Here is a 56,591-nt window from a genome sequence, read left to right as displayed (position 1 = left end):
AGCGGCGAAGCTGCCGGTTTCGGTCGGCTGAAGCTGGCCGGCTTGTGCCGGCCAGACGCGATCTTTGCTGATGTCAAAATGCGCTTGGTACAATCCACGGATTGATGCTGATGCCGAGCCGCGGGCCCTTGCCTTCAGCGGTATTTTGCGTGGCACCCTTCTTCTCGACCGAACCGGTCGAAGCGCAATCGAGCTTCACGTTGGTCCTGGTGTCAACGCAGGCCGCCACCGGCGCATGCTTGACGGGATGGGTGGTGTTGGCGGCGAAGGCCGAGCCCGAAAGTGCCAGCACGGCGGCGAGGGTGAGGAGTGTCTTTTTCATTGTCAGTCTCCGGTTTCCGGGTCGAATTCAATTCGTACCGACGGGTGAATTTCTCTCGTACATGTACGATGCGCTGTACATATACGCCCGTCGATCGCGAAGTTCAAGGAAAACCGTACGCGTACAATAAATTTTTTGTTAACCAAGAACCCCTAGGTCTGGAGGGGAATACACAAACCAAGGAAACGGCGTTCAGCAGTTGACCGGTGTCTCGGTCAGAGGCGGGACGTTTTGCGTGCTGAGCGTGGCGAGCGTGAAATCGCACATCCGCTTCACGAAGGCCTGCGGATCGCCGAAGGGGTAGAACGGAAAGGTGATGAGCAGCGAGATCGTGCCGTGGCCGACCGCCCACAGCATGGTGGCGATGGCGCGCGGATCGCCCTGCAATTTGCCGGCGGCGACGCAGGCCTCGACCCTGCTGATCAGCACCTTCATAGCAGGGTTGCTCTCCTCCATTTCATTGTAGCCTTCCGGCAGCTTGGTCTTTTCGGTCATGAACACGGTGCGGTATTCGTTGGGATTGCCGAGTCCGAAAGCGGCATATTCGGTCATCACCGCCTGCAAGGCCTCGATTGGATCATCGGATGGATGCTCCTCGATGCGGCGGGCCAGCGTCTCGAACGCATCCTCGGCCAGAGCGAACAGGATGTCCTGCTTGTCGGCGAAGTAGGAATAGACAGACATCGGGGCGTAGCCGACCCGCTTGGCCAATTTGCGGATGGTCAGGCCTTCATAGCCTTCTTCCTGGACGAGCTTGTGCGCGGCCTCGACAAGTTCGGAGCGCAGTTCGGCCTTTTGCTTCTCGCGGCGTGTCTGGACGCTCTGCGGCAAGATCTGGTGCCTTTGGTTGGTTGGTGGCTGGCTAAATTATATACGCTGTACGGAAACGGACAAGGGCACGGGAAGTTCCCAAGCGGTATGCTTCGGATCGTGCCGACGCTTGTCGAGGTTGGCGGCACCCGTGATCAGCACCTTTGCTCCGTCAAAGCGGCCCATCACGCCTCCTTGTCGATCAGCTTCGCGGCAAGGCGCGAAAGCAGCTTTACCGCCTCGCCATAGGTCCGGGCCTTTTCCGGATTGGAGGCGTTGCCGTCCAGCGCCCGCTTGTAGACGCCCTGGCAAATCGCGGCCAGCCGGAAGAAGGAAAAGGCGAGGTAGAACGTCCAGTTGCCGATACCGGTGAGCCCGCGCCGCCGGCAGTAGGCGGCGACGTAGTCCTCCTCGGAGGGCAGGCCGAGTGCGGAACGGTCGACACCGCCCAGGCCGCGAAAGCCGGAAGCGTGCGGCAGCCGCCATTGCATGCATTGATAGGCGATATCGGCGAAGGGGTGGCCTGATGTCGACAATTCCCAGTCGAGCACCGCCAGCACCTTCGGCCGGTCCGGCGCGAAGATCAGATTGTCCAGCCGGTAGTCGCCATGCACCAACGAGATCCGGCCGTCATCGGCGGGCATATGCGTTTCCAACCAGGCAATCAGCCCGTCCATCTCGGCGACTGCGTCAGTCTCCGAGGCGCGGTACTGGCTGGTCCAGCGCGCCAGCTGGCGCTCGAAATAATTTCCCGGCCGCCCGAAATCGCCGAGCCCCACTGTCCCGACATCGATCTCGTGCAGCGCCGCGAGGGTTTCGTTCATGGCATCGTATATGGCGGCGCGTTCTTCGTTGTCGCCTGCCTCCGGCAGCGCCGGATCCCAGAAAATGCGGCCGTCCAGGAAATCCATCACGTAAAACATGCGGCCGATGGGCGAGTCTTCCGCCGACAGATGCAGCATGGCAGGCACGGGCACGGCGGTGCCGGCAAGCGCGCTCATCACCCTGAATTCGCGGTCGACCTGATGCGCCGATTTCAGCAATTGCCCCGGCGGCTTGGCGCGCAGCACGTAACGGCCGCTTGCCGCCGTCAAAAGGTAAGTCGGGTTCGATTGGCCGGATTTGAACTTCTCGACTGCTGCAAGCTCGGAAAAGCCCGGTATGTTCGCCTCGAGGTAAGGCGCAAGCGCTGCTTGGTCGAGTACGGGATCACTCATGCCGTCTCGGGCTGGCGTTCGATCAAGGTCAGCGTCAGCCAGCGCGCGGTCAGTGCCGGCTTCTTCGAACCTTCGATTTCGATCGTCACGTCATGCGCGGTCTGCACCCAGCCCGACGGCCTGACCTTGACGTCGGCCAGCACGAAACGCGTGCGGATGCGCGCGCCCGTTTTCACCGGCGCCAGGAAGCGCAGCGAATCGAAGCCGTGGTTGACGCCCATCTTGCCGTTTTCCAGCGGCGGCATGGTCTCGAAGGTCATCGCCGACAACAGCGACAGCGATAGGAAGCCGTGCGCGATGGTGCCGCCGAACGGCGTTTCGCGCATGGCCCGCTCCGGATCGCAGTGGATGAACTGGTGGTCGTCGGTGGCGTCGGCGAACTGGTCGATCATGCGTTGCGTGACCGCCCGCCATGGCGACACGCCAACCTCCTTGCCGACACTGGCCAGAAGCACATCGAGACTGATCGGTTCCACGCTCATGCCCTCCAGTTCACCCCCGGCTTCTGTGGCCGGAAAATGTCATTCCTTGAACAGGGTCAGCCCATGCTGCACCGACTGTCCGCCGTCGATCGGCAGGATGGCGCCGGTGACATAGCTGCCTGCACGGCTGCACAAATAGAGCGTTGCGCCGGCAATGTCATCCGGTGCGCCGATACGGCCGATCGGAACATGGCTGCCGACGTGCCTGGCCTGCTCATCCGTACTGGTGGCGAATGCCGTCATCCGGCTCTGGAAGGGGCCGGGAGCGAAGGCATTGACGGTGATGCGGCGGCCGGCGAACTCGAGCGCAAGGGTGCGGGTCAGATGATGCACGGCTGCCTTGGACGCCGTGTAGGAATAGGCGTCGTCGGCCAGCGGCTGCGTGCCCATCACCGAACCGAGATTGATCACCCTGGCCGGATCGGCGTCGCTGGCGGCGGCATCAAGCAGCGGCAGCAATTCGCGGGTCAGATGGAAGACCGCGGTGACGTTGACGCCAAACACCTTGGCCCATGCCGAATAGGGGAAGCTTTCCAGCGGCGCGCCCCAGGAGACGCCGGCGTTGTTGACCAGAATATGCAGTTTCCCGGTCCGCGCTTTGACCTCGGCGACGAGTGCGGCAATGCCGGTTTCGCTGGAGACATCGCCGGCGAAGCCTTCGGCCCGGCCGGATGCGCCAAGCTCGTTCAGTTCTTCGGCGACTTTGATGCAGTCATCGCCCTTGCGCGACGCGATCATCACGTTGGCGCCGGCCTGCACCAGCGCGGTCGCCGCCATGCGCCCGATGCCGGTCGCGGCACCCGTCACCAGCGCAGTCTTGCCGGCCACCGAAAACAGCTCGTCCAGATAGCTCATCACAATCCTCCGCGCTCGGCATGCGGGCAAACAGTTCGCGTTGACAAGGCTATCCGAAGTACGGTCATCCTTGCCACTGACAAAATGCCTGGCATGCATGAAGGGTTAGCGACCGATGACGGAGATGAATCTCGGCATGACCGAGCGGCTGAAGCCGATCCACGCGCGCGTCGCGGCCATGGTGCGCGACGAGATCATGCCGCTCGACCATGAATTCCTCAGCGAAGTGGGCAAGACAGGCAACCGCTGGGTCTACAGTGCGCGCCAGAGCGAGATCCTCGAAGGGCTGAAAAAGACCGCACGAGAGCGCGGCCTGTGGAATTTCTGGCTGACCGGTTCGGAACGCGGCTACGGCCTTTCCACCGTCGAATACGCCTATCTGGCCGAGGAAATGGGAAAGGCGCATCTTGGTGCGGAGACCTTCAACTGCTCGGCGCCCGACACCGGCAACATGGAGGTGCTGGAGCGGTACGGCTCGGCCGACCTCAAGAAAGCATGGCTCGAGCCACTGCTCGACGGCAAGATCCGCTCGGCCTATCTGATGACCGAGCCGGATGTCGCTTCGTCCGATGCCACCAACATTGCCATGCGCTGCGAACGTCAGGGCGACGACTATGTGCTCAACGGCGAGAAATGGTGGGCTTCGGGCGCAGGCGATCCGCGCTGCGCCATCTACATCGTCATGGTCAGGACCGGCGGCGATGACGAGCCGCAGCACCGCCGTCATTCGATGATCCTGGTGCCATCGGACACAAAAGGCGTGACCAAGGTCCGGGCCATGCAGGTTTATGGCGATGACGACGCGCCGCACGGCCATATGCACCTCCGCTTCGACAATGTGCGGGTACCGGCATCGAACCTGATCCTCGGCGAGGGCAGGGGGTTCGAGATCGCGCAAGGGCGGCTCGGCCCCGGCCGGATCCATCACTGCATGCGCGCCATCGGACAGGCCGAGATGGCGCTCGAGATGCTGTGCCAGCGTTCCTTGCGCCGCGAAGCCTTCGGCCAGAAGCTGGCAAAGCTCGGCGCCAATTTCGACATCATCGCCGAATGCCGCATGGAGATCGAAATGGCCCGGCTGCTCTGCCTCAAGGCGGCGTGGATGATCGATCAGGGCGACGCCCGCGCCGCGGCCCCCTGGATCAGCCAGATCAAGGTGGTGGCACCCCGCGTCGCGCTCAAGGTCACCGACGAGGCGGTGCAGATGTTCGGCGCGCAAGGCATCAGCCAGGACACGCCGCTGGCGCGGTCGTGGACGCATCTGCGGACCTTGCGCCTCGCCGACGGTCCGGACGCCGTGCATCGCCGTCAGGTGGCGCGCACCGAGCTGAAGAAATACACGCAAGAAAAGGTCTGAGCGCCGGCATCGTCATCCGGCGATGCCGACAGCCCAAGCACGGAGTGTTCCAATGGCCGTCCCCTCCGAAATGAAGGCGCTGCTGCTGGTCGGCGACGGCTACACCAGGACGCCGAGCGGCAGTGTGCTGGAGGCGATGGAGCCGTATCTCGAGCCGGGCAACATCGCGGTGCCGACACCCGGACCGACGCAGGTGTTGATCAAGGTCAACCTCGCCTCGATCAACCCCTCCGACATCGCCTTCGTCAAGGGCCAGTACGGCCAGCCGCGCGCCAAGGGACAGCCGGCGGGCTTCGAGGGCGTCGGCATTGTCGTCGCCAGCGGGGACGAACCCTATCCCAAAGGCCTGATCGGCAAGCGTGTCGCTTTTGCCACGGGCGTCACCAATTGGGGCTCTTGGGCCGACTATGCCGTAGCCGAGGCCGATGTTTGCATCCCGCTGCTCGACACCGTTCGCGACGAGGATGGCGCGGCGATGATCGTCAACCCGCTCACCGCGCTCGCCATGTTCGACGTCGTCAAGGAGGAAGGCGGAAAGGCCTTTATGATGACCGCCGGCGCCAGCCAGCTCTGCAAGCTGATCATTGGCCTGGCCAACGGAGAGGGCTTCCGGCCGATCGTCACCGTGCGCCGCGACGACCAGATCGCGGCGCTGAAAGCGCTCGGCGCGGCGCACGTCCTCAACGAAAAGGCGCCGGATTTCAAGGCGGCGCTACGCGAGGTGGTGAAGGCCGAGCAGCCGCGCATCTTTCTCGACGCGGTGACCGGGCCGCTGGCTTCCGCCATCTTCGACATCATGCCGAAGCGGTCGCGCTGGATCATCTATGGGCGGCTCGATCCCGAAGCCACTGTTATCCGCGAGCCCGGCCAACTGATCTTCCAGCACAAGCGTATCGAAGGTTTTTGGCTGAGCGAGTGGATGCGCCAGTTCCGCGATCGCCGCGGCCCGGCGATCCTGGAAGCGCAGAAGCGTTTTTCCGACGGGCGCTGGTCGACCGACGTGACAGCGGTGGTGCCGCTTGCCGAGGCCATGACGCGGGTGCCGGCGGAACTGGCCAAGCCGAACGGCAAGGTGTTCATCCGGCCTTAGGCCAATTCGAAAGGTTCGAGAAGCTTGGACGCGAGGGGGCCTCGGAGCGCTTTGCGTCAGAGATTGCCGGTTATCCGCCGCCTCGGGACCGTCAGGCCGATACCCGCGTCCATCAAGCCCCCTATGCCATGCCGCTGCGTCCGTGATATGCCGCCGCCATCGAATGCCGGGACAGGCTGGACTGAGCTTGTTCCGGGATTGTGTGGGGTGCCTTGATGACGATTTCCAAGCCGGTTTTCGACCGTTTGGGGTTTGGCCTGTGGATCGGAGCGTTCCTGGTCGTTCTTGCCATGGTCCTGCGGTCGCCGTACACGCGGACGGTATGGAAGGCCTATATAGACGGCAGCGAGGCGCTTCTGGCCGGTCTGCCGCTCTACGACACCCAATCCGAGATGGGGTATCTCTACGCGCCGGCCTTCGCCGCGCTCTACACTCCGATAGTCAAGCTCGGTCCGCATCTGGGCGGCGTGGTGTGGCACTCCCTCGGGTTTGCGGTGCTGACCTATGCCGCGATGCGGCAGGTGCGCAAGCTCGGTGGTGGCGAGTTGATGTGGCTGCTTTCTTTCGGCCTCTTCCTCGCTTTGCCGATGGCGCTCGGCGCGATCCGCAACGGCCAGGCTACGATCCTTTTGACCGGCGCTTGCTGGCTTCTCACATTGTCGGCGCTGGAAGGGCGACGGGCGGAGACGTTCTTCTGGGCTTCGCTTGCCATCATCGCCAAGCCGACCGCGATCATAATGCTGTTGTTGGTAGGAGCCCTTCGGCTTCGGTTGATACCGGTGCTGGTGCTGGCGGTGCTGTTCGTGCTCGCACTGCCTTACGCTTTTGCTCCCGCCGGCTATCTCAACGATCAGTATCGTGTCTTCGCCCAGATGTTGACCTCCATGGCCGTCGACAATACCAGCCATTTCGTGTCCACCGATTTCACGGCACCGTTCACCACGGTAGGGCTGCCGATACCGGAATTCGGCGCAACGATCGTGCGCATGGTCATGGCCCTCCTTACGCTTTCAGCCGTCATCTGGTTCGACCGCAGGCTCGAAGGGGGAAAGGCAGCGCTGGCGATCTTCCTGACGGCCACCTTCTACATGTGCGTCTTCAACCCGCGCGTCGAGCCCAACACCTTTGCCATGATCGCGGTACCAGCCGGTCTTGCCATCGCCCTGTTGTGGCGCGAAGAACGAGGCGGCGTCCTCGCCTCGGTGCTGTCGATGACGCTGTTCGTGACCGGCCTGAGCGGCGTCGAGCGCCATGTGCACGATTTCCTCTTCCCCTGGTTCCGGCCGGTCGCCGTCACTTTCATCGCCGGTTTGCTGATCTGGTGGTTCTGGGCCAAGGCACGGGAAAAGGTGGTGAATGCGGGAGTCGCGAATGGCTGAGTTGCGACAGAGCCTCGATATCGTTGCGCCATTCTTCAACGAGGCGGCTTCGGCATCGGCCTTCGCGCGCCTGCTCGGCGAGCTCGAAGCGGCCGTGGCACAGCGCTTCGGCATGACCGTGCACAAGATCCTGGTCGATGACGGCAGCCGTGACGATGGCGCCGGACGATTTTCGCAGGCGCTGACGGGATCGTGGGAGATCGTCCGCCTCAGCCGCAATTTCGGCAAGGAAGTCGCTGTGCTCGCCGGCCTCGACCAGTCGCGCGGCGACATGGTGCTGATCATGGACGCCGACCTCCAGCATTCCCTGGACATCAGCCTGAAGCTGATCGCCGAGCTGGTGAACCATCCCGACATCGACGTCGTCTATGCCCAGAACGACCGCCGCGAGGCGAGTTGGCGGCGCAGCCAGCTTGCACGGCTTTTCTACAGCCTGATCAACAGCAGCCAGCGTTTCGACATTCCTGAAAATGCCGGCGACTTTCGCGTCATGCGCGGCGCCGTGGCGCGCGCACTGACCAGCCTGCGTGACAAGCGTCGCTTCAACAAGGGCCTGTTTGCCTGGGCGGGCTTTCGCCAGAAAGCATTGCCCTATTCGCCGGAAGGCCGCGCCAGTGGCACATCGAAATGGAGCCGGCTCAACCTGATCGCCTTCTCGCTCGAAGGGTTCACCTCGTTCTCCGTCATTCCGCTGCGCCTGATCAGTCTTAGCGGGCTGCTCGCGGCGTTGGCCGGCGCGCTCTATGGTGCAAAGGTGTTCTTCGAGGTGATCTTCTACGGCATTGCCGTTCCGGGCTACCCCAGCCTGCTGGTTGCCGTCGTTCTGCTCGGCGGCCTCAACCTGACCCTGCTTGGCCTGATCGGCGAATATGTCTGGGTGACGCTCAGCGAGAGCAAGGATCGGCCGGTCTATCTCGTGCGCGATGTCGTGCGCAGCGATGCCCCCGCCGACCGGCCGGAGCCGGGCTCTTCGAACAGATGACGCGGCGCATTCGCCTGATCGCCGACGATTACGGCCTGGCGCCTGGCGTTTCCGCCGGGATTCTCGATCTTCTCGATCGGGGGCGCCTGACCGGCACCAGCTGCATGACCGGCTTTCCCGAGTGGGCAAAGGAGGCAGAGCGCATAAAACCGCTGTGCGGCCGGGCTGCGGTTGGGCTGCACCTCACCTTGACCGACCAGTTGGCCGTCACCGGCCGGTCGGCCCTGGCGCCGGAAGGCCGGCTGCCACCGCTCCGCGCACTGGCCTTGCCTGTTCTGCGCGGCCGCATCGGCGCCCGCCATGTCCATGCCGAGCTTGACGCCCAGTACAGCCGCTTCGTCGAGGCGCTTGGCCGCCGCCCCGATTTCGTCGACGGGCATCAGCATGTGCATTTCCTTCCCGTCGTGCGCACATGGCTGTGCGCACGGTTTCCAGAAGGCGCCGACAGGCCGGCCCTGCGCGGCGCCCCGACGCTGGCCGCGGGAGCGAAAGTCGCTGCGATTGCCGCGCTCGCCGCCGGGTTCAACCGCTCGATGCAGCGCGCGGGCTTCACCGTTTTCCAGCCGCTCGCCGGCATCTATGACTGGCGGCAACCCGAAAAGTTCGCTGCGGTTCTGCAGGCCGCCGTCGAAGGGTTGCCAGAGCGAGGGCTGTTCATGTGTCATCCCGGCCATGTCGACGAGACGCTGCGCGCGCGCGACATGATGCAAGGTGTGCGCGAGGTGGAATTTGCGGCCCTCGCATCGGACGCGTTCGGAGCCAGCCTGGCCCGCGCCGGCGTCGAGATCTTGGACGGCAAGAGATGAGCGACGCCGATCGGCCCCAGCGTTCGGCCGGCAGCAAGATTGTCCGCTTCGCCATTGTCGGACTGGCGAACACGGCCATCGACCTTGCCAGCTTTTTCCTGCTGCTCAAGCTCGGGGTTCCGCCGGTGCCGGCCAACATCGCTGCCTGGTTCGTCGCCGTCACCTTTTCCTTCGCGGCGAACGGCTTGTGGTCGTTTGAGCGCAATCGAGCCATCCGGCTGCATGACGCGTTCCTTCGTTTCGCCACGCTTGGAGCGCTGATTTCGCTCGGTGTCTCCAGCCTCTCGATCGCGCTGTTCGCCGGCATCATCGGGGTGTGGCCGGCGAAAATCGGCGGCGTCGTGGTGGCGGCGGTGCTGAATTTTCTCGCCGCGCGCTGGTCGATCGAAGGCCGGTTCTTGAGATAGGCGGAATTATTTTTCTTACGAAATTCGGACGAAAAACCGCTGCACACTTTTCCTGGGATTTCTATTCAGCCGGCTCCACATTGGTGTAGGCGGCTTCCTCCAACTCGCGCTTCAGTCGGGCTTCCTCGTGGGTCTTCGGCGTGACGAAGCGGCCAAGCAGGAGATATGCGACCGGCGTCAGGAACAGCGTCGAGACGGTGGCCAGCCCCAGGCCGCCGACGATGACCCAGCCGAGCGCGACGCGCGCCTCGGCACCGGCGCCGCTCGCCAGCACCAGCGGCAGGCCGCCGAGCACGGTGCAGATCATCGTCATCATCACCGGCCGCACGCGGATGATCGAGGCCTGTTCGATCGCCTCGCGCACGCCAAGCCCGCGGTCGCGCAACTGGTTGGCGAATTCGACGATCAGGATGCCGTTCTTGGCCATGACGCCGACCAAAAGCACCAGGCCGATCTGGCTGTAGGCGTTGAGACTGGTGCCCGAGAGGAGAAGCGCGAAAATCGCACAGGCCAGCCCGAGCGGCACCGTCGCCATGATGATGACGGCGCTGACAAAACTTTCGAACTGGGCGGCCAGCACCAAAAGGATGATGACCAGCGCGAAGCCGAAAATGGTGACCATGGCGCTGTTGGTCTCGCCCAGCGTCGCCGCCTCGGCCAGCGGCAGGATGCGGCTGCCTGGCGGCAGCAGCGGCGTGGCGATTTGCTCGGCGCGGGTGAGCGCATCGCCGAGCGCTAAGTCGCCGCTGAGGTTGGACGTGATTGCGACCGAGGGCTGCTGCTGTTCGCGCGACAGCGACGGCGGCACGGCGCGTTCGGTCAGCGTGGCGATGGTCGACATCGGCACGAAACGTCCGTCGGCTGTTTTCAGGAAGATGTTCTCCAGATCCGTCGGATCGTTGATCGGATTGGTGGTCGAGACCAGCTTCACGCCGTAGCTGCGGTCGGCGATGTAGACGTCGACGACGTCGTTGCCGTCGAGCATGGCCTGCAAGGTGTTGGCCAGTCCCGATATGTCAATGCCGAGGTCGGAGGCGCGCTCGCGGTCGATGGCCACGGCGAGTTGCGGCTGCGTCGGGTCGATGGACAGGCGCGGTGTCTGGAAGCGCGGGTCCTTCTGCATCTCGGCGATGATCTTCACGGCGGCATCGCCGAGCGCCTTGCGGTCGTTGCCGACCAGCGCGAACTGCAGGCCGTTGCCGGCGCCACGGATACCCAGGCTGTTGGGCTGCACCGGGAAGATGCGCACGCTCGGCACCTGCCTGGTCAGCTGGCTGATCTCGGCCATGATCTCCTGCTGGCTGCGGCTGCGCTCGTTCCACGGCGCCAGTGTCATCACCATGAAGCCGGAGTTGTAGGAGCCGTTCTGGCCGGCATTTTCGAAAGTGCTGCGGATCTCGCCGGAATCGCGCATCGGCTGGATCAATCTCTCGATCTTCTGCATCTGCTGCGTGGTGTAGTCGAGGCTGACGCCTTGCGGGGCGCTGATGCGCAGAAGTACGGCGGCGCGGTCCTCGGTCGGCGTCAGCTCCTGGCGGATGGTGCCGAAAAGCGTGAAGGCGGTGCCGGCGAACAGCACCGCGACCAGAAGCACGATCCATGGCGCGTCGAGGCAGGCGTGCAGGCTGCGCTTGTAGGCCGTATTGAGCGCGCCGCCGATGCGGGCGCCGATGCCATGGCCACCTTCGTGGTGGAGCGATGCGCCGGTCAGCATGCGCGAGGCGAGCATCGGGCACAGCGTCAACGCGACCACGCAGGACAAGAGCACCGACATGGCAAGCACGAAGCCGAATTCGCGGAACAAGCCGCCGGTCTGGCCGGGCAGGAACGAAATCGGCACGAAGACGGCGACCAGCGTCAAGGTGGTGGCAATAACGGCAAAGAACACTTCCTGCGCGCCAAGCACAGCGGCCGCACGCGGTCCCATGCCTTCGTTGCGTCGTCGCACGATGTTTTCGAGCACGACGATGGCGTCGTCGACGACCAGGCCGGTCGCCAGCACCAGCGCGAGCAGGGTCAGGATGTTGACCGAGAAGCCGGCCAGATAGATGGCGGCGATGGTGCCGATCATGGCGACCGGCATCGCCAGGCCGGGGATCAGCGTCGCGCGCCAGTCGAGGAGAAACACATAGATGACGATCAGCACCATGGTGACGGACAGGCCGAGCGCGATCTCGACCTCGTGCACCGCGCCCTTGACGAAGACCGCGTCGTCGCTGGTGATCTTGATCGACATGCCCTTGGGCAGGTTTTCCTGCAGCTTGGCGACGGCGGACTGGACGCCGGTCGAGATGTCCAACGTGTTCGATTCCGCCTGGCGGATGATGCCGACGCCGATGCCGGTCTTGCCATCCGAACGCAATGTGGTCTGGCCGACGTCGGGGCCGAGCGTGACGGTGGCGACATCGCGGATGCGCGTCGTGCCGCCGATGATGATGTTTTCGAACTCTCCCGGCGTGGTCACGTCGGCAGTCGTGCGGACGATCAGGTCCTGGTTGGTCGTGGTGATCGAACCTGCGGGGGAATCGAAGGCGACCGAGGCAAGGGCGGCCCTGAGATCGGCAACCGTGAAGCCGAGGCTGGCCAGCTTGTTCTGATCGACATCGATGCGGAAGATCTTGTCGCGGTCGCCATAGACCTGGACGTCGGCAACGCCGGGCACGGCGGCCAACTCGTCCTCGATCTGGTCCTGGACCACCACGGTCATGTCCTGGATCGACATGTTGTCCGAGGTCACCGCCAGCCGCATCACCGGGTCGGAATTGGCGTCGGCCTTGACGATGCGCGGCGGATCGGCGGTGTCCGGCATCTGGTTGGCGACGCGGCCGACAGCATCACGCACGTCCGAGGCGGCGACATTCAGATCGACGCCATCGTTGAACTCGATGGTGACGCGGCTTGAGCCGAATGAGGAAGACGACGAGATCGACTTGACGCCGGAGACGCGGGCGACGGCGCCCTCGATGGTGTCGGTCAGTTCGCGATCGACGGTCTCGGCGGCCGCGCCCTCGAAGGTGGTGGAAACGGTGACGACCGCGCGATCGACATCAGGCAGTTCGCGGATCTCGACGCCGTAGAAGGCGGCCAGGCCGGCGACCGCAATCAGTGTGTTCAGCACGAAGGCCATCACCGGCCTGCGGATGAACAGGGCGGTGAAGCCGGTCTCGCTGGCAGTGTTGGCGGGGCTGGTCATGTGCCTGCGGCGGCGTCCGCGGCGCGCTGCTCTTCGCCGGCAAGGCGGACCGCGCCGCCCTCGCTTACGCTCTGGGTGCCCTCTGTGACCACCATGTCACCATTGTCGATCTCGGCGTCGATCAGCACGGTCTCGGTGTTGCGCTGTATGATGCGCACCGGGACCCGCCTGGCCTTGCCATCCTCGATCTGCCAGACATAGGCGCCGTCCGACCCCCACAGGATCGCCAGCGGGCTGACGGCCGGATAGATTTGCCCCGGAAATTTCATGGTGATGCCGAACGACATGCCGGCGCGCAGCGAATCGGCAGGGTTGGCGATCTTGGCCTTGACCAGCAGGGTGCGGCTCTTTTCATCGATGTGGTTGTCGATGGCCGAAACGGTGCCGCTATAAGCATTGCTGGGATTGGCGATCGGCGTCGCCGTCAACTGTGCGCCGACCTTGACGGCGGCAGCGAAGCGCTCGGGCACCAGGAAATCGACCAGGATCGAGGACCGGTCGTCGAGCGTGGCAATGGCCGACTGGTTGGTGACATAATTGCCGGCCGAGATCGGCAGGATGCCGACAGTGCCAGCGATCGGTGCCAGTATCGACCGGCGCTGCAGCGCCAGTTCCGCATCCTGAAGCGCCAGCTTGGCGCCGGCCAAGACCACTTCGGCATCGGCCACTGCGACTGGTGTCGCGGCATTGGAGGCACGGAGCGACCTGACGCGGTCGAGTTTGGCCTGCGCATCCTGCAAGGCGAGCTTGGCGCGGTCCTGAGAGATCACTTCGGTCTCGGAATCCAGGGTGGCGAGGATCTGTCCCTTATCGACATGGCTGCCGGATTCGACCAGCAGTTCGGCGAGGCGGCCGGAGCTGTAGGGATTGACGGTCACCGAGGCGTTGGCACGGCCGGTGCCGATTGCCTGCAGGCGGTCGTTGATAACAGCCGAAGTGGCCGCAAGAGCGACCACGTTCACCCGCTGGTTGCCGCCACTACGGCCGTTTGCCTGCTTCGCGTTGGCGGCGCCGGTCTCAGCCGGGGGCGTTGCCGCGGAGGCCCAGTCGATGCCCCAGCGTGCCAGCACGTCCGGGGCACCGGGATAAAAGCGCAGCCAGGCGGCTGCCGCCACCACCAGCACCAAGAGTCCAAAAAGTATCTGTTTCCAGGCGGCCATCGGCACTCCGGTTGGTAAAACAATCCTTCCGTCTACCGGTTTCCCGAAATGAAGCAGACGCAGCGAGGCTATTGTAAGGCAAAGAAGCCGCCTCGATATCGCGTCTTTATGACAATTCTCCGAGGGCTGCGCACATTAAATATATGTAACGTTTGAGAAAATATGCGTAACGCTTTGGATCATCGCACAGGCACTAACGCAGACTTTCCATCTCGCGAATGCGTTTGGCGCCTTCTGCTTCCAGTTGCCTGGTGACGGCGCCAATCAGCGTTTCGGCGACAACGAAAAGGGCAGCCGAAGAGTCCCATGCCGACGGCACCGCGGTTCGTCCGGCGATAACATGGCGAGCAAAGCGGGCGATCGGCGACAGCCACTGGTCGGTGAACAGCACGATCTGAACGCCACGCTGATGCGCCTTCTCGGCGAAGCGGACGAGGCTGTCCTGGTAGCGCCTGATGTCGAAGATCACCAGCACGTCGCGCTTGCCCATGTCGATCAATCGGTCGCGCCACATGCTCTCCTGCCCGGCGAGGTGAAAGACATCCGGCTGGATGACGGCGAGGTGGGCGGCCATGTAGCGCGCCAGCGGATCGGTGAAGCGGCCGCCGATCAGGAAGGTCTTGCCGCGCCGGTCCGCTAGCCGGGCGGCGATGTCGGCAAGCTGCTTGTCGGACAGGTGTCTGAACGTCTCGCGCATGTTGTCGAGCGTCGCTTCCAGCATCGGCGACACCGTGCCGCCGCCAGGCGAGGGCGGGTTGAGTGTCCTTGTCGCCGGCGATTGCAGTTGCGCCGCCAGTTCGTCCTGCAGGCTCGACTGGAATTCCGGATAGTTCTGAAAGCCCAGCCGGGCGACGAAACGCAGGATCGTCGGCGAGGAGACGCCCGCCGCGGCCGAGAATTCAGCGACCGTTTTCAGGCCGATCATCGGATAGTTGGCGATCAGTGTCTGGGCCGCGCGCCGTTCGCCGGCCGGCATCGTGCCGAGGCGATCGGCGATCAGTTCGGCAATGCTGGAAATCATGTTTTCCCCACCTCTGGCTCGGCCGAAGGCCTTTTCCGAGATCGCATTTGACAAAGCCGGACAAACTGTATGAAATCATCCACAGGGACGCAATGAGGCAAAATACGTAACATACGATACAGCGCTCCCCGGGGACGGCAGAGTATGGAGAAAGCACGGCCCGCCAGCCTTGCATCGTCTGATACCGTGAGGGTGACGAACCCCGCCGGATCGAGCCCATTCGTGCTGACCTGCGATCACGCCTCGAACTACCTGCCGGCCGAATTCGGCACGCTCGGCCTTGCCGCCGAGGACCTGTCGCGCCACATCGCCTGGGATCCCGGCGCGCTGCCTGTTGCCCGCCGCATGGCGCAGGCGCTTGACGCGACTCTGGTCGAGACCCGCATTTCGCGCCTTGTCATCGACTGCAACCGGCCGCTCGACGCGCCCGACCTGGTGCCGCCGGTCAGTGAGACAACGGTCATACCGGGCAATGCCGGCCTGTCGGAAAACGAGCGGGCGGCACGTGTTGCCCTGTCATGGCAGCCTTTCCACGACACGATTGCCGGTATCATCGACAACAGGCTGTCACATGGTCAGGAAACGCGGCTGGTTTCGGTCCACTCCTTCACGCCGGTCTACAAATCCAAAAACCGGCCCTGGCATATCGGCATCATCCACGACGAGGATCGCCGGCTGGCGGCGCCGCTGATATCGGCGCTGAAGCGGCTTGCCGGCGTCACCGTCGGCGTCAACGAGCCGTATTCGCCTGCCGACCGCGTCTATTTCACGCTGGAACGGCATGCGCGATCACGCGGCCTGCCTTGCGCGATGATCGAAATCCGCAACGACGAAATCGCCGGCGAGACCGGGCAGCGGAAATGGGCGGATCTGCTCACGGGCATTTTTTCGGATCTGGAGCCAGAGGAGGCCGGATATTCCAGATCGCCTTCAGTCGGAAAGTCAGTTCAATCGGCCAATTAGAACCACAGGGGAATGAAAAATGGCAGGACCGGATTATACGGACGTTGACAAGAAGGAGGACCTGAAGGTTCTCCACGGCATGGGCTATGCCCAGGAACTGTCGCGAAGCATGAGCCGCTTCTCGAATTTCGCGATATCGTTCTCGATCATCTGCATCCTTTCGGGCGGCATCAACTCCTTCGCGCAAGCCACATCGTCGATCGGCGGCGCAGGTGCGGGCATCGGCTGGATCGTCGGTTGCTGCGTGTCGGGCTTCTTCGCCCTTGCCATGGCGCAGATCGCCTCGGCATTTCCGACCGCCGGCGGCCTCTATCACTGGTCGTCGATCCTCGGCAACCGCTTCACCGGCTGGCTGACGGCCTGGCTAAACCTGTTCGGTCTGATCACTGTGCTCGGCGCCATCAACATCGGCACCGCTTTCTTCTTCGTTGGAACATTCGGAAGCTGGTTCGGCATCACCGGCACGCCGGGCGAAATCGTCGGGTTTGTCGCCTTCATCACCGTGCTGCAGGCGCTGTTCAACCATTTCGGCATCAAACTGACGGCAATGCTCACCGATGCTTCGGGCTTTCTTATCCTGGGCGCAACAGCAGTGCTGATCGTGGCCTGCCTGGTGTTCGCACCGGCAATCGACATCAGCCGGCTGTGGACGTTCACAAACTATTCAGGCGATGCGGGCGGCGGTGTTTTTCCGCAAACCGACTCCATGAGCTACCTGTTCCTGCTCTGCCTGCTTCTGCCCGTCTATACCATCACCGGCTATGACGCCTCGGCCCACACCTCCGAGGAGACCGTCAAGGCAGCACACTCCGTTCCGCGGGCGATCGTTTCGTCGGTGCTGTGGTCGTCTCTGATCGGCTGGGTGATGCTGTGCGCAATCGTTCTCGCGATCCCGGACCTGGCTGCCGGCGCCAAGCAGGGCTGGAGCGTCTTCTTCTCGACGATGGACGCGATCCTGCCCGTGTGGCTCAAGGAGCTGCTCTATCTCGCCATCCTGATTTCGCAGTTCCTCTGCGGCCTGGCCACCGTGACCTCGGCTTCGCGCATGCTGTTTGCCTTCTCCCGCGACGGCGGCATGCCCGTTGGCTCCGCGGCTCTCGCCAAGGTCAACCCGACCTGGCGCACGCCGGTCAATGCGATCTGGACGGCCGCGATCCTCGAAATCCTGTATGTGTTCCTTGCCCAGTTTATTTCGATCGGCGGCACCAACATCTACACCATCGTCGTCAATTCGACGCTGGTGTTCCTGTTCCTGTCGTTCACCATCCCGATCGCACTCGGCATGGTCGCATTCGGCACGGCCAAGTGGCCTAATCCTGGCCCGTGGAACCTGGGCGCCGGACTGTTCAAGCTTTTCTGTGCGCTGTCGATTGTCGGCATGGTGATCATCTTCTACATCGCCATCCAGCCGCCGAACGACAAGGTGCTTTACATCACCATAGGCTTCATCTTGCTGACCGCCGTGCTTTGGTTCGGTTTCGAGAACCGCCGCTTCCAGGGTCCGCCGATCGGTGACCAGATCGCCAAACGCCAGGCCGCGATCAGGGCAGCCGAGGTGGCTATCGGCGAAGCTGGCGCCTGACATCGCCCAATATGGCCATGGCCGGCCTCGCGCCGGCCATGGCTACGTTTATCCCTTTCAATCGACAAGCGCTGGAGTGCCAAAGGAATGGCCGGAAATTTCTCGTTCGATCAGTTGAAGAAAGCGGTCTCCAGCGGCGAGATCGACACGGTGCTCGCCTGCATCGTCGACATGCAGGGACGGCTGGCGGGAAAACGCTTCCTGGCGCAGTACTTCGTCGATTCCGCGCATGACGAAACGCATGGCTGTAATTATCTGCTGGCCGCAGACATCGATATGGAGCCGGTGCCCGGCTACAAGGCGGCGAGCTGGTCGAAGGGCTATGGCGACTTCGTCATGAAGCCGGATCTCGCCACGCTGCGGCGCATTCCCTGGCTGGAAAAGACCGCACTCGTGATCTGCGACGTGCTCGACCACCACACCCATGATGACCTGCCACATTCGCCGCGCGCCATCTTGAAGAAGCAGGTCAAGCGGCTGACGGAGCGCGGCTATATAGGCTATTTTGCTTCCGAGCTTGAATTCTATCTGTTCAACGAGACATACGATTCCGCCCGCAAGAAGCACTGGCAAGGTCTCGATACCGCATCGCCCTATATCGGCGACTACCAGATCGGTATCACCACCAAGGAAGAAGGCGTCATGCGCCGGCTTCGCAACGAGATGGAAGCGGCCGGCATTCCGATCGAGAATTCCAAGGGCGAGTGGGGTCCGGGTCAGGAAGAGATCAATGTGCGCTACGCCGAGGCGCTCGACATGGCCGACCGTCACGTCATCCTCAAGAACGGCGCCAAGGAAATCGCGGAGTCCGAGGGCAAGGCGATTTCGTTCATGTCCAAATACAATTACGGGCTCGCCGGCAATTCCAGCCACATCCACAATTCGCTGTGGAGCGCCGACGGCAAGACTCCGCTGTTCTTCGACAAAACCGCCGACTGGACGCTGTCAACGCTTGGCCAGCAATGGGCCGCCGGCCAGCTCAAATACGCCAAGGAATTCACCTGGTTCCTGGCGCCCTACATCAACTCCTACAAGCGCTTCCAGGCCGGCACCTTCGCGCCGACCAAGATCATGTGGAGCGAGGACAACCGTACCGCCGGCTTCCGCCTGTGCGGCGAGGGCACCAAGGGCATCCGCATGGAATGCCGCATCGGCGGCGCCGATCTGAACCCGTATCTTGCGTTCGCAGCGCTGATCGCCGCCGGCCTTGCGGGCATCGACGAGAAGCTGGAATTGCAGAAGCCGTTCGTCGGCGATGCCTATCAGGCATCGCGCCTGCCGGAGATCCCGAAGACGCTGCGCGATGCCACCGAGACGCTGGCGAAGTCGAAGATGCTCAAGCAGGCGCTCGGCGAGGATGTGCTCGAACACTATGTCCACACCGCTAAGTGGGAGCAATTCGAATACGACCGCCGCATCACGGATTGGGAACTGCACAGAGGGTTCGAGCGGTACTAGGTATCGACGGTTCGTCGGCGCCCCTTCACTCTTACCCTCTCCCCGTGGGGGAGAGGGTGCCGGCAGGCAGATGAGGGGCAGCGCCGGGCCATACGATTTTGTTGTAGAATACGAGGACTTACAAAATGACCGAGACGGTCAAACTCATATCCCCCATCGACGGCTCGATCTATGCCGAGCGGCCCGTGGCAACGGACCAGGCAATCAATGCAGCGGTGGAACGCGCCAAGGCGGCGCAAGAGGTATGGGCTGAGACGCCAATCGTCGAGCGCGGCAAGTACATGCTCGCCATGCTGGAAGCGCTGGTCGCGATGTCAGACGAGATCGTGCCGGAGATTGCCTGGCAGATGGGGCGGCCCGTACGCTACGGCGGCGAGTTCGGCGGCGTCAGGGAACGCACCACCTATATGGTCGAGATCGCCGAGCAGGCGCTCAAGTCGGTGCCTGCCTCCAACCCGAAGGACGGCTTCCGCCGTTATGTGAAGAAGGACCCGCTCGGCGTCGTCATGGTGATCGCGCCGTGGAATTACCCCTATCTCACCGCCGTCAATACCATTGTGCCGGCGCTGATGGCAGGCAACACCGTGATCCTCAAACATGCGGCGCAGACACTGCTGGTCGGCGAACGCTTCCAGCAGGCTTTCGACAAGGTCGGCCTGCCCAAGGGTGTGTTCCAGAATGTCGTGCTCAATCACGCCCAGACCGAAAAACTGCTCGGCTCGGGCAAGATCGACCATGTCAATTTCACCGGCTCGGTCGGCGGCGGCCGCGCCATCGAAAAGGCGGCGGCCGGCACCTTCATGACGCTCGGCCTCGAGCTTGGCGGCAAGGATCCGGCCTATGTGCTGCCTGACGCCAAGATGGATCATGCCGTAGCCAACCTAGTCGACGGCGCTTTCTACAATTCCGGCCAGTGCTGCTGCGGCATCGAACGTGTCTATGTGCACGAGAAGGTCTATGATGAATTCGTCGAAGGCTTCATCGCCGAGACCAAGAACTATGTCGTCGGCAATCCGCTGGAACAGGCGACGACGATGGGGCCGATGGCCCAGGCGCGCTTCGCCGACCTGATCCGCGAACAGAAGGCCGAGGCACTGCGCAAGGGTGCCAAGGCGCACATCAACATGAAGGTGGCTAACGACAGGGCCGGCTCGCCCTATCTGGCGCCGGAAGTGCTGACCAATGTGGATCACCAGATGAGCGTCATGCGCGAGGAAAGCTTTGGCCCGATCGTCGGCATCATGAAGGTGCGCAACGACGAAGAGGCGATCGCGCTGATGAACGACAGCCCCTACGGACTGACCGCTTCGATCTGGACGCGCGATACCGAGCATGCCGTTGCGATCGGCAACCGCGTCGAGACCGGCACGGTGTTCATGAACCGCTGCGACTACCTCGATCCGGCCTTGGTGTGGACCGGCGTCAAGGACACCGGCAAGGGCGCGGGCTTGTCGGCCATCGGCTATGACAATCTCACCAGGCCGAAATCATTCCATCTGCGCGAAGCCATCTGATTTATTGAAAGACAAAAATGTCCAAGCTGATCTCCAAATGGAACTATCCCACCACCGTCCGCTTCGGCGCCGGCCGCATCAAGGAATTGCCGGAGGTGCTGGCGGCCACCGGCATCAAGCGGCCGTTGTTCGTCACCGATCCGGGCCTGGCGAAACTGCCGGTCGTCGCCTCGACGCTGAAGATACTCGACGAAGCCAAAGTTCCCTACGGCGTCTTCTCCGAGGTCAGGCCGAACCCGGTCGAATCCAACCTGACCGCCGGCATCGCCGTGTTCAAGAAGGGCAAGCATGACGGCGTCATCGCCTTCGGCGGCGGTTCGGCGCTCGATCTCGGCAAGCTGATCGCCTTCCAGGCCGGGCAGGTCAGGCCGGTGTGGGATTTCGAGGATGTCGACGACTGGTGGACGCGCGCCAATTCCGATGCGATAGCGCCGATCATCGCCGTGCCGACCACAGCCGGCACCGGATCGGAGGTCGGCCGCGCCGGCGTCATCACCAATGAGGCGACGCACACCAAGAAGGTCATCTTCCATCCGAAACTTCTACCGGCAATCGTCATCGCCGATCCGGAACTGTCGGTCGGCATGCCCGGCTTCATCACCGCCGGCACCGGCATGGATGCGCTCGCGCACTGTCTCGAAGCCTATTGCGCGCCGGGCTATCATCCGATGGCCGACGGCATTGCCGTCGAAGGTGTGCGCCTAGTCTTCGAGAACCTGCCGAAGGCCTATGCCAACGGCGGGGATCTCGTCGCCCGCGCCCATATGATGAGCGCCGCTGCCATGGGCGCCACCGCGTTCCAGAAGGGGCTCGGCGCCATCCATTCGCTGTCGCACCCGGTCGGCGCGCTCTACGACACCCATCACGGCATGACCAATGCGGTGTTCATGCCCTATGTGCTGGCCTTCAACCGTGATCCGATCGAGGAGCGTATCAGCCGGCTCGCCGCCTATTGCGGCATCAAGGGCGGCTTCGACGGCTTCGCCAAGGCCATCATCAAGCTTCGCAAGGAACTGAAGGTGCCGCATGCACTGCCCGGCCTGATCAAGGGGCTCGACATGGACAAGAAACGCAAGGCGCTGATCGCCGACATGGCGGTGGTCGATCCGACCGCCGGCGGCAACCCGGTCAAGCTGACCAAGAAGGCGGCGCTGACCTTGCTCGAAAACGCCATCGCCGGCACGGTCTGAGGCGTTTTCCGCGCCGCAAAGTGATCTGAAAAGGGGCTATGAAAACAAGGGGGAGGATGACGGGCAAGGCAAAAACTAGTTAGCCGGAAAAAGAATCGCGGAGCGATTGCTACATCAGGTTAAAAAGAGTTTACTTTTTCGCACTGCGAGCAGCCGCTTTCACAAAGCTTTCATCTGGCTGTCACATGAAAACGATACCGCATCGCAGGCGTCCAACGGCGTCAGTTCAACGGAGAGAACACATGTTCAAATTCACGGGGAAAGTGCTTTCCCTTTCGGCCGCGGCGCTTTTCGCGTCGACGGTGATTTCGTCCGCGGATTCGCTGGACGATCTCGTCAAGGCCGCCAAGGCGGAAGGCCAGCTCACCACCATCGCGCTGCCGCATGACTGGTGCGGCTACGGCGACGTCATTGCAGGCTTCAAGGCGAAGTATCCGGAAATCACCGTCAACGAACTCAATCCCGATGCTGGTTCCGGCGACGAGATCGAGGCGATCAAGGCCAACAAGGACAACAAGGGCCCGCAGGCGCCCGACGTCATCGACGTCGGCCTGTCCTTCGGCCCGACCGCCAAAGCTGATGGCCTGATCCAGCCCTACAAGGTGTCGACCTGGGACTCGATCCCCGACAGCGCCAAGGATGCCGAGGGCTTCTGGTACGGCGACTATTACGGCGTGCTGTCGTTCATGGTGAACAAGGATCTGGTCAAGGAATCACCGAGCGACTGGGCTGACCTCTTGAAGCCGGAATTCGCCAACGCGGTTGCTCTTGCCGGCGATCCGCGCGCCTCGAACCAAGCCATCCAGGCGGTCTACGCTGCAGGCCTTTCCGGTGGCGCTGCAGCCGGTGAAGCCGCCGGCACCGCTGGCCTCGACTTCTTCAAGAAGCTCAACGCCGCCGGCAATTTCGTTCCGGTCGTTGGCAAGCCGGCAACCCTCGCCCAGGGCCAGACCCCGATCCTGATCAACTGGGACTACAATGCGCTCGCCGGCCGCGACACGCTGAAGGGCAATCCGCCCGTCGACGTCGTCGTGCCGAAGACCGGTGTCGTCGCCGGCGTCTACGTGCAGGCGATCAGCGCCTACGCGCCGCATCCGAACGCAGCCAAGCTGTGGATGGAGTACCTCTACTCCGACGAAGGCCAGATCGGCTGGCTGAAGGGTTATTGCCACCCGATCCGCTTCAACGATCTCGCCAAGAATGGCAAGATCCCGGCGGACGTGCTGGCAAAGCTGCCTCCGGCGGAATCCTATGCCGCAGCAGTGTTTCCGACGCTCGACGAGCAGGGCAAGGCCAAGGAAGCGATCAGCAAGAACTGGGACGCCACTGTCGGCGCCAACGTCAAGTAAGGTTTGAAATCGTGCCGGGCGGCCGCATGGCCGCCCGGTATCCCTCCAGGACGGTAGCCGGCGCATGACCGATCTCTCGCTTTCCGATCAGGCAATTGCCGGGAAGACTGCGCCCCCAAGCGAGGCGCGCGCGATGCGATTGCCGACGCAGTGGCTCGGCGTTGCGCCGTTCTTCATCTTCGCCATCATGTTCCTGATCCTGCCTACGCTCTATCTGATGCTGGGCGCATTTCAGAACAATGATGGCGAGTTCACCCTCGAAAACATTGCCGCGCTGGCGCAGCCGTCTATCGTTGCCGCCTATTGGATCTCGATCAAGGTCAGCCTTGCCTCCGCGCTGATTGGCGCGTTTGCTGGTCTGGCAATTGCGATTGCCATCGTGCGCGGCGGCCTGCCGGACTGGATACGTTCCGCGACGCTGACCTTTTCCGGCGTGGCCTCCAATTTCGCCGGCGTGCCGCTGGCCTTTGCCTTCCTTGCCACGCTCGGCCGGCTTGGGCTTGCCACCGTGCTGCTTAACACGGTGTTCGGGTTGAACATCTATGCGCACGGCTTCAACATCCTGTCCTTCTGGGGCCTGACGCTGACCTATATCTATTTCCAGATTCCGCTGATGGTGGTCATCATCACGCCGGCGATCGATGGGCTGAAGAAGGAATGGGGCGAAGCGGCGGCGACGCTCGGCGCCACCCAGGCGCAGTACTGGCGCATGGTGGTCATTCCGGTGATCTGGCCGAGCTTCCTCGGCACGGTAATCCTTTTGTTCGCCAATGCCTTCGGCGCCATCGCCACCGCCTATGCGCTGACCGGCTCGTCGCTCAACATCGTGCCGATCCTGCTCTATGCGCAGATACGCGGCGATGTGCTGCACAACCCGCATCTGGGCTATGCGATTGCCTTCGGCATGATCGTCATCACCGGGCTTGCCAATGTCTTCTACATTTGGTTCCGGACCCGTTCCGAGAGGTGGCTCAAGTGAAGTCTGGACGTTTCTGGGCCTGGGTCGTCTTCATCCTCGGCGCGGCCTACTTCTTCATTCCGCTGATCGCGACGGTGGAATTTTCCATGCGCATGCGGCGCGGCGTCTATTCCTTCGACGCCTATCAGATCGTGCTGGGCGATCCGCGCTTTCAGGCGACCTTTGGCTATTCGGTGCTTGCAGCCCTCTTCACCATCATTCTCGGCGTGCTGATCGTGGTGCCCGCCGCTTATTGGATTCGGCTTCGGCTGCCGCAATTGCGGCCGATCGTCGAATTCATTACCCTGCTGCCGCTGGTCATTCCGGCCATCGTCATCGTCTTCGGCTACATCAGAATGTACGGGTCGAATTCGCCGCTGCCGTTCCTGGCGACCGATACAGGCACCAATGCCTTGCTGGTCATCGGCTATGCAACACTGGCGCTGCCGTACATGTATCGCGCCGTCGACACCGGGCTTCGCACCATCGACGTGCGTACCCTGACGGAGGCGGCACAGATCCTTGGTGCTGGTTGGGGGACGATCATCACCCGTGTCATCCTGCCCAACGTGCTGATCGCGGTGCTCTCGGGCGCCTTCCTCACCTTCGCCATCGTCATCGGCGAATTCACCATGGCCAGCCTGCTCAACCGGCCGGCCTTCGGCCCCTATCTGCAGAATATCGGCGCCAACCGCGCCTATGAGCCGGCGGCACTTGCCATCATCGCCTTCGCCATCACCTGGGGCTGCATGTCGCTGATACAGATCCTGTCCCGCTTCGCGCCGAGATCGGCGAACCGTCCGAACTGAAAGTCAAAGCCATGGCCGACCCATTCCTCTCCATCCAGCACGTTCGAAAATCCTTCGGCGCCACAACGGTGGTCGAGGACTTCAATCTTGACGTCGAGCGCGGCGAATTCGTCTCCTTCCTCGGCCCGTCCGGCTGCGGCAAGACCACCGTGCTGCGCATGGTGGCGGGCTTCGAGGAGCCGAGCGCCGGCACGATCGTCGTCGGCGGCAAGGACATTACGAGGTTGAAGCCCAACCAGCGCAATGTCGGCATGGTGTTCCAGGCCTATGCGCTGTTTCCCAACCTGACCGTGGCGCAGAACATCGGCTTCGGCCTGAAGGTCGCCGGCATGCCCAGGGCGGACATCGATGCCCGTGTCGCCGAGATGCTCGGCATCATCAAGCTGCCGCAGATGGCGGATCGCTATCCCTATCAGCTCTCGGGCGGCCAGCAGCAACGCATCGCGCTGGCCCGCGCCATCGCGCCGAAGCCGAAGCTCTTGCTGCTCGACGAGCCGCTGTCGGCGCTCGACGCCAAGGTGCGCGTGTCGCTGCGCGAGGAAATCCGCTCGATCCAGAAGAAGCTCGGCATCACCACCATCTTCGTCACGCATGACCAGGAAGAGGCGCTGTCGATCTCCGACCGCATCGCCGTCATGTATGGCGGCAAGGCCGAGCAGGTCGGCACGCCGTTCGAGATCTACAACCGCCCGGCGACCAAGTTCGTCGCCAATTTCGTCGGCACGCTGAACGTGCTCGAAGGCACCGTCACCGATGCCGCCGCAGGCACGGTGCGGGTCAATTCCGAACAGGTTTCGCTCAAGGGCAAGCTCAACGGCTCCAAGTCCGGCGACACGCTGTCGCTGGCGCTGCGTCCGGAAGCGATTTCGCTGGGCCGTCAGCCCGGCCGTGACTCCAGCCTTTCGGGAGAAATCTCCGAAGTGCATTTTCTCGGCTCGGTCATCCGGGTTCGCGTCGGCATCGGTGGCAACACGGTCTCGCTCGACACCTTCAACAGCCCGGCAACGCCGCCGCCCGCTGTCGGTGAAAAGGCCGAGATCTCGTTCTCGTCGAGCGACATGCTGGTGCTGCACTAAAAACGGCAACACCGGCTTGGATGGCCAAGCGAAGCGAAGCCAGTGTTCTATTCGGTGGGGCAACGTCCCCAAAGGATAGGTTGCGCGAAGCTGAAATCGATCTCCAGCAGGGTATTGGGTGTCATTATCAGCAATGCACTCGTCCCGTTGGCGTTCTTCAGAATTTCCTTGCCGTTTCCACTGCCGAGCACCTCCATTTGCTGTTCGATGTTCCATCGGTAGTTGTAGGATATCCCCGTTTTGAAGATGTACTCTCTGTGGATCGCGTGCTTCGAACGGGTACCCGGACCAATAATGTCGAATGAATAGTCCGTCAATTTTTTGAAGGACTCTCCAAATTTATCACAGTATTTCTTCATGTTGTCTTCGTTGGTCAGGTCGGAGTAACCAAGGTCGATCCACTTCCCTTCGATGAGAGACATCATTGTCTCGTTAGTCTTCTGCGCCCAAAGCCCCATGCCCGGATCCGGTCGCGTCGCTCCCAGAAGTTTGATCTTAGCCGCCGCCAATTCATCATATAACGCGGAAGCGCCAGCCGCCGGCGAGAGCAGTATCAATGTGAACAGCGTTGCGGACAATCTCAGCATGGGAGGTCCTCGATCAGCCAATTGTTGCGACATGACTTTGGCGATCAGTAATAAACGACCGTTGGTTTTCATAGGTCAAGGCTGATTGTTATGCTGGCCTGGCCTCAAGCTGGCGCGATGAAGGGCTTCGAAATCGCCTGGAAGACCGGCAGGGCTTCCATCCGTGTGGCGTGGGCTTCCAGAGCCGGAAAGCCCGTCAGCGAAACCAGCCCGGGATGGCCTCGTCGATGAAGCGGAGCGCCGCGGCAACCGCGATGTCGGCGTGACCGATGCGGCCGTCGAACCAGTATGGTGTCGGCCCCTCCTGACGATCGGCCTCCAGCACAGCCAGAACAGCTTCGATCTGTGTACGGCAGCGCCCGATCCAGAGGTTCGAGACTTTCTCGTGCAGTCGCAATTCGTAGAACAGGCTGATCGCCTTGTCGCCCAGCCCGGTCGCAAGGGCCGAGACCTTCAGCGCCTGATGGCGCGCCGGTTCGGTCGCCGGAAACACCCGTCGGTCGGCCGGAACCAGGCTGTCGAGGTAGTCGAGCATCAAATGGCTCTCGATCAGCACCTCGCCATTGTGTCGAGCCCCAGTATCGGCACATTGTAGGGCCGAATCTTGTCGGCATCGCCGAAGGCCGACCAGGAACGATGTTCGTAGGCAATGCCATACAAGGTCAGCGCGATTCCGACGCGGCGGACGAAAGGCGAGTCATACTGGCCGATGAGGATCATGCCATTCTTGTACGGCAAGAGGCTGTTTAAGGCGTACTGCCAGAGGGCTTGAGTTTGATGGCCAATCGACCCCATCCTGCAGGTATATCTGCGCCGGCAATCCCGTCTCACTGAAGTAACAGTCCATGGCTCTTTTCGAACTCACCCTTGTCCTGCTTTTGATCGCTGTCGCGCTGACGGCGCTGTCGCGGCGGCTTGAGATTCCTTATCCGTCCCTGCTGGCTTTGGCCGGGGTGGGCATCGCCTTTGTGCCTGGCATGCCGACCGTCGAGATCGATCCGGAACTGGCGCTAGCCCTGTTCATCGCGCCGGTGCTGCTCGATGCCGCCTATGACACCTCGCTGCGCGATCTCAACCGCTACAGGGTGCCGCTTGTGCTGCTGGCGCTTGGCGCCGTCCTTTTCACGACAGCGACGGTCGCACTTGCCGGCTGGGCGATGGCAGGCCTGCCGATCGCCGCGGCCATAGCGCTTGGCGCCATCGTGGCGCCGCCCGATGCGGTTGCGGCATCGGCCGTGCTTGGCCAGTTCAAGGTGCCGCACCGCATCACTGCCATTCTGCAAGGCGAGAGCCTGCTCAACGACGCCACCGCCTTGCTGATCTACCGCATGGCGATTTCGGCGGCAGCAGGTTCCATTCTGCTGAGCAGCGCCGTTCCGATGATCCTGCTGTCCACGCTCGGCAGCCTTGCCGCCGGCTACCTGCTTGGCCGGGTGTCTCTGATGACGCTGGGCCGGATCGAAGACCCGGCGAGCGGCACTGTGGTGCAATTTGCCGGCACATTCGGGGTCTGGATCCTGGCCGACAGGATCGGACTGTCGGCCATCATCACCATAGTCGTCTATGCCATGACGATCGCGCGCACCGCGCCGCGCCGCATGCCGGCCAGAAACCGCATCAGCTCTTATTCGGTCTGGGAAACGGCTGTCTTCGTGCTCAACGTGCTGGCTTTCGTGCTGATGGGCCTGCAGGCGCGTACGATCGTCGGCCGGCTTGCCGGGCAGGGGCAGACCGATGCGTTCGTCCTGGCTGGGACAGTGCTTGCCATCGTCATCGTCTCACGCCTCATCTGGGTGCTGGGGTGCGGCGCGATCATCAGGTGGTTTGGCCGTTTCGGCGTAGCTGATCGTCAGCGTGACGCTCCGTCGTTTCGTGGCGGCGTGCTGATCGGCTGGTGCGGGATGCGCGGTTTGGTGACGCTTGCGGCGGCATTCGCCCTGCCGGCTGAATTCCCGGCCCGCGACCCGATCGTGCTCGCTGCCTTCACGGTTGTGCTCGGCACGCTGGTGCTGCAAGGCATGAGCCTGAAGCCGCTGCTGCGCCTGCTGAACCTCGACCCTGACGAAACCGTCGACCGCGAGGTTGCGCAGGCACGCGTTGTGGTCATGCAGGCGGCGCTCGACATATTGAGCGGCAAGACATCGGACGCTGCGGCCGCGGTGCGCGAGCAATATGCCGCTCAACGCAAGATCGCCAAAAATCCCGACGATGCCCAGGCGGCGACCGAATATGACCGCTTGCGCCTTTATGCGATCAAGAGCCAGCGCGACGCGCTGGAGGAATTGCGCCGCAACGGGACGATTGGCGACGAAGCCTATCATCGCCTGGAGGAAGAGATCGACTGGACCGAACTGGCGGCGTCGCCACCCGGCCGGTTCCAGCCGCTGAATACATAAGGCATCGCACGCCGTTTTCCGGCGCACGGAAGATATCGAAGTGCTTCGGGATCGGTGCATGATCCCGGTGAAGGGCAAGGCTGGTCCAAGCCACGTCCATTCCCCTGCACATTGCAACCGTGGCATCGAACCGCTACTGCCAACACGAAATTGAGCCGGATAAGCAATGAAGCTGGTCAGCTACAACATCCAGTACGGGTTCGGCGGCGACGGCCGCTACGATCTTTCGCGCGCCGCGCGCATCGTTGCCGGCGCCGACATCATTGCCTTGCAGGAAGTCGAGCGGCACTGGCAGCGCAGCAATTTCGACGATCAGCCGGAACTGCTTTCGCGTCTGCTGCCCGAACATCACTGGGTCTACGGCCCGGCCTTCGACATGGATGCCAGCGAAAGGCGCGACGGCCGTCTGGTCAATCGGCGCCGCCAGTTTGGCACCATGCTGCTGTCGAAACTTCCGATCGTCTGGTCGCGGCTGCATGCGCTGCCGATGCGCCGCACGCAGCGGCCGCTCAACACCCGCAACGCCGCACTTGAATGCATGATCCGCACCCCGGCAGGGCCGGTGCGGGTGTTGTCGCTGCATCTCGCCCACATCGCGGCCGAGGAGCGGCTGGAGCAGATCGACTACCTCATGGCCGAGCATCGCCGGGCACCGTCCGATGGCGGACCGTGGAGCGGCGTCGACGACGAGCCCACGCGCAATTGGACCAGCGGCGAAGCGGAGCCGGAAAACCCGCTGGCGGCGATCTGGATGGGCGATTTCAACATGGAGCCGGGCAGCGCCGAATATCGCCGCATCGTCGGCAGCACGCCCTATCATCGCGGCGCGGCCTATCTCGACGGCTTTGTCGATGCCGCCGCTGTTGCTAGCGAGCAGGCTCCAGATTTCCACACCCATGTGAAGACCATCGACGGCAAGCTGGCAAAACGCCGGCTCGACCATTGCTTCGTCGGCGGTATGTTGGCCGGGCGCGTGCGCTCGATCAGTGCCGACATCGGCGAGGTTGCCTCGGATCATTTCCCTTTGCGGGCCGACATCGACCTGGAAACGCCCGGCATCGCCACATGACGCTTTTCGTCTTCTTCGCAGTGCTTGCCGCCGCCGCCATGCACGCGATCTGGAACGCGCTGGTCAAGGTCCATCTCGACCGCTTCCTGTCGATCACGCTGATGACGCTCGGCATGGGCGCTGCGGCACTCGTGGTGCTGCCCTTCGTCGAAGTGCCGAAGGCGGAAGTGTGGCCCTACATCATCGCCTCGGTCATTTTCCACATGGGCTACCGGACCTTCCTGATCGGCGCCTACAAGGCCGGCGATTTCGCCCAGACCTATCCGCTGGCGCGCGGCACCGCACCTCTGCTCTCAGCCTTCGGCGGCATGTTCGTCGTTGCCGAGATTCCCGGCCCGTTCGCCATGCTCGGCATCTTCCTGTTGTCGGCCGGCACGCTGGTGATGTCGTTTCGTGGCGGCGCACATCTGGAAAAGCTCAATCTGCGCGCGGTCGGCTTCGCGCTGGGCACTTCCATCTTCATTGCCAGTTACACGCTGTCAGACGGCAGCGGCGCGCGGCTGGCGGCAACCGCGCAGAGCTATGCCGCCTGGCTGTTCATCTGCGATGCTTTTGGCGCGTTGGTGCTGTGCCTCATCTTCCGCGGGCCGAAGGCACTGCCGGTGCTGGCGCGCGACTGGAAGGCAGGGCTGTTCACCGGCGTGCTCAGCGGCGCCGCCTACTGGATCGTCATGTGGGCGATGACCAAAGCACCGATCGCTTCGGTGGCCTCGCTGCGCGAAACCTCGATCCTGTTTGCCATGATGATCTCGGTCTTCGCTCTCGGCGAAAAAATGACCGGCTGGCGCGGTGCCGCCGCGCTCAGCATCGTTGCCGGCGTCGTCGCGCTGAGGCTTGGTTAGGCGCCGCTCAGGTCAGGACGGTCATCACCTGGCCACGTCGTTCCGGGCTGAAGCGGATGACGACGATGATGCAGACGGCGACCACGCCTGCGAACAGTGCCAGGGCATAGCCATAGCTGCCTCCGGCGCTTTCAGCGATTCCTGCTTGATAGGGGCCGCCATAGGACGCGGCGAGATTGCCCGCCTGATAAATAAAGCCGGGCAAGGTCGCCCGCACCGCTCCGGGCGAAAGCTCGTTGAGGTGCACGGGGATGACGCCCCAGGCACCCTGGACCGCGACCTGCATGACGAAGGCGCCGATGGCAAGCATGAACGGCGTGGTCGAGTAGGCCCATAGCGGGATGGACGGCAAGGCGATCAGGCATGCCAGCGTGATGGCGTTGACGCGGCCGATCTTCTCCGACAGCGCGCCGAAGGCCAGGCCGCCGACGATGGCGCCGATATTGGCGACGATGGTGATCCAGCTCACCGTATGCGGATCGAAGCCGTGCTGCTTCTTCAGGAAGGTAGGGTAGAGGTCCTGCGTGCCATGACTGAAGAAATTGAAGAACATCATCAGGACGACGGCATAGAGCGCGACGCCCCAGTGCTTCTGCAGCGTTTCCCACATGCCCGGTCTTGCGGTCTTTTGCGCTTCGACGAAGGCCGGCGATTCCGGCACATGCGAGCGGATGAAGAGCACGATCAGCGCCGGCACGAAGCTGAGCAGGAACATGGCGCGCCAGCCGATCGTGTAGCCGCCGATCGTCTGCTGATAAAGCAGGCCATAGACCACCGCCGCCAGCAGATAGCCGGCCGGATAGCCGCATTGCAGGATGCCGGAGACCATGCCGCGTGCGCTCGGCGGAATGGATTCCATGGCCAGCGAACTGCCCAGCCCCCATTCGCCGCCCATGGCGATGCCGAACAAAGCACGCAGGGCGAGGAATATGCCGAGATTGGGCGAGAAGGCGGCCAGCGCGCCGATCACCGAATAGCTGACGATGTTGAGCATGAGGATCGGCTTGCGCCCGTATTTGTCGGCAAGCATGCCGAAGAAGAACGCGCCGATGAAGCGTGTGGCCAAGGTCAGGAACAGCGCCTTGGAGACCGCGGGCACGTCGGCGTGGAATTCGGTCGCGATATCGGTGAGCAGGAATGTCAGAAGGAAGAAATCGAAAGCATCGAGCGTCCAGCCCAGGAATGAGGCGAGGACGGTCTTCTTCTGCTGCGAATTAAGGGGCAAATCTTCCTCCATCATCATCGATGGGGGAATTATCGGCCAGTTCAGGGAAGACCGGTGGTCACGTTTTCGCGCGGCTCATTTGATCGAACGCCCGCTGGAATGGCGGAAGGTGCGATGAGGAGCGAGCGGTGCCATCTGTCGATGAACTCGATCGTGGTTTGAGGATGAGGTCTAGATTTCGAGATCAAACACCATCAGTCCGTCCGTGCCGCCTTCCAGGGCAGCGACCAGGCGCGCGCCGGCGCGCTGGTGCGCTTCATGCACAAGATAGGCATCGCGCGCGGCGGCATCGCGGAAATCGATGGTGAAGCCGTGGGTGAAGCGGCGTGCGAACGGCTCCGGGCTGACATTGGCGCTGAATTTTACGGCGTCCATGCCGTCGATCACCTGTCGAAGCGCATCGAGATCGGCATGGATCGCCATGCGCTCGGCGGCGGCAACATCGTTGCGGAATCTAGCGAAAACACAGTGCCTGATCATATCTTACCCCTCAGTGGCTAAGCAGCCCGGTTTCCGGAAAACACCGCCGGCGGCAGCGGCTCGCGGCCAAGGACCAGGTCGGCGCCCTTTTCACCGACCATAATGGTCGGCGCATTGGTGTTGGATGAAGGCACGCGCGGCATCACCGAGGCGTCGCAGACGCGCAGGCCCTCGATGCCGCGCAGCCGCAGATCCGGCGTCACGACAGCCATATCATCATGGCCCATGCGGCAGGTGCCGACCGGATGGTGGTCGGTCTTGGAACTGCGGCAGGCATAGTCGAACAGCTCGTCGTCGCTGGCGAGCGACGGGCTAGGCAGCACTTCGCGCAGCACGTAAGGGGCAAGCGCCTTCTGCCGCATGATCTCGCGGGCCAGCCGCAGCCCCTTGATCGACATGGCGCGGTCATAGGGATCGGACCAGTAGTTCGGATCAATCAGCGGGTGGTCGGCCGGGTCGGCGCTCTTCAGCCGCACCGTGCCGCGCGAGCGCGGCCGCAGGAAAGCCGAGTTCAAAGTGACGCCGGGGTTTTTCAGCTTCTCGACGCCGGCTTCGATGCCGGAGCCCAAGCCGAGATGAAACTGGATGTCGGGCGAGGCGGCTGTCGGGTCGGCGTACCAGAAGCCGCCGGTCTCGAACAGGCTGGAGGCCACCGGCCCCTTCTTCAGCAGCAGATATTGCAGGCCGGCCCAGGCCGTGCGGTGCAGCTTGGCGTAGTTGTCATAGGTGTGATCGCCGGTGCATTCGGCGATGACGAACAGATCGAGATGGTCCTGCATGTTGGAGCCGACGCCGGGCAGGTCGTGCACCGGCGTGACGCCGACCGACTTCAGATGGTCCGCGGGGCCGATGCCCGACTGCATCAGGAGTTTCGGCGAGCCGATGGCGCCGGACGAGACGATCACCTCGCGTTCGGCGTGCAGGATTTTCTTCTCGCCGCCTGGCCTGTCGACCAATTCGACGCCGATGGCGCGGCCCTTCTCGACGACGATGCGCGTCACCAGCACATCGGTTCGGACGGTCAGGTTCTTGCGGGCGCGGATCGGCTTCAAATAGGCGACTGAAGCGGACGAGCGCCGGGCATCCTTCTGGGTCAGCTGGTAGTAGCCGACGCCTTCCTGGGCAGCGCCGTTGAAGTCCGAGTTGAAGGGGATGCCCATCTCCTGGCCGGCACGGAAATAGGCTTCGCAGATCGGCAACGGCGCAATCGGGTTCGAGACGCCGAGCGGCCCCTGGTCGCCGTGAAAATCGTTGGCGTAGCGCTGGTTGTTCTCAGCGCGTTTGAAATAGGGCAGCACATCGCGATAGCCCCAGCCGGTGAGACCATCTTCCTTCTCCCAGGCGTCGTAGTCCCGGGCGTTGCCGCGCGTGTAGATCTGGGCGTTGATGGACGAGCCGCCGCCGACCACCTTGGCCTGCGTGTACCAGAAGACGCGGTCCTTCATGTTTCTCTGCGGCACGGTCGACCAGCCCCAGGAGGCGATCCCCTTCGTCATCTTGGCGAAGCCCGCCGGCATGTGGATATAGGGATGCCAGTCCTTGCCGCCAGCTTCGAGCAGCAAGACCGAGTTGCCCGGATCCTCGCTCAGCCGGTTGGCCAGAACGCAGCCGGCCGGCCCGGCGCCCACGATGATGTAGTCGGTCATGAAACCATCCATTTACAGTCGCGCCACGGAGAGCGCACCGTCGACATTGATGATCGAGCCGGTCGAAAAGCCGAGCTTGCCACCGGCGAGTGTTGCCACCACCGCGCCGATGTCTGATGCTTCGCCCCAGCGCTTTGCCGGCACCAGACCGCCGTCGATGAGTGCGTCATATTTGGCGGTCACGCCTGATGTCATATCGGTGCGGATGATGCCTGGCCGGACCTCGAACACGCCGATATTTTCGGGCGCAAGCCTAAGCGCCAGGTTCTTCACCCACATTGAAAGGCCGGCTTTCGAGATGCAATAGTCCGGCCGCTCCGGCGATGCCATTTCAGCGCTGACCGAGGTGATGGTGATGATCGACCTCTGGTGATCGCCTGGCGCAGCCAGCATCGCCTTGGCCACGGCTTGGCTGAGGAACACGGTGCCGCGCAGATTGATGCCGAGCGTGCGGTCGAAATTCTCCGGCTTGAGGTCCAAGAGGTCACCGCGCACCACGGCGCCGACGCCGGCATTGTTGACCAGGCAGTCGATGCGGCCGAAGGCGCGCATCGCGGCATCGACAAGTACGGTGTGGCTGGCGAGATCGGCGATGTCGGACTGGACGTAGGCGAATTTTGCGCGGCGCTTGGTGATGTCGGTGGCAAGTCTGTCAGCGGCCGTTTCGGCAAGGTCGGCGACCAGAATATCGTAGCCGCCATCCGCCAGCGCCTGGGCGCAGGCAAGGCCAATGCCGCGCGCGCCGCCGGTGACGATGGCGGAGGGGCGGGTCATTGGAAGCTAGCCTTGCGGATGTGATCGGCAACGCGCAATGCCTGGGCGGCGATCGACAGCGCCGGGTTCACGGCGGCCGAATTGGGCAAGAAGCTTCCGTCGACGACGAAGAGGTTCCGGTGGTCGAAGGAGCGGCAGTAAGGGTCGAGCGCCGCCGTCGCCGGATCGTCGCCCATCTTTATCGTGCCGCATTGGTGCGACGGCGTGCGCTTGTCGAAGGGGCGCGACAGAACGATGGGATAACCGCAGGCGCGGAAATTTTCGCGCATCACCTTGGTCAGCCCGTCGAGCGACTGCATGTTGGAGCGCCGCCACTGCATGACGATGTCCTTGCCGTCGACCATGATGCGGCTTTCGGGATCGGGCAGGTCCTCGCACATCAGGTACCAGTCGACGGCGTGGCCGGCCATGAAGTCGAGCGCGAATCCGGGCGTGTATTTGACATTGGCCCGCAGCATGTTGCCGTCGATCTTTCCCAGAAGCTGGACATTGCCGAGCGGCTTGCCGCCCTTGCCGTCGGACAGGTAATAGTCGTTCAGCATCAAGGTCTTCTGATAGACGGCATCGTTGCGGCGGCGGGGGTCGATCGCCAGCATGGCGCTTGAATTGTGGTTCATGAAATTGCGGCCGACCTGGTCGGAGCGGTTGGCTAGGCCTTTGCCATCCGATGTGGGCGAGCGCAGCAGGATGACGGCGGAATTGACCGCGCCGGCCGACAGGATGACCAGCTTCGGTGATACTTTCTTCAGCTCGCCGTTCTGCTGGTAGTGAATGGCTGATATCGTCGTGCCGTCTGGCGAGGCTTCGAGATATTCGACGTAAGCGCCGGTCTCGAGCTTGATGTTCTGATCGGTCAGCGCAGCCGTCAGCGGACCCGTCTGCGCGTCGACCTTGCCCTGGCCGGTGTTGGGAAAAGCATCCCAGCCGGTCTTGCCCTCTTTCAGCCAGGTGTCGATGTCGACGCCGAGCGGCAGCGAGGCCGGATGCAGGCCGAGGTTTTTCAGCTCGGCGCGGGCGCGGGCGATCGGTGCCTCGTCGGGCACCGGCTTGTAGGCGTAGGGGATCGAATGGAACGGCTCGGTCGGATCCTCGCCCAGTGCACCGCGCACGCGAAACAGCTGCTCGGCTTTCGAATACCAGGGCTCGAATTCGTCATAGGTGAACGGCCAGGCCGGAGAGACGCCGCCGAAATGCTCCATGGCCGCAAAGTCCTCCTTGCGGTAGCGGATCAGCACCGCGCCATAGAACTTCGAATTGCCGCCGACATAGTAATAATTGCCGGGGTTGAAGGCGGCGCCGCCGGCCTCACGCCACATCTCCTTCGGCCTATAATGGCCGTCGACGAAGATCGAGCGCGTGTCGCGCGCGTGCGGCGTCGCCGACAACGGCTCGCCGCGCTCCAGCATCAGGATCGAGGCGCCGCTGCCGGCAAGGCCGGAAGCGATCGTGGCGCCGCCGATGCCGGAGCCGATGATGACGATGTCCGGATTTGTCATGGCCTAAATCGCGTCCCGACGCGCTTTAGTTTTTTGTTTTGATGCATGTCGTTGCCCCAAAACCGGATCCACTTTTGGGCGACATACATTAGCGAATACGGGTCTCGGTCGCCGGATCGAAGAACACCGCCTTGGTCAAGTTGAAGGCAAGCGGCGTGTTGGTGCCCGGCTGGATGTTGGCGTCGGCGCGCAGCCGCGCCACCACGCCCTTGCCGCCGAGATTGGTGACGGCGAAAGTGTCCGAGCCGGCCGGTTCGACGACCTCGATGTGACAGTCGGCGGTGGCGATGTGCGAGGCGTTGCGCTCGGCACCTTCCGGATCGGTCAGGGCTTCGGGACGGACACCGAAGATGATCGGCTTGCCCTGGAATGCCGACAGGCCGGCCGGTGCATTGGCCATCGGCAGCGAGATCGGCTCTCGTGCTTCGCGCTGCAGCACGACGGACAGCGCGTTGCCTGACGTGCCGATCGTCGCCGGGATCAGGTTCATCGCCGGCGAGCCCATGAAATCGGCGACGAAGAGATTGCTCGGGTTGTTGTAAATTTCGGCCGGCGTACCGAACTGCTGCACCTCGCCATCGCGCATGACCGCGATCTTGGTGGCCAGCGTCATCGCCTCGATCTGGTCGTGTGTGACGTAGACGATGGTGGTGCCGGTGGTGGCATGCAGGCGCTTGATTTCGATGCGCATGTCGACACGCAGCTTGGCGTCGAGGTTGGACAAGGGCTCGTCGAACAGGAACAGTTTTGGGTCGCGCACCAGCGCCCGGCCCATGGCGACGCGCTGGCGCTGGCCGCCCGAAAGCTGGCTCGGCTTGCGCTGCAAGAGGTGGCCGATCTGCAGCACCTTGGCCACCTTGTCGATCGCCTTCTGGCGCTCCGCCGCCGGCACGCCGCGCATCTCCATGCCGAAGGAGATGTTTCCGGCCACCGTCATGTTGGGGTAGAGCGCGTAGCTCTGGAACACCATGGCGATGTCGCGCTTGGAAGGGTGCAGATCGTTGATGGTGCGGCCGTCGACACGGATTTCGCCCGAGGTGATTGTCTCCAGGCCGGCGATGGTGTTGAGCAAGGTCGACTTGCCGCAGCCGGAAGGGCCGACCAGCACCAGGAAGCCGCCTTTCTCGAGCTCGACATCGATCCCCTTCAGGATCTCGACCTGGCCGAAGCGCTTCCTCAAACCATCAATTTCCAGAAAAGCCATCGGATTATCCTTTGACGGCGCCCGCCATCAGACCGCGCACGAAATAGCGGCCGGCGAGCACATAGACGAGAAGGGTGGGCAGTGCCGCGATCATCGCGGCGGCCATGTTGACGTTGTATTCGACGACGCCGGTCGAGGTGTTGACGACGTTGTTGAGCGCCACCGTCATCGGCATTGCGTCGCCGGTGCCGGCGTAGGCCGAGGCGAACAGGAAGTCGTTCCAGATGTTGGTGAACTGATAGATGACGGTGACGACGAAGATCGGCATCGAGTTCGGCAGCATGATGCGGCGGAAGATCTGGAAGAAGGATGCGCCGTCGACCTGTGCCGCCTTGACCAGTTCGGTGGGGAACGCCTCGTAGTAGTTGCGGAAGAACAGCGTGGTGAAGCCGATGCCGTAGACGACGTGGACGAAGACGAGGTTGACCGTCGGGTTGCCGAGGCCAAAGCTGGTTCCCGTCGCATTCTGCAGCGTGACGCCGAAGCGGCCAAGGCTGCCGAGGATGGTCGCCATCGGCAGCAGCACCGACTGGAACGGGATGAAGCAGGCGAACAGCATCAGCCCGAACACCAGCGTTGCCCCGCGAAAACGCCATTTGGTCAGCACGTAGCCGTTGAGCGCGCCGAGCATCGTCGAGATCAGCACGGCCGGGACCACCATCTTGATGGAGTTCCAGAAATAGCCCTTGATGCCGGCGCAGGTGAGGCCGACGCAGGTCTCGCCCCAGGCCTTCAGCCAGGGATCGAAGGTCGGTGCCCTGGGCAGCGCCAGCATGTTGCCGTTCTGGATCTCGTCCATGGTCTTGAACGAGGTCACCAGCATGACGAACAGCGGCATCAGATAAAATAGCGCAAACAGCGCCAGCAGCCCGTAGATGACGATGCGGTTGATAACCTTGACGTTGACGCCGCCAGAGGCCTGGCGGGCGGGAGTGGTGACGGCGCTCATCGCGGCTTCTCCCGCAGTTCCGAATAGAGATAGGGCACGATGATTGCGACGATGGTCATCAGCATGATCACCGCACTGGCCGAGCCGACGGCCATTTCGTTGCGCTTGAACGTGTACTCATACATGAAGTTGGACGGCAGCCAGGCCGATCCACCGGGCCCGCCGCTGGTCAGTGCGACCACGAGATCGTAGGACTTGATGGCGAGATGCGCGAGCACGATGAAAGCCGACAGGAAGATCGGCCGCAGCAGCGGGATGACGATGCGGCGGTAGAGCTGGAAGGTGGTGGCGCCGTCGATCTGCGCCGCCTTCATGATCTCGCCGTCGATGCCGCGCAGGCCGGCCAGGAACATCGCCATGATGAAGCCGGAGGCCTGCCAGACGCCGGCAATGACCACCGTGTAGATGACGAAATCCTTGTTCTTGATCCAGTCGAAATGGAAGCTCGTCCAGCCCCATTGATGCAAGGTCTGCTCGAGGCCGAGGCCGGGATCGAGGAACCATTTCCAGGCGACGCCGGTGACGATGAAGGACAGCGCCATCGGGTAGAGATAGATCGGCCTCAGCACGCCTTCGCCGCGGATCTTCTGGTCGAGCAGGATGGCCAGGAACAGGCCGAGCGCCAGGCAGATGGCGATGTAGAGGAAACCGAAAATACCCATATTGGTGATCGACGTGTACCAGCTCGACGGCGGGTCGGTGTCGAAGGTCCAGCCCCACAGCCGCTGATAGGCGCGCGAGCCGGTCAGGACATAGGATGGAAAGGTCTTGGAATTGGTGAAGGACAGATAGATCGTCCACAGGATGAAGCCGTAGACGAAGACGATGGTGATGGCGAAGCTGGGCGCCAGCACGATCTTCGGCAATGCGTCCTGCAGGCGTGAGCGCACCGAGGCGCGTGGCCGCGCATGCTCCGGCGTCAGCTTGATCTGGCTTGTCGCTACCGTGCTCATGGGGCTCCTCCCGTCGACTCGCGGCCAACCAGCTTCGCGGATCTAAGTTCGCGGATCTGGGCCTTCCCCGCCGGAGCGGGGAAGGCGTTTTTGGCGCGTGGCGCTTACTTGGCGTCGTCGATCGCCTTGACCAGCTCGGTCACGGCCTCGTCCGAGGTCTTGATCTGACCATGGACGAATTTGGAGACGACATCCTTATAGGCATTGGCGACCGCCGGGGGCGCGCCATAGCCCTGGGCCAGCGAGCCGAACAGCGTGCCGCCTTCGTTGGCTGCCTTCAGGTCGGCGATGCCCTTCTTGCCGCAAGCGTCGAAGTCGGTGTCCGGAACGTCGGTGCGGGCCGGAACCGAACCCTTGACGACGTTGAAGGCCGACTGGAAGCTCTTCGACAGGGTGGCGGTGGCCAGCGCGACCTGGGCGGCCTTGCGGTCGTCCGGAACGTTGAACATGCCGAACATGTCGGAGTTGTAGATCACCGAGCCGTCGGTGCCCGGGAAGCGATAGCAGAGGAAGTCGGTGCCCGGCGTTTTCTTGGCGGCGTTGAACTCGCCCTTGGCCCAGTCACCCATGACCTGCACCAGGGCGTCGCCCTTGATGACCATGGCGGTGGCAAGGTTCCAGTCGCGGCCGGAGAAGTTGGGGTCGACATAGGTGACGAGCTTGGCCAAATTGTCGAACGACTTCTTCATCGTGTCGGACTTGAGCGAGGCGTCGTCGAGGTCGTTGAAGGCCTTCTTGTAGAACTCAGGTCCGCCGGTCGACAGCACGACGGAGTCGAACATGGTGGCTTCCTGCCAGTTCTGGCCGCCGAGAGCGAGCGGGATCACCCCTGCCGCCTTGGCCTTGTCGAGCAGGGCAACGAAGTCGTCGAAGGTCTTCGGCTCGGTGCCGCCGATCTTGTCCAGGACGGCCTTGTTGATCCACAGCCAGTTGACCGAGTGAACGTTGACCGGCGCCGCGACCCACTTGCCGTCATAGACCGAAAACTTCTGCAGGGCTGCCGGAACGGACTTGTCCCAGCCTTCCTTCTTCGCCGTTTCGGTCAGGTCGCCCATGACGCCGGCAGCGGCGTAGTCGAGCACGGTATAGCCGAGCATCTGCGAGGCGGTCGGATAATTGCCGGCCGCGACCATCGCCTTCAGCGCGGTCATGGCGGCATCGCCGCCGCCGCCGGCCACCGGCACGTCCTTCCAGGCATAGCCTTCCTTGGCCAGGTCGCCCTTAAGGACGTTGAGAGCAGCCGCTTCGCCGCCCGACGTCCACCAATGCAGCATCTGCACTTCCTTGACGTCCTCGGCGTGGGCCGCGAAAGCCAGGCCGGATGCGAGAGCGGTTCCGATAAGCAGTTTGCGCAACATGTACTACCTCCCTTGTTGCATTACACGACCGGTGAAGCCCACCGGGTTCTTCTCAACTCAGCCGACCCACCACCCGGTGCGCAGGCCGCGATGAAACTGGATTGTCTTTTCCTCGGTATAGTCCTCGACGGCGCGTTTGCCGAGTTCGCGTCCGAGACCGGACTGCTTGTAGCCTCCGAAAGGCAGCTCGGGATAACCTTCCATGAATGTGTTCACCCAAACGGTTCCCGAACGCACTCCACGCGCGACCGACATGCAAGTGTCGATGCTGGCGCTCCACACGCCCGCCGACAAACCATAGGGCGTGTTGTTGGCGATGTGCAACGCCTTTTCAATCGATTCAAAAGTCAGCACCGAGAGCACCGGACCGAACACTTCCTCGCGCGCTATGGCCATCTCCTCGGTAACGCCGCGGATGATGGTGGGATCGAGGTATTGGCCGACATTGGAGGCCAATTGCTTGCCTCCGCTGTAAACCTGGCTGCCGTCGCCTTCAGCGGCAGAAACATAGCCGGCCACCTTCTTCAGATGGTCGGACGAGATCATCGCGCCGACCTTGGTTTGGTCATCGAGCGGATCGCCGACCGTGACCCTGGCGGCAAGCGCCTTGACGGTGCTGAGAAAATCGTCGGCGATCGCCTCATGAACGATCAGCCGGCTCCCGGCATTGCAGCACTCGCCGGCATTGAAGAAGCCGCCGAATACCGCCGCATCGGCGGCCGCTTCGAGGTCGGCGTCCGGGAAGACGATCTGGCCGTTCTTGCCGCCGAGCTCCATCGAGACTTTCTTCAGCGACTGCGCGGCGGACGCCATCGTCATCTTGCCAACGCGGGTGGAGCCGGTGAACGAGACCATCTCGACCAGCGGGTGGCTGACCATCGGCGCACCGACATCGGCGCCAAGCCCGGCCAGGATATTGACGACGCCGGCGGGCAGGCCGGCCTGCATCAGGATATCGCCGAGCACAAAGGTCGAGGCCGAGGTCATTTCGCTCGGCTTGACCACCGCCGTGCAGCCGGCGGCGAGCGCGAAGGGCAGTTTCTGGCTGACGATCAGGAAGGGGAAATTCCACGGGGTGATGATCGAGACGACGCCGATCGGCTCGCGCAGGACGACGCCCAGCATGGCATCGCCGAGATTGGCGTAGGATTCACCATGCAACGTGCGGGCAAGCGAGGCGGCATAGCGCCAGATGTCAACGGCGCCGCCGATCTCGCCGCGCGCCTGGGCGACCGGCTTGCCGGATTCCAGTGCATCGAGCCGGGCGATGTCTTCCAGCCGGCCCTCGATCAGGTCAGCCGCCTTGAGCAGGATCGCGGCACGCTCAGCTGCCTTCGTGCGCGGCCATGGACCGGTCTCGAACGCCTTGTGGGCGGCCTGCACAGCGGCTTCCACTTCGGCCTCGCCGGCCTGTGCGTAGTGCGAGACGGTGAAGCCGTGGCCGGGGCTATTTCGAGCAATCATGCGGCCGTCGCGGGCATCGACATGCTTGCCGTCGATCAGCAGTCTGTACGCTTTCGGTGCCGCAGCCGCCTCGGCCGGCATGGCGATCTTGAGTGGGGCGTTCATCTGTTTTCCTCTAGGATCTCGAAAAGGCCGGCTTCTGCTTGGCCTTGAAGGCATCGACGCCGGCCTTGAGATCTCCGGTCAGGGCGATGAAGCCGCTGGCCAGCGCTTCGGTGGCGGCGGCACTTTCCTCGCCTTCGGCGACCGCGATCATCAGCTTGGCGGCTTCGGTCGCCAGCGGGCCGCGCTCGGCGATCTTTTCCGCCCACGCCCTTGCTTCGTCGTATGCCTTGCCAGTCGCGACCACCCGGTCGACGATGCCCAGAGCGAGTGCCTCGGGGGCGAGAAAGATCTCGCCGCCGAGCGCCATCCGGCGCACCGTCTGCGTGCCGAAGCGGCGCACGGCGCGTTGCGTGCCTGACCAGCCGGGTACGACACCGATCGAGGTTTCGGGGAAGCCCAGTTTCACCTGTGTTTCCGCCACGCGAAAATCACAAGCCACAGCCAGCTCCAGCCCGCCGCCCAGTGCATGGCCCGACAAAACAGCGATGGTCGGCTGCCTGAGCCGCGCCAGCCGGTCGAAGACGCGGTGGCCGTAGCGTACCCATTGCACCTGGAAATCGGCGGCACTCATCCGCGCCCAGGCCTCGACATCGCCACCGGCGCAAAATCCCTTGCCTTCGCCGCGCAGCAGCACGACGCGGACGCCCTCGGCCATCTCGGCCGCGTCAAGCGCCGTCTCCAACGCGCGCAGCATCGGAATGTCCAGCGCGTTGAATTTCTCCGGCCGGCGCAGCGTGACGACGCCGATGGCGCCGTCGGTTTCAAAGGTGACGAGGTGCTCAGCCATGCGCGCCTCCAAGCGAGGCGCCGCCATTCAGCGACAGGCCTATCGGTTGCTCCTGATAGAGGGCTGCCGGTGTCGTCTTGAGGTCCTTGGCAATGCCCAACGGAATTTCCGACTGCGCCAGCACATCGCGCTGCAGATCGATGCCGGGTGCGAGTTCTGTGACGACCAGGCCCTCCGGCGTCAGCCTCATCACGCAGCGTTCGGTGACATAGGTGATGTCCTGTCCCTGCGCGACTGCGCGCTTGCCCGAAAACGAGATGTGCTCGACTTCGTTGACCACCTTCTTGACCTTGCCCTCCTGATCGATGCGGATGCCGCCATCGGCCAATGAGAGTTTTGCCCCGGCGTTGAAGAAGCCGGAAAACACGATCTTCTTCGCCCGCGCGGTGATGTCGACAAAGCCGCCGGCACCAGCCGTGACATGCGGGCGCGCCGAAAGCTTCGAGACATTGACCGAGCCATGGCGGTCGATCTGCAGGAAGGACAATAGCGAGGCGTCGAAGCCGCCCGCCTGGAAATAAATGAACTGGTGCGGCGAGGGCATGAAGGCGTCGGCGTTCGACGAACAGCCGAATTTGAAGTCGAGCAGCGGCACGCCGCCGACCGCGCCCTGTTCGATCACCCAGGTAATCTTGCCGTGCTGTCCTTCCTCGAGAAGGATGCGCGGGACATTGGCGGAAATGCCGAAGCCGATGTTGACGGCCATGCCGTCGCGCAACTCCATGGCGACGCGGCGCGCGATCACTTTCTGGACGTTCATCTCCGGCGTGCGGAAGCTCGACAGCGGCCGGAAGATTTCTCCGGAGATCGCTGGGTCATAGGGTGTCAGCGTCGTCTGCAACTGGTCGGGCGCGACGACGATATGGTCCACCAGGACGCCCGGCACGCGCACGTCATGCGGTTTCAGCGTACCGTTTTCGACGACGCGCTTGACCTGCGCGATAACGATGCCGCCATTGTTACGGGCGGCGAGCGCCTGTTCGAGGCCACCGAGATAGGCGCCCTCATGCTCGTAGGTGAGGTTGCCGCGCTCGTCGGCCGACGTGGCGCGAATGATCGAGACCTGCGGCACGATGGAGCGAAAATAGAGCCATTCCTCGCCGTCGAACTGCTGCACCGAAACGATCGGCTCGCTTGCGGCGGCGTTCATGGCGCAGCCCTGGTGGCGTGGGTCGGCGAAGGTGTCGAGGCCGACCTTGGTCAGCACGCCCGGCCGCTTGGCGGCCGCTTCGCGGTGCATGTCGAACAGGATGCCGGACGGCACGTTGTAGGCGGCCACCGAATTGTCGCCGATCATCTTCCATATCTGCGGCGGTTCGGAAGAGGAGGGGCCGGACGGGTAGGAGCCGCACAAAGTACGCTTCAGCAGTCCCGGCTTGGCCAGATGGTCGATGCCTTTGATGCCGTACATGTCGCCGGCGGCGATCGGGTGCAGCGTGGTGATATTTTTTGGGTGGCCTTCCCCATCGAAGCGTTCGCCGATCGCGGCGAGCACGGCGTCGGGACAGCCGAGACCGCTCGACGACGACACGGATACGACCATGCCGTCCTTGATCAGGCCCGCTGCCTGAGCTGCCGAAACGACCTTGCTCAATTCGTGCTCCCCGAACCGGCCGTCCTGTTTCGGGTGCGGCGATCCGGGCCACAGCTTTCCCTGACCACGAGATTGACCGCGCCGATATGGTCCTCAGCGCGCGTGGTGCGCGACTGGATCATTTTCAGCATGACATGGGCGGCGCGTTCGCCGAGGCCGGCCGAGTCCACCGCGACGCTGGTCAGAGCTGGCATGTAATGTTCGGCCTCGGCCACATCGTCGAACCCGACGATGGCGAAATCAACTCCCGGCTCAAGTCCGCGCTTGCGCAGCGCCAGCATGGCGCCAAAGGCGACGGCGTCGTTGAAGCAGAGTGCCGCGGTCGGCGGTTCAGCCATTGCGAGAGCGGTTTCGAGGCACGCGATGCCGCCTCTGCGGCTGGTCTCTCCCTCGACGACCAGTGCGTCGCGGTCGGAGATGCCCTGCGTCTCGCAGGCTTCGCGAAATCCGCCAAGCCGATCGTGATAGACCACCAGGTCGGACGAACCGCCGAAGAAGACCAGCCTGCGATGTCCCTTGCCGATCAGATGGGCGGTGGCGAGATAGGCGCCGCGATGATTGTCGGGCGCGATAACCGGAATACGGCTCTCGGGAAGCCGGCGCATGGCGAAGACCACCGGCAGACCTGCCGTCTCGATCCGCCTGAAGGCGCCCGGCGTCGTGCCGCGAGCCGGCGACACGATGAGGCCGGCGACGCCTTGCTCCATCAACGACTTCAGCACTTCTTCCTGGCGTACCGGATTTTCCGCCGTGTTGGCGATGAACGGCACGATACCGGCCGACTGGAAGACCCGCTCCATCCCAACCGCCAGCTCTGCGAAGAAAGGATTGGTGAGATCGTTGATGACCATGCCGATGACATTGGAGTGCGCCTTGCGCAGATTGGCGGCGCCGCGGTTGTAGACGTAACCGACATCCTCGATCGCCTTGCGCACTTTGCTCGCTGTTTCGGGCCGGATCAGCCCGCTGCCCTGGAGCACGAGCGATACCGTCGATTTGGACACGCCTGCTTCGCGGGCGATGTCGAATATCGTCGCCTTGGCCCGGTTGGCCATCCAGATGCATCCTCCCCGACTGCAGGCCCAAAAGTATTGGAACGTTCTAATCTCTGCTCCGGTCGTGAGTCAATCGGGATTTTTCTCGCGTCTCGAATGCCGATCGTGCGTACTCAAATGGCTTGCTCCATAAGGCTTTTGTGTTGCAATGCAGCATTCTTCCCGCCGTGGAATTCGAATCTTAAAGGTTCTTGATTTATTGGAACGTTCCATTTAATAGCGTTGCGAAGGGAGAGATCGATGGACATTGCCTTGCCTGGTGAGGGGGGCGGCAGCACCCGGTACACGCTGGTCGGCGAACCGGTGCAGCCTGACATCGGCGCGCGATTTTCGCGTATTGCCTATGCCGCCGCGCACGTCGTTGCCGATCCGCTTGCCATGACCGATCCGTGGTCCAGGCCGGTGGTCGACTGGGACAGGACGATGACGTTCCGTCACCATCTGTGGCGGCTGGGATTCCGCATCGCCGAAGCGATGGACACGTCGCAGCGCGGCATGGGTTTCGACTGGGCAAACGCGCAGGAATTGATCCGCCGTTCGATCGCCGAGGCGCGTACCGTCGATGGCGCCGATCTCGCCTCGGGTGCCGGGACCGACCATCTGGCGCCCGCCGCCGCCAGGACGCTGGACGATGTGGTCACCGCCTATGAGCGGCAATTCGCTTTCATCGAAGGCTTGGGCGGCAAGGCGATCATGATGGCCAGCCGGGCACTGGCGGCAGTTGCCAGGGGGCCGGACGACTATGTCAGCGTCTACGACCGCATCCTGTCCCAAGCATCCGGCAAGGTCATCCTGCACTGGCTGGGCGACATGTTCGATCCGGCGCTCAGGGGCTATTGGGGCAGCGAGAATTTCGAGGCCGCTCTCGATACAGTGGTTGCCATCATCGAACGCCATATTGGCAAGGTCGAGGGGATAAAAATCTCACTGCTCGATGCCGGCAAGGAGGTCGCGCTGAGGAACCGTCTGCCGGACGGCGTCGCCATGTTCACTGGCGACGATTTCAATTATCCCGAACTGATCGTCGGCGACGAGAAAAGACACTCGCACGCACTGCTCGGTATTTTCGATGCGATTGCGCCGGTCGCCAATGCAGCGCTGGCGAAACTGGCGGAGGGTGACCGCGCCGGCTATGACGCATTGATGGCGCCGACCGTGCCGCTATCGCGAAAAATCTTCGAGGCGCCGACCGAGTACTACAAGGCCGGCATCGTCTTCATGGCCTGGCTGAACGGCCATCAGGACCATTTTGCGATGGTCGGCGGCATGCAGTCGGCGCGCGGCATCCGTCACTATGCCGACGTGTTCCGCCTTGCCGACCAGGCCGGATTGCTCGCTGATCCCGATCTGGCGGTGGCCAGAATGAAGAGCCTTTGCACCGTCGCGGGCGTTTGATTTCGGGAAAGTGGTTCTCATCATCGACGTGACAGGCCAGGAATGCCGGACGTCCCTAGAGCAATTCCAGGAAAAGTGTGAAACGGTTTTCCGTCCGGAATTGCGTAAAAACAAGGAGTTAGAGCGGGTCGCCGTTTCCGTGAAACGGTGAACTGCTCTAACGTCTTCGCCACAGCCAAAAAGGCGCGATTGCCTCGTCTGGATGAAAAATGGGCTTGGCCGCCCTTCCCAGATCGGCAGGTGGCATCCCTGCGGGATCATGATGCGTCAGGTCGAGAAGCAGCGGCCCAAGCCGATCCGGATCGACAGTTTCGGCCGACATGGTGTGTCGCTTGTTCTCGTGCGCAACAAGCCAGTGCAGCGCCTGGACCAGTCCCAGTCCCTCGGCTGTCTTGTGCTGCCAGAGATTGTCACCAACCGAAGACAGGACACGGGCCAATGACGTCCAGCCTTGCAAGGTAAACATGGCGTAGTGCCTGGGGCGCGTGCGGGACAGTTCCCTGGGCAAGGAGCCGTCGGCTGCGATCTGGGTCGCCAATCTCTCCCGAGCATAGAGGCTGATCTTGGCCAGGGTGGCGCTGTCGCCAAGAAATGTGGCGATCGATGCCCGCTGCAAATCGTAGTACGTTCCTTGGTTGCTGCTGCTGCAGAAGGCCGTCGCGGCTGCCGGCGCGGTGTCCAGCCATTCACAGTAGGAACCGAGCCAGGCTCTGAACGCCTCGCGATCCTCGTCGCCCAGTACTCCTGTTCGCTCGATCAAGCGTACGGCATCCAGGAAGAAATAGAAATCCTTCAGCTCGATGATGCCGTAGCCGGCCCCTTCATTGTTGTCGTGGCCCGACCGCACCTGCGCATAGCGCAAATGCGGGTTCATTCTTGTCTTGGGATCGACAAACCATGCGCGAATGAGCCTCGCGGCGTGGACGGCGTAATGACGTCCATCAAGCACGGTTGCGGCGAGCGCAAGCACGGTTGTGTCGTCGAAGACGCGCTGTAAGCGTGTGCGATCGTAGGTTTCGCTTCCTGCTGCATACAATGCCGTGCCGGGCACGCGTTCGCCATCGCGCCTGATATAGGGCAGGCCATCGGGTCTGTCGGGGTCGGGCCACCAGTAAGGCGCCGGGCGAAAATAGTCCTGGGGATCCCCGCTGGGGGCTCGGCCAGTCTTGTCGAGCACGCTGAACGGACCGCGGGCGAGTGCCTGACCGGCCGCGGTTTCGAGATAGCGCAGGATGGGTCCGTCCTTTACCGCGTGGGCGAGGGCGTCTTCGTCATAGAAAGCCAGGCGGGAGGTATCAAGCCGAGCGGCGACTGCCTTGGCGTCACATTGATCGACCATATCGACGATCGCCTGGTCGCGGCTGACCAGACGCGCGACGAAGCCGGCCTTGCCGATCTCCAGATGCGAACGTCCTGAATCCAGGCGCGCCACCCAGCCCGCTTTCTGGAGCAGCCCGGCATCCGCTGCCCGGACCGGGCGTGGAAAATCCCAGGCGTCGTCGCGGTAGCGATCCCAGGGGCCGGGAACTGCCAACCGCCACAGCATCTCGATTTTTGGCCGCCTTCCGTAGCCATAGTTTTCGTCGAACAGTTGCGTGGTATCGGCTCGAAATATGATCTGCGGCTCTTCCTCGGCCGGCGGCTGGAAGCTCTGGTCCAGCAGAAGCGCATTGTCGACAATACGCGCCATGGGCACCACAGCGTAGGGAAGGTGCGGGTTTCTCTCGATCGCGGACCGTATCCGCTGGAACGCAGAGCCTGTCAGGTAGCAGTTCCCGTCCCAGGGCATCAGCCATTTTGCCCTGCCGCGGGCAATCGCGAGCGCGGCGTTGCGAGCCCCATTGTTGTTCATCACATAGAGGTTCTTGCTGCGGCGGATGTGCGTTTCGTAACGCGCGGACTTTCCGCTCGCCCGGCCCTTCTCTGAGAATCTGAGGTCGCCGGCAACAAGCTGGTCGACGTCCCAGGATATCTTCCGGTACGCATCGAGTTCGAAGGGGATTGTGTGAAAATTCTGGCGGCGGCTTTCGAGCAGGCCGATGATCCGGGCTTCCTCGTCGGTGTCGACTATCCGATTGACGATCCAGAATTTTTCGCAGGCGTCGAAGACCGGTTCGTTGTCCAGAATGAACAGCACGTTGTCGAATGACTGGCCCTTGCGGTGTCGCGGTTCCAGATCATTGCCGATGATCCGGACGAGCATGAAGCTGTCGGCAATCTGCGAGATCGGCGACGCCGTGTAAGTCTCGCGGGCGGCTTCGATCCGCTTGCCGAGTTCGCGTCGGTATTCAGCGTTCTGCTTTGCGGAAATGAGCGCGTTGCCCAATGTCGACCACGGCGACTGCAATTGCGTGCGCACACGGTTCAGTTCGCGATGTATCTTCGGCCAAGGCGACAGTTTTTCCCTTCTGGACTGTGAACTCATGACGGCACGCAAGGAGACCCGATCACCGCCTCGGGAATGCGCGCAGTTTCACCAACCATTCCGGCTTCGATCCTGGACCATTTCTGAGTGTGAGGCGACCAAGCCCTGAATTGTCCAACGCGATCATCATGGAAAACGTCTCTCGCCTGCAATGTTGCGAATGTCCTGTTACGGTTCTGCTGCATCGGTCACGGCAGGTTGCAGGCAACGCCGACAAGACAATGCGATAAATCAAATCCGAAAACCACATAGCATGGCAAATGCCCCGGCATCGGCGATGCGCCTTCACGCGAAGGCAAGCTCGCAAAAAGATTCCGCCGGTGATCGCAATTTTCTTGTGAACCAATTTCTCCCGAGGCGCGACCAAGCGATGTGTCCAAACATGGTCCATCAAGGAGAACGTCTGATGTTTACTGTTTCAAGAAACGTCCTTTTGGCCGCCATCGCCGTTTCGGTGCTGGCCGGCTGCAAGACAACCGCTCCCAGGGAATGCGACAAGCTGAAGCCCGGCGTCACCTACAACGGCAAATGCTGCGGCATCGGCGAGCCTTGCCGTGAAGGCAAGGGCGGCGGCGACAGGCCGGGAAATACGCCTGATCCAGAGCCGCAATGATCTGATTGCCTGTCGCCCGTCCCGGTCAGCACCGGGACGGGCGCACAGCTTTCCGCGACGGCGTTTGCGTCCGGCGTCCGGTCTGCCAGGACCGGGTTGCGAAACTCGCCGGCGCCGCCCACGACAATGGCGAAACGGCAAATCTCAACGTCAGCTTGTGGCGGCCATTCCCCGCATATCACCTCACGGCCCCAGCCTCGTCCGTCCTGCGTTGTTGAACCCGACAACCCTTTGCTTACTATACGGTTTTTCGGTGCTTGTCGGCTGCCCCCATGCGTGCTTACTTGTGGTTGTTTTCATTCCGGGGATACAATCATGCGTTTTCTACTTGCTGGCGTCGCCATGCTGTCGTTCGCCGCCACCGCGGCTCTGGCTGATCCAGCTTCGGACTTCAAAAGAGCCGATCAGGCGTTAAACCAAACCTTCAAGCAAATCCAGAAGCGGCTTACGGACGATTCCGACGGCAAGGCGCGGTTGGTGAAAGCGCAGAGAGCGTGGATTGCGTTCCGCAACGCCGAATGCACATTTCAATCCAGCGGTGACGATGGTGGCTCCGCGGCGCCGATGGTTGCCGCTGCTTGTCAAGCTGAACTGACCAAGGCTCGCACCAGGCAGTTGAGGGCCTACCTGAACTGCCAGGAGGGTGACCTCTCTTGCCCGGTGCCATCAGAATGATCTGGAGTGACAAAATGCCGAATTTCAAGATGAGATATGTGCTGATCGCGCTTGTGCCGTTGGCGGTTGCTGGTTGCGTCAGCGCTGAGGATCAGCGCGCAATGGATCAGCAACGGTGCGCTTCTTACGGCTATAGGCCAGGAACCAACAGGTTTGCCGACTGCATGATGCAACAGACTTCACAACGTTCAGAAGACGAGCAGCGCTCAATGGATCGCATAGCCGCGCAGGAACAGAGAGACAAGGATCGCAAGGAAGCGCGTCGAAAGAACGACAGCTACATCGACCCAAGGCCGAGTTACGACAAGGACGGCAATCCGAATTTCGACACTCAAGGCAATTACCAAGGGTGTCACGGCGCGGGATGTTTGGTCGACAATCCAGACAATGGCGATGACGATGACCAGTAGGCCGGCTCCGCAAGGCTTGCCCCGATAGTCCGGCCTCGACCCAATCGAGAACCGTTCGCCAAGCTCAAGCACTGCATGCGGCGTTGCGCCAGGTGCAGGCTATAAGTCAACCTATGCGAACCTCTCTACCTCTGGGGAACCAGCCGGGAAATGCCGATGCAAGATCTGCTTGTCTGGTTGGATGGTGGGCGTGACAGGGATTGAACCTGTGACCCCTGCAATGTCAATGCAGTGCTCTCCCGCTGAGCTACACGCCCATCCGAAGCCGCGCATACACCATTTTTGATCTAGCGCGTCAATAGCAGGAAAAAGGAAAGAAGGCGTCGTCTCGCCGCAGTGGCGAAGAGGTGCGGCGCCTCGCCTAGAAAAGGGCTCAGGCCGCCTGCAGCATCTTCTCGACCTCGTTGACGAGGTCGCGCAGGTGAAAGGGCTTCGACAGCACCTTGGCGTCTTTCGGCGCCTTGGAATCCGGGTTCAGCGCAACGGCGGCGAAACCGGTGATGAACATGACTTTCAGATCAGGATCGATCTCTGTGGCACGCCGCGCCAGTTCGATGCCGTCCATCTCCGGCATGACGATGTCGGTCAACAGCAGCGAGAAAGGCTCCTCGCGCAGCCGCTCATAGGCGCTGGCGCCATTGTCGAAATCGCTGACCTGGTAACCGGCGCGCTCCAGCGCCTTGACGAGGAACCGACGCATATCGTCGTCGTCTTCCGCCAGAAGAATGCGTGCCATGATATCCCGTCCGAATCACCCGCCCGAGGTTGCCGTTGGGCAAGCCCGTTAACCATCCTGTATATGAGGAGGTGAGGGTAAACATCAAGTGAACGCTGACGGGGATGATCCATATTTGCCGGGCGTGTGCTGCGGCCGAAATGCTGGACACGAGGCTTGCAAGGTGGCACTTTCACATCATGATGCACTGGTGTTTTCGGGTTCGTTCAAATTGAAGACGGCAGCCGAGGATTTTTCGGTCTTTCCACCCTTCGAAATCCGGTCGGGCGTCGAGCAGCGCGTCCCCTTCCTCTTCAACTCACCGCATAGCGGCCGCTACTATCCGGAGCGCTTCCTTGCCATGGCAAGGCTGGACCGCAACGCCATCCGCCGGTCCGAGGACTGCTACGTCGATGAGCTGTTCGGCGGCACCGTCGCGCTCGGCGCGCCGTTGCTGGCGGCGAATTTCCCGAGGGCCTATCTCGACGTCAACCGTGAACCGTGGGAGCTTGATCCGCGCATGTTCGCCGAGCCGGTGCCGTCCTTCTGCAACATCCGCTCGGCACGGGTGGCCGGCGGGCTGGGCACGGTGCCGAAGCTGGTCGGCGAGGGGCTCGACATCTATTCCGGCCGCTTGCCGCTGGCCGAAGCGGTCGCCCGCATCGAGGCCGTCTACAAGCCCTATCACGAGACGCTGAAGCGGCTGTTGACCAGAACCCATGCGCGGTTCGGCTTTGCCGTGCTGATCGACTGTCATTCGATGCCGGCGAGCATCAGGGTCGGCGACAGCGGCCAGCGGCCCGACTTCATCATCGGCGACCGTTTCGGCATCTCGGCAACGGCCGCCCTGACCGACACCGCGATCAGCCTGCTCAGCGCCATGGGCTATTCGGTCGCCCACAACAAGCCCTATGCCGGCGGCTTCATCACCGAGCACTATGGCCGCCCGGCGCGCCATCTGCACGCGCTGCAGATCGAGGTCAACCGGGGGCTCTATATGAACGAGCGGACATTCGAGAAGGCTGCCGGCTTCGATGCGCTGGCCGACGATCTGACGCGGTTCTCAGCCGACCTGATGTCGATGCCCGATCATCATTTCATCGACTTGCCACTGGCCGCGGAGTGAATAACCTGCCGCTGGCCGCGGACTGAATGGCGCCATAAAAAAAGACCGCATCGTTTGCACGATACGGTCGAAGTCTAGGGAGGAAACGCCCAAGGAGGGCATGGACAGGAAACCCTGTCCGAGATTGAGGGTATTGTGCGCTGCACAAATGTCAAGCGACCTTCAGCCTTTTTTAATTCACTCTGATGTGGAAATTGCGTTTCGATGGCGCCTGTGTGACATCCAGGCAACAGATGCCGTCGCGGAAAAATCCTCGACACCCTTGTTTTGGCACGAAATTGGCGGCAAAGCCGGGCTCGGGCATGCTGCAATGCGGGAGAATCAGTTGGACATCAGCATCGATTTCATGCGTCGCATCGCGCAGGCGGCAGCGGCGGAGACCTTGCCGCGCTTTCGTGCCCAAGGTGCGGTCGCCAACAAGGAACAGGGCAGTTTTGATCCGGTCACCGAGGCCGATCGCGAGGCCGAGCGCGCCATCCGGGCTCTGATATCGGCTGAGTATCCCGATCATGGTATTCTAGGCGAGGAGCATGGCAGCGAGAACATTTCGAGCCGGCACGTCTGGGTGATTGACCCGATCGACGGCACCCGCGCGTTCATTTCCGGTCTGCCGGTGTGGGGCACACTGGTCGGGCTGACGGTCGACGGCGACGCCGTTGCCGGCATGATGGCGCAGCCCTTCACCGGCGAGCTTTTCTACGCCAACGGCTCGGGCTCCCATTATGAGGGGCCAGGCGGGCCGCGAAAACTGACGACCCGCAAGACGACGAAGTTGGACCAGGCGACGCTGTTCACCACCACGCCGGCCCTGTTCAAGGGCGAGGCGCGCAACCGTTACGATGCATTCGAAAGACAGATCCAGCTCGCCCGCTATGGCGCCGATTGCTATGCCTTCGCCATGATCGCCTCGGGAAGCGTCGACATCGTCGCCGATCCCGGATTGAAGCCCTACGACATCGTGGCGCTGATCCCGATCATCGAAAAGGCAGGCGGCGTCGTCACCACATTCGATGGCGGGCCGGCGGAACAGGGCGGCGATGTACTCGCCGCGGCGACGCCGGAACTTCATGCCGCCGCCATGGCCGCCCTGCGCGGCTAAACGAGCGTCCGCCGCCATTCAGGTGATGCCGACCGCTTGAAGCAGTCGTTTTACTGCCGGCGGCGCCCCTTGGGGAGCGGGCCAGCGACCGGCGCCCGTCAGGCTGTGGGGTCGTCGCTGCCGGGAATGAAGGCGTCGAAGGCGGCGAGCAATTGCTCGCGGTAGATGTCGGCTTCCTGCAGGATTTCGTGGCGGGAGCCATCGATCATCAGCAGCGAACCGAGCCGCAGACGCCTGGCGTAGGCTTCCACGGCCCTGGTCGAGACGACCTGGTCGGCGCCGGCGGCGATGATCAGCAGCGGGACCTGGATCCGAGCCATGAAATCGGGGTCGCTGACGGCTTCCGATGCTTTCGCGGCTGCCTGCAGCCAGCGGATCGTCGGCCCGCCAAGCGCCAGTTGCGGGTATTCTTCATAGATCCGTGTGTTGCGCCGATAGCGCTCCGGGTCCGATGTCAGCTTGTTGGTCTCGAAAGGGGCCGTAATCCTCGGCCGCGGACCCCAGGCGGCGTAGAGCCGGCCGAGGCCGAGAGCGCAGAACAGAGAACAGACGCGGCGAACCGTCGAGATCGAGACCGGCAGGTCGGGCAGCGTCAGGAAGGGCGCGATCAGCACCATGCGCCGGATGCGGTTCACCATTGATGGGGCGGCAAGCAGGGTGATCAAGGCACCTGCCGAATGGGCGAGGATGTAGTACGGTCCGCGGCAATCGGGCAGCACGATCTCCTCGAAGAACTGTTCGAGGTCGGCGGTGTACTCGCGGAAGCTGCTGACGTAGCCGCGCTGGTGATCGCGGATCAGCCGGTCGGAATCGCCCTGGCCGCGCCAATCGAGCGTGGCGACGCCAAAGCCGCGATCGGCAAGGTTGCGGATGGTTTCGAAATATTTCTCGATGCACTCGTTGCGGCCGGTGAGCAGGACCACGGTGCCCTTCATCGGGCGAGCGACCGCGCCGAACAGGCCGTAGCGGATATTCTTTCGGTCACGCGTGGTGAAGAAGCCGCCGGTGGCATTTTCCGGCCGCGGATTGCCCTCGATTTCGTGAAAAAGGGAGTTTTCGGTGAAAAGATCCGTCATTCGGCGCTTCGTGCTCGGCGTCTCGCATGCCCGCCTGCGCTGGCCGGCTCCGCTAAGGTGATAGACGCCCATGCGCCAAAAGCCAAGGAATTCCCGGTGAAGGGGAGGCTGCATCAGGGAAGGCCGGAAGCCGCTTGAAAGCGTGCTTCCGGCTCCTGTCGATCCGGGAGGAAGGGACGTTACACCCGGTCGGCCTCGTTGCGGTGCCTGTTGTGCAATCGGCGCCGCCAGTCCTTGATCCTGGAATGGACTTTAGCGCCGGCTGCCTGAACGCGCGCCGAAGTGCCGGTTCATCTGCCGTTCATCAAGGGTCCGGCCGCCGTGGCTTTTGCCGCCAGGTGAAATCTTGAAATGCTTTCCAGCGCTCCCCAAATGTCTCGTGCGGTCGCCAATGTCGGGGCCGCTGGTCCACCCGAAACGCCGCTCAAGGGTTTCGCACCGGCCATACGCAAACCATGTTGCTCAACAGGAGAACACCTCATGCGTCACGTTGATTTTTCCCCGCTTTATCGCTCGACCGTCGGCTTCGATCGTCTGTTCACGATGCTCGATTCGCTTGCGCAGCCGGATGGCGCGCAGACCTATCCGCCCTACAACATCGAGCGCACCGGTGAGGATTCCTACCGGATCTCGATGGCGGTTGCCGGCTTCTCGGACGAGGAAATCTCGATCGAAGCCCATCGCAACGTGCTGACCGTGAAGGGTGAGCGCAAGGACGAGGGTATCGGCGAAGGCTCTGAGCTGCTCTATCGCGGCATTGCCTCGAGGGCTTTCGAACGCCGCTTCCAGCTTGCCGACCACGTCGAGGTCGTTGGCGCCTCGCTGAAGAACGGCCTGCTCTTCGTCGACCTCAAGCGCAACATCCCCGAGGAGCTGAAGCCGCGCAAGATCGCCATTACGGCGTCTTCGGCCAAGGCCAAGCAGATCGAGGCCAAGACCGCTGCCTAAAATACAAGTCTCCTCCCGAGACGGAAGCGGGGGCGCAAGGCGGCGCGGTTTTTTTTTGGGGGGTATTAGGTTTAAGGGGGTCAGCGGGGCCAAAACGGGGGCATAAAAAGGGGTGGTGGGCAAACGGGTGTGGAAGAGGGTGAGA

Annotated in this window: 51 protein-coding genes, 1 tRNA gene and 1 pseudogene (1 of these 53 running past the window's edge); 26 read left to right on the top strand and 27 right to left on the bottom strand. The window is 62.7% G+C overall.

Annotated elements, in window-relative coordinates:
* Nucleotides 1-31, top strand: the 3' end of a protein-coding gene (locus tag AC0L3E_RS06825) for a Gfo/Idh/MocA family protein (protein ID WP_127329421.1). The gene continues 1,019 nt to the left of window position 1, outside the view; only the last 31 of its 1,050 coding nucleotides appear in the window; its start codon lies off the left edge, out of view; its stop codon occupies nt 29-31.
* Nucleotides 32-73: 42 nt separating this feature from the next.
* Here AC0L3E_RS06825 and AC0L3E_RS06820 read toward each other — a convergent pair whose 3' ends face one another.
* The 5 genes from AC0L3E_RS06820 to AC0L3E_RS06800 form a co-directional block, all read right to left on the bottom strand.
* Nucleotides 74-322, bottom strand: a complete 249-nt coding sequence (locus AC0L3E_RS06820) for a DUF680 domain-containing protein (RefSeq protein WP_127268964.1) — start codon at nt 320-322, stop codon at nt 74-76.
* Between the two features lie 192 nt (nt 323-514).
* Nucleotides 515-1,153: a TetR/AcrR family transcriptional regulator gene (locus AC0L3E_RS06815; RefSeq protein WP_127268963.1), complete on the bottom strand. Its 639-nt coding sequence runs from the start codon at nt 1,151-1,153 to the stop codon at nt 515-517.
* Nucleotides 1,154-1,317: 164 nt separating this feature from the next.
* Nucleotides 1,318-2,349, bottom strand: a complete 1,032-nt coding sequence (locus AC0L3E_RS06810) for a phosphotransferase family protein (protein ID WP_473604497.1) — start codon at nt 2,347-2,349, stop codon at nt 1,318-1,320.
* Nucleotides 2,346-2,831 carry a MaoC family dehydratase gene (locus tag AC0L3E_RS06805; RefSeq protein ID WP_023810115.1) on the bottom strand — a complete coding sequence of 162 codons (486 nt, stop codon included), beginning with the start codon at nt 2,829-2,831 and terminating at the stop codon, nt 2,346-2,348. Before AC0L3E_RS06805 ends, AC0L3E_RS06810 begins: the two co-directional genes overlap by 4 nt.
* Before the next feature lie 39 nt (nt 2,832-2,870).
* The gene (locus AC0L3E_RS06800) at nt 2,871-3,686 is read right to left on the bottom strand and encodes an SDR family oxidoreductase (RefSeq protein ID WP_127398842.1); all 816 of its coding nucleotides are present in this window, start codon (nt 3,684-3,686) and stop codon (nt 2,871-2,873) included.
* A gap of 115 nt (nt 3,687-3,801) precedes the next feature.
* On the opposite strand from AC0L3E_RS06800, the gene AC0L3E_RS06795 reads away from it, so the two are divergent.
* The 6 genes from AC0L3E_RS06795 (at nt 3,802) to AC0L3E_RS06770 (ending at nt 9,707) form a co-directional block, all read left to right on the top strand.
* Nucleotides 3,802-5,043: an acyl-CoA dehydrogenase family protein gene (locus tag AC0L3E_RS06795; protein WP_128289366.1), complete on the top strand. Its 1,242-nt coding sequence runs from the start codon at nt 3,802-3,804 to the stop codon at nt 5,041-5,043.
* 52 nt (nt 5,044-5,095) lie between these two features.
* Nucleotides 5,096-6,133, top strand: a complete 1,038-nt coding sequence (locus AC0L3E_RS06790; protein ID WP_473604496.1) for a zinc-binding dehydrogenase — start codon at nt 5,096-5,098, stop codon at nt 6,131-6,133.
* Nucleotides 6,134-6,348: 215 nt separating this feature from the next.
* Nucleotides 6,349-7,512, top strand: a complete 1,164-nt coding sequence (locus AC0L3E_RS06785; protein WP_473604495.1) for a glycosyltransferase 87 family protein — start codon at nt 6,349-6,351, stop codon at nt 7,510-7,512.
* Nucleotides 7,505-8,494, top strand: a complete 990-nt coding sequence (locus AC0L3E_RS06780; protein WP_127329411.1) for a glycosyltransferase family 2 protein — start codon at nt 7,505-7,507, stop codon at nt 8,492-8,494. Before AC0L3E_RS06785 ends, AC0L3E_RS06780 begins: the two co-directional genes overlap by 8 nt.
* A complete protein-coding gene (locus tag AC0L3E_RS06775; protein ID WP_127269059.1) occupies nt 8,491-9,300 on the top strand; it encodes a ChbG/HpnK family deacetylase in 810 nt (269 codons plus the stop codon). Before AC0L3E_RS06780 ends, AC0L3E_RS06775 begins: the two co-directional genes overlap by 4 nt.
* Nucleotides 9,297-9,707, top strand: coding sequence for a GtrA family protein (locus AC0L3E_RS06770; RefSeq protein WP_127269060.1), 411 nt, complete (start codon nt 9,297-9,299; stop codon nt 9,705-9,707). The genes AC0L3E_RS06775 and AC0L3E_RS06770 overlap by 4 nt, the downstream gene beginning before the upstream one ends.
* A gap of 61 nt (nt 9,708-9,768) precedes the next feature.
* Here the strand turns inward: AC0L3E_RS06770 and AC0L3E_RS06765 are convergent, their stop codons facing one another.
* The 3 genes from AC0L3E_RS06765 to AC0L3E_RS06755 all read right to left on the bottom strand — a co-directional run bounded on the left by AC0L3E_RS06765 (nt 9,769) and on the right by AC0L3E_RS06755 (nt 15,081).
* Nucleotides 9,769-12,900, bottom strand: a complete 3,132-nt coding sequence (locus tag AC0L3E_RS06765) for an efflux RND transporter permease subunit (RefSeq protein ID WP_473604494.1) — start codon at nt 12,898-12,900, stop codon at nt 9,769-9,771.
* Entirely contained in the window at nt 12,897-14,060 is a 1,164-nt protein-coding gene (locus AC0L3E_RS06760; RefSeq protein WP_128307198.1) for an efflux RND transporter periplasmic adaptor subunit, read from the bottom strand. The genes AC0L3E_RS06765 and AC0L3E_RS06760 overlap by 4 nt, the downstream gene beginning before the upstream one ends.
* Before the next feature lie 193 nt (nt 14,061-14,253).
* A complete protein-coding gene (locus tag AC0L3E_RS06755) occupies nt 14,254-15,081 on the bottom strand; it encodes a MurR/RpiR family transcriptional regulator (protein WP_127271407.1) in 828 nt (275 codons plus the stop codon).
* 144 nt (nt 15,082-15,225) lie between these two features.
* On the opposite strand from AC0L3E_RS06755, the gene AC0L3E_RS06750 reads away from it, so the two are divergent.
* The 9 genes from AC0L3E_RS06750 to AC0L3E_RS06710 all read left to right on the top strand — a co-directional run bounded on the left by AC0L3E_RS06750 (nt 15,226) and on the right by AC0L3E_RS06710 (nt 25,980).
* Nucleotides 15,226-16,044 carry an N-formylglutamate amidohydrolase gene (locus tag AC0L3E_RS06750; protein ID WP_128307197.1) on the top strand — a complete coding sequence of 273 codons (819 nt, stop codon included), beginning with the start codon at nt 15,226-15,228 and terminating at the stop codon, nt 16,042-16,044.
* A gap of 19 nt (nt 16,045-16,063) precedes the next feature.
* The gene (locus AC0L3E_RS06745) at nt 16,064-17,626 is read left to right on the top strand and encodes an amino acid permease (RefSeq protein WP_128307196.1); all 1,563 of its coding nucleotides are present in this window, start codon (nt 16,064-16,066) and stop codon (nt 17,624-17,626) included.
* Between the two features lie 87 nt (nt 17,627-17,713).
* Nucleotides 17,714-19,084, top strand: coding sequence for a glutamine synthetase family protein (locus tag AC0L3E_RS06740; RefSeq protein ID WP_473604493.1), 1,371 nt, complete (start codon nt 17,714-17,716; stop codon nt 19,082-19,084).
* Nucleotides 19,085-19,209: 125 nt separating this feature from the next.
* Nucleotides 19,210-20,598 (top strand): aldehyde dehydrogenase family protein, encoded by a 1,389-nt coding sequence (locus tag AC0L3E_RS06735; RefSeq protein ID WP_473604491.1) that lies wholly within the window; start codon nt 19,210-19,212, stop codon nt 20,596-20,598.
* A gap of 17 nt (nt 20,599-20,615) precedes the next feature.
* Nucleotides 20,616-21,788, top strand: coding sequence for an iron-containing alcohol dehydrogenase (locus AC0L3E_RS06730; protein WP_473604490.1), 1,173 nt, complete (start codon nt 20,616-20,618; stop codon nt 21,786-21,788).
* A gap of 242 nt (nt 21,789-22,030) precedes the next feature.
* On the top strand, nt 22,031-23,137 hold the full coding sequence (locus AC0L3E_RS06725) for an ABC transporter substrate-binding protein (RefSeq protein WP_352581063.1): 1,107 nt from the start codon (nt 22,031-22,033) through the stop codon (nt 23,135-23,137).
* 64 nt (nt 23,138-23,201) lie between these two features.
* On the top strand, nt 23,202-24,116 hold the full coding sequence (locus AC0L3E_RS06720) for an ABC transporter permease (RefSeq protein WP_292336314.1): 915 nt from the start codon (nt 23,202-23,204) through the stop codon (nt 24,114-24,116).
* Nucleotides 24,113-24,904, top strand: coding sequence for an ABC transporter permease (locus AC0L3E_RS06715; RefSeq protein WP_352581064.1), 792 nt, complete (start codon nt 24,113-24,115; stop codon nt 24,902-24,904). Before AC0L3E_RS06720 ends, AC0L3E_RS06715 begins: the two co-directional genes overlap by 4 nt.
* 11 nt (nt 24,905-24,915) lie before the next feature.
* On the top strand, nt 24,916-25,980 hold the full coding sequence (locus AC0L3E_RS06710; protein WP_023810097.1) for an ABC transporter ATP-binding protein: 1,065 nt from the start codon (nt 24,916-24,918) through the stop codon (nt 25,978-25,980).
* Nucleotides 25,981-26,027: 47 nt separating this feature from the next.
* Here AC0L3E_RS06710 and AC0L3E_RS06705 read toward each other — a convergent pair whose 3' ends face one another.
* Both AC0L3E_RS06705 and AC0L3E_RS06700 read right to left on the bottom strand, forming a co-directional pair.
* Nucleotides 26,028-26,639: a hypothetical protein gene (locus AC0L3E_RS06705; protein WP_473604488.1), complete on the bottom strand. Its 612-nt coding sequence runs from the start codon at nt 26,637-26,639 to the stop codon at nt 26,028-26,030.
* A gap of 32 nt (nt 26,640-26,671) precedes the next feature.
* Nucleotides 26,672-27,287 (bottom strand): annotated as a pseudogene (locus tag AC0L3E_RS06700) (glutathione S-transferase family protein).
* Nucleotides 27,288-27,412: 125 nt separating this feature from the next.
* On the opposite strand from AC0L3E_RS06700, the gene AC0L3E_RS06695 reads away from it, so the two are divergent.
* From AC0L3E_RS06695 to AC0L3E_RS06685, 3 genes are all read left to right on the top strand, one after another.
* A complete protein-coding gene (locus AC0L3E_RS06695; protein WP_473604487.1) occupies nt 27,413-28,963 on the top strand; it encodes a cation:proton antiporter in 1,551 nt (516 codons plus the stop codon).
* Nucleotides 28,964-29,129: 166 nt separating this feature from the next.
* Nucleotides 29,130-30,032 (top strand): endonuclease/exonuclease/phosphatase family protein, encoded by a 903-nt coding sequence (locus AC0L3E_RS06690; protein WP_473604486.1) that lies wholly within the window; start codon nt 29,130-29,132, stop codon nt 30,030-30,032.
* Nucleotides 30,029-30,874, top strand: coding sequence for an EamA family transporter (locus tag AC0L3E_RS06685; RefSeq protein WP_013529691.1), 846 nt, complete (start codon nt 30,029-30,031; stop codon nt 30,872-30,874). Before AC0L3E_RS06690 ends, AC0L3E_RS06685 begins: the two co-directional genes overlap by 4 nt.
* Nucleotides 30,875-30,881: 7 nt before the next feature.
* Here AC0L3E_RS06685 and AC0L3E_RS06680 read toward each other — a convergent pair whose 3' ends face one another.
* From AC0L3E_RS06680 to AC0L3E_RS06620, 13 genes are all read right to left on the bottom strand, one after another.
* Nucleotides 30,882-32,117, bottom strand: coding sequence for an MFS transporter (locus tag AC0L3E_RS06680; protein WP_081738768.1), 1,236 nt, complete (start codon nt 32,115-32,117; stop codon nt 30,882-30,884).
* A gap of 153 nt (nt 32,118-32,270) precedes the next feature.
* Nucleotides 32,271-32,579 carry a Dabb family protein gene (locus AC0L3E_RS06675; RefSeq protein ID WP_473604485.1) on the bottom strand — a complete coding sequence of 103 codons (309 nt, stop codon included), beginning with the start codon at nt 32,577-32,579 and terminating at the stop codon, nt 32,271-32,273.
* Nucleotides 32,580-32,596: 17 nt separating this feature from the next.
* Complete coding sequence (locus AC0L3E_RS06670) at nt 32,597-34,225, bottom strand: GMC family oxidoreductase (RefSeq protein ID WP_473604484.1); 1,629 nt, start codon at nt 34,223-34,225, stop codon at nt 32,597-32,599.
* Between the two features lie 12 nt (nt 34,226-34,237).
* Nucleotides 34,238-34,999, bottom strand: coding sequence for a 3-ketoacyl-ACP reductase (locus tag AC0L3E_RS06665; protein ID WP_473604483.1), 762 nt, complete (start codon nt 34,997-34,999; stop codon nt 34,238-34,240).
* Nucleotides 34,996-36,495 (bottom strand): GMC oxidoreductase, encoded by a 1,500-nt coding sequence (locus AC0L3E_RS06660; RefSeq protein ID WP_473604482.1) that lies wholly within the window; start codon nt 36,493-36,495, stop codon nt 34,996-34,998. Before AC0L3E_RS06660 ends, AC0L3E_RS06665 begins: the two co-directional genes overlap by 4 nt.
* An 88-nt stretch (nt 36,496-36,583) precedes the next feature.
* Entirely contained in the window at nt 36,584-37,699 is a 1,116-nt protein-coding gene (locus AC0L3E_RS06655; protein WP_023810089.1) for an ABC transporter ATP-binding protein, read from the bottom strand.
* A gap of 4 nt (nt 37,700-37,703) precedes the next feature.
* Nucleotides 37,704-38,648: a carbohydrate ABC transporter permease gene (locus tag AC0L3E_RS06650; RefSeq protein WP_023810088.1), complete on the bottom strand. Its 945-nt coding sequence runs from the start codon at nt 38,646-38,648 to the stop codon at nt 37,704-37,706.
* Entirely contained in the window at nt 38,645-39,601 is a 957-nt protein-coding gene (locus tag AC0L3E_RS06645) for a carbohydrate ABC transporter permease (RefSeq protein WP_024502750.1), read from the bottom strand. The genes AC0L3E_RS06650 and AC0L3E_RS06645 overlap by 4 nt, the downstream gene beginning before the upstream one ends.
* Nucleotides 39,602-39,705: 104 nt before the next feature.
* Nucleotides 39,706-40,959 (bottom strand): ABC transporter substrate-binding protein, encoded by a 1,254-nt coding sequence (locus AC0L3E_RS06640; protein WP_032900903.1) that lies wholly within the window; start codon nt 40,957-40,959, stop codon nt 39,706-39,708.
* A 57-nt stretch (nt 40,960-41,016) separates the two neighbouring features.
* Nucleotides 41,017-42,528 carry an aldehyde dehydrogenase family protein gene (locus AC0L3E_RS06635; protein ID WP_473604480.1) on the bottom strand — a complete coding sequence of 504 codons (1,512 nt, stop codon included), beginning with the start codon at nt 42,526-42,528 and terminating at the stop codon, nt 41,017-41,019.
* Nucleotides 42,529-42,538: 10 nt separating this feature from the next.
* Complete coding sequence (locus AC0L3E_RS06630; RefSeq protein WP_292353188.1) at nt 42,539-43,315, bottom strand: enoyl-CoA hydratase/isomerase family protein; 777 nt, start codon at nt 43,313-43,315, stop codon at nt 42,539-42,541.
* The gene (locus tag AC0L3E_RS06625; protein WP_127329375.1) at nt 43,308-44,909 is read right to left on the bottom strand and encodes an acyl CoA:acetate/3-ketoacid CoA transferase; all 1,602 of its coding nucleotides are present in this window, start codon (nt 44,907-44,909) and stop codon (nt 43,308-43,310) included. Before AC0L3E_RS06625 ends, AC0L3E_RS06630 begins: the two co-directional genes overlap by 8 nt.
* Nucleotides 44,906-45,964: a LacI family DNA-binding transcriptional regulator gene (locus AC0L3E_RS06620; protein ID WP_127329373.1), complete on the bottom strand. Its 1,059-nt coding sequence runs from the start codon at nt 45,962-45,964 to the stop codon at nt 44,906-44,908. The genes AC0L3E_RS06625 and AC0L3E_RS06620 overlap by 4 nt, the downstream gene beginning before the upstream one ends.
* Before the next feature lie 240 nt (nt 45,965-46,204).
* On the opposite strand from AC0L3E_RS06620, the gene AC0L3E_RS06615 reads away from it, so the two are divergent.
* Nucleotides 46,205-47,359 carry a dihydrodipicolinate synthase family protein gene (locus AC0L3E_RS06615; protein ID WP_473604479.1) on the top strand — a complete coding sequence of 385 codons (1,155 nt, stop codon included), beginning with the start codon at nt 46,205-46,207 and terminating at the stop codon, nt 47,357-47,359.
* Nucleotides 47,360-47,516: 157 nt separating this feature from the next.
* Here the strand turns inward: AC0L3E_RS06615 and AC0L3E_RS06610 are convergent, their stop codons facing one another.
* Nucleotides 47,517-49,784, bottom strand: a complete 2,268-nt coding sequence (locus tag AC0L3E_RS06610; protein WP_473604478.1) for an alginate lyase family protein — start codon at nt 49,782-49,784, stop codon at nt 47,517-47,519.
* 406 nt (nt 49,785-50,190) lie between these two features.
* Between AC0L3E_RS06610 and AC0L3E_RS06605 the strand changes: the two genes are divergently transcribed.
* The 3 genes from AC0L3E_RS06605 to AC0L3E_RS06595 all read left to right on the top strand — a co-directional run bounded on the left by AC0L3E_RS06605 (nt 50,191) and on the right by AC0L3E_RS06595 (nt 51,482).
* Nucleotides 50,191-50,397 (top strand): hypothetical protein, encoded by a 207-nt coding sequence (locus tag AC0L3E_RS06605; protein WP_127267240.1) that lies wholly within the window; start codon nt 50,191-50,193, stop codon nt 50,395-50,397.
* Between the two features lie 315 nt (nt 50,398-50,712).
* Nucleotides 50,713-51,072 (top strand): lysozyme inhibitor LprI family protein, encoded by a 360-nt coding sequence (locus AC0L3E_RS06600; protein ID WP_127272393.1) that lies wholly within the window; start codon nt 50,713-50,715, stop codon nt 51,070-51,072.
* A gap of 14 nt (nt 51,073-51,086) precedes the next feature.
* Complete coding sequence (locus AC0L3E_RS06595) at nt 51,087-51,482, top strand: hypothetical protein (protein ID WP_473604477.1); 396 nt, start codon at nt 51,087-51,089, stop codon at nt 51,480-51,482.
* A 182-nt stretch (nt 51,483-51,664) separates the two neighbouring features.
* Here the strand turns inward: AC0L3E_RS06595 and AC0L3E_RS06590 are convergent.
* Nucleotides 51,665-51,739: transfer RNA gene (locus AC0L3E_RS06590), tRNA-Val, on the bottom strand.
* A gap of 116 nt (nt 51,740-51,855) precedes the next feature.
* Nucleotides 51,856-52,218 (bottom strand): cell cycle two-component system response regulator CpdR, encoded by a 363-nt coding sequence (gene cpdR / locus AC0L3E_RS06585; protein WP_006199474.1) that lies wholly within the window; start codon nt 52,216-52,218, stop codon nt 51,856-51,858.
* A gap of 163 nt (nt 52,219-52,381) precedes the next feature.
* Between cpdR and AC0L3E_RS06580 the strand changes: the two genes are divergently transcribed.
* Nucleotides 52,382-53,323, top strand: a complete 942-nt coding sequence (locus tag AC0L3E_RS06580) for an N-formylglutamate amidohydrolase (protein WP_473604476.1) — start codon at nt 52,382-52,384, stop codon at nt 53,321-53,323.
* Nucleotides 53,324-53,648: 325 nt separating this feature from the next.
* The gene (gene hisN, locus AC0L3E_RS06575; RefSeq protein ID WP_127270523.1) at nt 53,649-54,422 is read left to right on the top strand and encodes a histidinol-phosphatase; all 774 of its coding nucleotides are present in this window, start codon (nt 53,649-53,651) and stop codon (nt 54,420-54,422) included.
* 98 nt (nt 54,423-54,520) lie between these two features.
* On the opposite strand, the gene AC0L3E_RS06570 is transcribed toward hisN, so the two are convergent.
* Nucleotides 54,521-55,498 (bottom strand): alpha/beta fold hydrolase, encoded by a 978-nt coding sequence (locus AC0L3E_RS06570; RefSeq protein ID WP_127329365.1) that lies wholly within the window; start codon nt 55,496-55,498, stop codon nt 54,521-54,523.
* Between the two features lie 480 nt (nt 55,499-55,978).
* Here AC0L3E_RS06570 and AC0L3E_RS06565 point away from each other — a divergent pair, with 480 nt between their 5' ends.
* Complete coding sequence (locus tag AC0L3E_RS06565; protein WP_473604475.1) at nt 55,979-56,446, top strand: Hsp20 family protein; 468 nt, start codon at nt 55,979-55,981, stop codon at nt 56,444-56,446.
* Nucleotides 56,447-56,591: the final 145 nt, after the last annotated feature.

It is taken from the genome of Mesorhizobium sp. WSM4822, from assembly GCF_055811155.1.
The sequence above is the reverse complement of the archived record's forward strand: the minus strand, read 5'-3'. Positions and strand labels throughout refer to the sequence as shown.

Bases quoted from the DNA above. Each gene is read 5' to 3' on its own strand.
- AC0L3E_RS06820 (WP_127268964.1), bottom strand. From the start codon at position 322: ATGAAAAAGACACTCCTCACCCTCGCCGCCGTGCTGGCACTTTCGGGC.
- AC0L3E_RS06810 (WP_473604497.1), bottom strand. From the start codon at position 2,349: ATGAGTGATCCCGTACTCGACCAAGCAGCGCTTGCGCCTTACCTCGAG.
- AC0L3E_RS06805 (WP_023810115.1), bottom strand. From the start codon at position 2,831: ATGAGCGTGGAACCGATCAGTCTCGATGTGCTTCTGGCCAGTGTCGGC.
- AC0L3E_RS06800 (WP_127398842.1), bottom strand. From the start codon at position 3,686: ATGAGCTATCTGGACGAGCTGTTTTCGGTGGCCGGCAAGACTGCGCTG.
- AC0L3E_RS06795 (WP_128289366.1), top strand. From the start codon at position 3,802: ATGACGGAGATGAATCTCGGCATGACCGAGCGGCTGAAGCCGATCCAC.
- AC0L3E_RS06790 (WP_473604496.1), top strand. From the start codon at position 5,096: ATGGCCGTCCCCTCCGAAATGAAGGCGCTGCTGCTGGTCGGCGACGGC.
- AC0L3E_RS06785 (WP_473604495.1), top strand. From the start codon at position 6,349: ATGACGATTTCCAAGCCGGTTTTCGACCGTTTGGGGTTTGGCCTGTGG.
- AC0L3E_RS06780 (WP_127329411.1), top strand. From the start codon at position 7,505: ATGGCTGAGTTGCGACAGAGCCTCGATATCGTTGCGCCATTCTTCAAC.
- AC0L3E_RS06775 (WP_127269059.1), top strand. From the start codon at position 8,491: ATGACGCGGCGCATTCGCCTGATCGCCGACGATTACGGCCTGGCGCCT.
- AC0L3E_RS06770 (WP_127269060.1), top strand. From the start codon at position 9,297: ATGAGCGACGCCGATCGGCCCCAGCGTTCGGCCGGCAGCAAGATTGTC.
- AC0L3E_RS06765 (WP_473604494.1), bottom strand. From the start codon at position 12,900: ATGACCAGCCCCGCCAACACTGCCAGCGAGACCGGCTTCACCGCCCTG.
- AC0L3E_RS06760 (WP_128307198.1), bottom strand. From the start codon at position 14,060: ATGGCCGCCTGGAAACAGATACTTTTTGGACTCTTGGTGCTGGTGGTG.
- AC0L3E_RS06755 (WP_127271407.1), bottom strand. From the start codon at position 15,081: ATGATTTCCAGCATTGCCGAACTGATCGCCGATCGCCTCGGCACGATG.
- AC0L3E_RS06750 (WP_128307197.1), top strand. From the start codon at position 15,226: ATGGAGAAAGCACGGCCCGCCAGCCTTGCATCGTCTGATACCGTGAGG.
- AC0L3E_RS06745 (WP_128307196.1), top strand. From the start codon at position 16,064: ATGGCAGGACCGGATTATACGGACGTTGACAAGAAGGAGGACCTGAAG.
- AC0L3E_RS06740 (WP_473604493.1), top strand. From the start codon at position 17,714: ATGGCCGGAAATTTCTCGTTCGATCAGTTGAAGAAAGCGGTCTCCAGC.
- AC0L3E_RS06735 (WP_473604491.1), top strand. From the start codon at position 19,210: ATGACCGAGACGGTCAAACTCATATCCCCCATCGACGGCTCGATCTAT.
- AC0L3E_RS06730 (WP_473604490.1), top strand. From the start codon at position 20,616: ATGTCCAAGCTGATCTCCAAATGGAACTATCCCACCACCGTCCGCTTC.
- AC0L3E_RS06725 (WP_352581063.1), top strand. From the start codon at position 22,031: ATGTTCAAATTCACGGGGAAAGTGCTTTCCCTTTCGGCCGCGGCGCTT.
- AC0L3E_RS06720 (WP_292336314.1), top strand. From the start codon at position 23,202: ATGACCGATCTCTCGCTTTCCGATCAGGCAATTGCCGGGAAGACTGCG.
- AC0L3E_RS06710 (WP_023810097.1), top strand. From the start codon at position 24,916: ATGGCCGACCCATTCCTCTCCATCCAGCACGTTCGAAAATCCTTCGGC.
- AC0L3E_RS06705 (WP_473604488.1), bottom strand. From the start codon at position 26,639: ATGAAAACCAACGGTCGTTTATTACTGATCGCCAAAGTCATGTCGCAA.
- AC0L3E_RS06695 (WP_473604487.1), top strand. From the start codon at position 27,413: ATGGCTCTTTTCGAACTCACCCTTGTCCTGCTTTTGATCGCTGTCGCG.
- AC0L3E_RS06690 (WP_473604486.1), top strand. From the start codon at position 29,130: ATGAAGCTGGTCAGCTACAACATCCAGTACGGGTTCGGCGGCGACGGC.
- AC0L3E_RS06685 (WP_013529691.1), top strand. From the start codon at position 30,029: ATGACGCTTTTCGTCTTCTTCGCAGTGCTTGCCGCCGCCGCCATGCAC.
- AC0L3E_RS06680 (WP_081738768.1), bottom strand. From the start codon at position 32,117: ATGATGATGGAGGAAGATTTGCCCCTTAATTCGCAGCAGAAGAAGACC.
- AC0L3E_RS06675 (WP_473604485.1), bottom strand. From the start codon at position 32,579: ATGATCAGGCACTGTGTTTTCGCTAGATTCCGCAACGATGTTGCCGCC.
- AC0L3E_RS06670 (WP_473604484.1), bottom strand. From the start codon at position 34,225: ATGACCGACTACATCATCGTGGGCGCCGGGCCGGCCGGCTGCGTTCTG.
- AC0L3E_RS06665 (WP_473604483.1), bottom strand. From the start codon at position 34,999: ATGACCCGCCCCTCCGCCATCGTCACCGGCGGCGCGCGCGGCATTGGC.
- AC0L3E_RS06660 (WP_473604482.1), bottom strand. From the start codon at position 36,495: ATGACAAATCCGGACATCGTCATCATCGGCTCCGGCATCGGCGGCGCC.
- AC0L3E_RS06655 (WP_023810089.1), bottom strand. From the start codon at position 37,699: ATGGCTTTTCTGGAAATTGATGGTTTGAGGAAGCGCTTCGGCCAGGTC.
- AC0L3E_RS06650 (WP_023810088.1), bottom strand. From the start codon at position 38,648: ATGAGCGCCGTCACCACTCCCGCCCGCCAGGCCTCTGGCGGCGTCAAC.
- AC0L3E_RS06645 (WP_024502750.1), bottom strand. From the start codon at position 39,601: ATGAGCACGGTAGCGACAAGCCAGATCAAGCTGACGCCGGAGCATGCG.
- AC0L3E_RS06640 (WP_032900903.1), bottom strand. From the start codon at position 40,959: ATGTTGCGCAAACTGCTTATCGGAACCGCTCTCGCATCCGGCCTGGCT.
- AC0L3E_RS06635 (WP_473604480.1), bottom strand. From the start codon at position 42,528: ATGAACGCCCCACTCAAGATCGCCATGCCGGCCGAGGCGGCTGCGGCA.
- AC0L3E_RS06630 (WP_292353188.1), bottom strand. From the start codon at position 43,315: ATGGCTGAGCACCTCGTCACCTTTGAAACCGACGGCGCCATCGGCGTC.
- AC0L3E_RS06620 (WP_127329373.1), bottom strand. From the start codon at position 45,964: ATGGCCAACCGGGCCAAGGCGACGATATTCGACATCGCCCGCGAAGCA.
- AC0L3E_RS06615 (WP_473604479.1), top strand. From the start codon at position 46,205: ATGGACATTGCCTTGCCTGGTGAGGGGGGCGGCAGCACCCGGTACACG.
- AC0L3E_RS06610 (WP_473604478.1), bottom strand. From the start codon at position 49,784: ATGAGTTCACAGTCCAGAAGGGAAAAACTGTCGCCTTGGCCGAAGATA.
- AC0L3E_RS06605 (WP_127267240.1), top strand. From the start codon at position 50,191: ATGTTTACTGTTTCAAGAAACGTCCTTTTGGCCGCCATCGCCGTTTCG.
- AC0L3E_RS06600 (WP_127272393.1), top strand. From the start codon at position 50,713: ATGCGTTTTCTACTTGCTGGCGTCGCCATGCTGTCGTTCGCCGCCACC.
- AC0L3E_RS06595 (WP_473604477.1), top strand. From the start codon at position 51,087: ATGCCGAATTTCAAGATGAGATATGTGCTGATCGCGCTTGTGCCGTTG.
- cpdR (WP_006199474.1), bottom strand. From the start codon at position 52,218: ATGGCACGCATTCTTCTGGCGGAAGACGACGACGATATGCGTCGGTTC.
- AC0L3E_RS06570 (WP_127329365.1), bottom strand. From the start codon at position 55,498: ATGACGGATCTTTTCACCGAAAACTCCCTTTTTCACGAAATCGAGGGC.
- AC0L3E_RS06565 (WP_473604475.1), top strand. From the start codon at position 55,979: ATGCGTCACGTTGATTTTTCCCCGCTTTATCGCTCGACCGTCGGCTTC.